The organism is Lentzea jiangxiensis (assembly GCF_900104175.1).
Taxonomy (GTDB): domain Bacteria; phylum Actinomycetota; class Actinomycetes; order Mycobacteriales; family Pseudonocardiaceae; genus Lentzea; species Lentzea jiangxiensis.
Map to the genome: position 1 here is coordinate 1 of NZ_FNIX01000026.1, position 57,671 is coordinate 57,671.

Sequence of the window (57,671 nt, forward strand, 5' to 3'; positions counted from 1 at the left end):
GCCGGAGCGGCACACAAGCTGGGAAGGGTGCTGGACTCCCGACACAGCCGCGCCCACGACCACAAAGGCAGTGACAGCATCCGCCACATGCCCGCCCCGGAAGACCCGGAGCTGGTCGGCGCGATCGAGGACGAGCCTCGGGCCTGACACGGCGACATGGCGCCGTAGACCTCATCGACCGAACCTCGGGCCGGGTGTAACCCCGGCCAGAGCCGCTCGCGCGGAACCGAAGTCCGCGCGAGCGGCTCGCCGTTGGGCCGGCTCTGCGCCGTGCGGGTCAGACGCTGCTGGGCACCGGCCTGGCGGTGATCAGGTGGTTGAGCACCGCGGCGAACACCGCGAGGCCGCCGAACACGTACGCGAGCGCGGCCGGCGCTCCCCCGCTCGCGAGCACCATGCCGCCCAGGCCGGCGCCCAGCGACGAGCCGAGGTAGATCGCGGAGGCGTTGAGCGACACGGCCACCGGGCCCTCGGCGGGTCTGGCGGCCATCACCCGGTGCTGCTGGGTCGCCGGGCAACTCCACGCGCTCGCACCCCACAGGAAGACGAGCAGGCCGGGCGGACCGACGGGCAGCAGGGCCAGGCTCACGCCCATCACGGTGAGCAGCACGCCCATCAACGTTCTCGTGTCCCGCCAGCGGTCGATCACCGCGCCGGTCAGGAGATTGCCCAGCAGGCCGCCGAAACCCCAGATCACCAGGTACACCACCACGTCGTCGCGACCCAGGACCGGGGCGATGTAGGTGTAGGTGCCGAGGCTGGTGAGCGTCGAGAACACGGTCACCAGCACGATCGACAGGACGTGCCGGTCGGCCAGCACGCCCAGGCGCGCCTTCAGCGACGGCGGTGCGGCGGGCGGGATGGCGGGCAACAACACCGCCACCCCGCCGATCGCCACCACCCCGAGTGCGGTGACGAGCCAGAAGGTGCCGCGCCAGCCGACGTGGTCCGCGAGCAGCAGACCGAGCGGGACGCCCGCGACCGTGCCGGAGCTCAGGCCGATGGTGATCAACGCCAGGGCCCGGCCGCGGCGTTCGGGCGGCACCAGTGCGGCCGCGGTGGCGGCGGACATCGGCGAGTAGAGACCCGCTCCGAAGCCCGCGATCACCCGTGACAGCAACAGGAACGACAACGTCTCCGCGACCGCGCTCAGCGCGTTGCCGAGGGTGAAGACGGCCAGCGCGGTCAGGAGCACCGCGCGCATCGGCTTGCCGGTCAGCAGTGTTGCGGCGATCGGCGACAGAAGCGCGTACGACAGCGTGAACACGGTGACGAGCTGACCCACCGCGGGCACCGGCTGGTGCAGGGAGGCGCTGAGCTGGGGCAGCACGCCGGCGACGACGTACGCGTCCAGTCCCAGCGCCACCATGCCGGGCAGGAGCGGAAGCACCCGCGGCATCAGACGCCTCGGACCGCGCCGCTGTCCGTCCAGCCGTCCACGCCCCAGTCGCGCAACGCCGACGCGGTGTGCTGCCCCGCGTAGGAGGGTGCGGGTGCCGGAACCACGCTCCCCGAGCGGGAGAAGCGCGGCGCCGGTGCGGGCTGCTGCTGACCGCCGACGTCCACGAACGCCCCACGAGCCCGCAGGTGCGGATGGTCAGCGACCTCCGCCGGTGCCAGAACCGGTGCCACACACGCGTCCGAGTCGGCGAACACCTTCTCCCACTCGGCGCTGTCCCGGGACAGGAACGCCTCCCCGATCTTCGCGGTCAGCAGCGGCCAGCCGGACTCGTCGTACTGGCCGGGCAGGTCGAGATCGCCCAGGTCGAGCTTTTCCAGCAGCTCGCGGTAGAAGTGCGGCTCCACCGCGCCGACCGACAGGAAGCGGCCGTCCGCGCACTCGTAGGTCGTGTAGAACGGCGCGTCGACGACCGTGACGCGGCCGGGGGTGTTGCGCCACTGGTCGACCATCACCGACAGCAGCGCGGTGCCCTCGACCATCGCCGCGTCGATCACCTGGCCCTGACCGGACCTGGCGCGCTCCAGCAACGCCGCCTGGATGCCGATCACCAGCTGCAGCGCGCCACCCGCGAAGCTCGACAGGTAGTACGGCGGCGGCGTGGCAGGCGCCTGGCCGGGCACCGACAACGCACCCGTGACCCCGAGGAACGTGATGTCGTGGCCGGCTCGCCGGGCCAGCGGGCCGTCCTGTCCCCATCCGGTGACCCGGCCGTAGACCAGCTCGGGGTTGCGCTGCAAGCAGACCTCCGGGCCGATGCCGAGCTTCTCCGCGCTGCCCGGCCGCCCGCCCTCGACCAGCACGTCGGCCCGCGCCACCAGGTCCAGGACGACCGCCGGGCCGTCCCCGTGCTTCAGGTCCACGGCCACGGATCGGCGGCCACGCGCCAGCGGGTCCGGCAACGGCTCCACCGGCGCGTCCGGCACCTGCGCCGCACGGTCGATGCGCAGCACGTCGGCGCCGAGGTCGGCGAGCACGGTCGCGGCGAACGCCGCGGCGACCGACCCGCCGATCTCCAGCACCCGCACGCCTTCCAACGGACCAGGCACGGTCCCTCCCAGAACTCGAGAACGTCAACGCCGCCCACCTTTCCCGCGCGGGCGCGCGATGTCCCTACGAGGTTCCGTAGTGACCTGCCACCGGAGCGGCTCCTAGTTTCGGCGCCAAACACGAACCCTGAGGAGCAACGAGAATGTCTGTGGTCTACACGGCGGACGTGACGTCGAGCGGCGACGGCCGGCAGGGCGCGGCGACGTCCGCCGACGGTGTGCTCGACCTGAAGCTGGCGAGCCCCAGGGAGGTGGGCGGCAGCGGCGCGGGCACGAACCCCGAGCAGCTCTTCGCCGCGGGCTGGGGCGCGTGCTTCCACTCGGCGCTGCGGCTGGTCACCCGCAACGCCAAGCTCGACCTCACCGACAGCACTGTGACGGTCTCGGTGGACCTGGTGAAGGGCGACGACGGCTACCACCTCGGCGCACGGATCGTCGCCGTCCTGCCCGGTCTCACCCAGGAGCAGGCGGACGACCTGGTCGGCCAGGCGCACCAGCGTTGCCCCTACTCGAAGGCCACCCGCGGCAACATCGACGTCGAGGTCACCGCGAAGGTCTGAGAACGCGCGCGAAAGGGGGATGCCGGTTGATCGCCGGCATCCCCCTTTCCCGTTCTGTCAGGCCGAAGCCGCGGACTTCGCCGCCAGCGGCAGCGCCGAGGCGATCCGGTCGAGCACCGTGTCGTCGTGCGCGGCCGACAGGAACCACGACTCCAGCGCCGACGGCGGCAGGTAGACGCCCTGGTTGAGCATCGCGTGGAAGAACGCGTTGTACCGGAACGTCTCGCTGGCCTTCGCCGACTCGAAGTCGGTGACGGGCTGCTCGGTGAAGAACACCGAGAACATGTTCCCGCTGTGCTGCACCTGGTGTGCCACGCCTTCGCGGGCCAGCGCGTCGGAGATCATGCCGCCGACGACCGTCGCCGTGGCGTCGAGGTGCGTGTACACCTCGGGCGTGCAGTGCCGCAGCGTGGCCAGGCCCGCCGCCGTGGCAACGGGGTTCCCGGACAGCGTGCCCGCCTGGTACACCGGGCCGGCCGGCGCGAGGTGCGCCATCACGTCCGCCCGCCCGCCGAACGCCGCCGCCGGGAAGCCGCCGCCCATGACCTTGCCGAACGTGAAGAGGTCCGCGGCCACGCCCTCGCGCCCGTACCACCCCGAGCGGGAGAGCCGGAACCCGGTCATGACCTCGTCCGAGATCAGCAGAGCGCCGTGGCTGGACGTCAGCTCGCGCAGCCCCGCGGTGAAACCGGGTGCGGGCGGGATGACGCCCATGTTGCCCGGCGACGCCTCGGTGATCACGCACGCGATCGTGCCGGGGTTCGCCTCGAAGGCCGTCCGCACCGCGTCGAGGTCGTTGTACGGCAACACGATGGTGTCGCCGGCCTGCGCACCCGTGACGCCCGGCGTGTCCGGCAGCGCGAACGTCGCCACACCGGAGCCCGCCGCGGCCAGCAGCGCGTCCACGTGACCGTGGTAGCAGCCCGCGAACTTGATGACCTTGGTGCGGCCGGTGAAGCCGCGCGCCAGCCGGATCGCGGACATCGTGGCCTCGGTTCCCGAGCTGACCAGGCGCACCGACTCGACCGGGTCCACGCGGGCCACGATCTCCTCCGCCAGCAGGACCTCGTTCAGCGTGGGCGTGCCGAACGACGTGCCCTGCCCGACGGCCTCGTACACGGCCTCCTGGACCGCGGGATGCGCGTGCCCGAGGATCATCGGACCCCAGGAGCAGATGAGGTCGACGTACTCACGGCCGTCGGCGTCGGTGATGTACGCGCCCTTGCCGCTCTTCATGAACCGTGGCGTGCCACCGACCGCGCGGAACGCCCGCACCGGTGAGTTCACGCCACCGGGCACGATCTTTTGCGCCCGGTGGAACAGCGCGTCCGACGCGGGAGCCGCCGCCGGCTCGCCGATGCGATCCGAATCCACAACAGACAGAGTCATCCGTCACGCCTCCTTTGCGATCACGTGCGCGGCGTCCAGCACCTTCGTGCCCGACTCCAGGACCCGCACGGGGTTCAGGTCGAGCTCGAAACCGCCCTCCCAGCCCGAGACCAGTGCCGCGACGGTCTCCAGGGTGCGGACGAGCGACGGCACGTCCGCGGCGGCGCGGCCACGCGCACCGTCGAGCAGTGCCTTGCCGCGCAGCTCGCGGACCATCGCCTCCGCGTCACCGGGCGCGAGCGGCAGCAGCCGTGAGGTCGCGTCGTCGAGCGCCTCGGTGAAGATGCCGCCGAGGCCGAGCGTCAGCACCGGACCGAGGTCGGACGTGTGCACACCGATGATCAGTTCGACGCCGTCACCGACCAGTTCCTCGACCAGCACGGCACCACCGAACGCGGACAGCTCGTCGAACGCGTCCGCGGCGTCGGCGGACGCCACCCCGACCTTCACCGCGCCGACATCGGTCTTGTGCACGAGGCCCGGCACGACCGCCTTGAACACGGCGGTCCCGCCGACCTCGTCCACCACCGCCTTGGCCTCGGAAGCCGTCGCCACGACCCTCCCGACCGGCACCGACAGACCGGCTCGCGCCAGCAACGCCTTGAGCTCCGGCTCGGTCAGCTCGGCGGGAGGAGTCGCGATCCCCAGGCCGGCCAGCGAGTCCGCGGCACGCGGCTTGCTCACCTGCCACAGGGCCGCTGCGGCACGAACAGCACGCGCCGGCGACGGGTAGTCCGGCAAGCCGGCCTCCCGCAGCGTCGCCCGGGCGTTCGGGGCGAGGAAGTCCGCGCCGGTGCGGGAGACCAGCACCGGCTTGCCGGACTTCTCCGCCACCTTCGCCAGCGCCCGCACGGCCTTGTCGACGTCGCCGTCGGTCATCACGCAGAAGCAACCGATGATCATGTCGACGGTGTCGTCGGCCGCGATGACGTCCAGCGACCTGTCGAACAGCGACGGGTCGCTCAGGACGGCGGCGGTGATGTCGACCGGGTTGTTCGCCGAGCCGAAGCTCGGGATGATCTCCGCCAGCGCCGCCCGCGTCCCGTCCTGCAGCGGGGTGAGCTCGAGACCCTGCGCCACCACGTCGTCCGCGGCGAGGATGCCCGAACCTCCCGAGGTCGTCACGATCGCGACCCGCGGACCCTTCGGCCTGCGCGGGGAGGTGAACGCGTCACCGGCGTCGAGCAGCTCGTCGATGTCCCCGGCGCGCACGATGCCGAACTGGCGCAGCGCCGCGTCGAGCACCCGGTCGTCGGTGGCCAGCGCGCCGGTGTGCGAGGCGGCGGCACGGCCACCTTCCTCGCTGCGGCCGGACTTCAGCAGCGCCACCGGCTTGCCGGAGTTCGCGAGCGACCGCAGAGCGCCGACGTCCGGCACGTTCTCCAGGTAGCCGAGCAACCCGGTGCAGGCCGGTTCCCCGGCGAGCTCGGCGAGGACCTCCAGCGCGGACACGTCGGCGTCGTTGCCGGTGGTGATCACCCAGCCCGGCCGCATGCCGCGCTCGATGCCCAGCGACGCCGCGCCGAAGCCCAGCGCGCCGCTCTGGCTGACGATGCCGAGACCGCCCGGCTCCAGCGACACCACGGCGTCAGCCGAGAACAGCGGGCTGAACGTGGCCATCACCTTGTTGCCGAAACCGACGGCGCCGATGCAGTTCGGGCCGACGAGGCGCAGTCCACCGGCCCGTGCCCGCGCCACGGTCTCGGCCTGCAGCGCCGCGCCCTCGTCACCGGTCTCGGCGAACCCGGACGAGGCGATGATCGCGACCTTGATCCCGGCGGCCACGCAGTCGTCGACAGCGGCGGGCACGCGGTCCGCGGACACGACGATGAAGGCGAGGTCGATCGGGCCCGGCGCCTCGAGGACCGACGGGTAGGCCTGATAGCCGAGGATGGTGCCGCCCTTGGGGTTGATCGGCAAGATCCGGCCGGCGTAGCCGTACCGCTGCAGGTACGCGACGGGCTTGCGGCCCAGCGCGCCCTCGCGTTCGGTCGCGCCGATGACCGCGACCGACTCGGCGTTCCACAACAGGGACAGCTCACTCATGCCACGACCTCATCCAGTGCTCGCACAGACACACAGACCAACTTCCCCAACCCGTCCAAGAGCTCCTCGCTCATGCCACGACCTCATCCCGTTCGCCGGGGACGTCGAACAACTTCCCCAGCACTTCCACGTACCTGGAGCCGTCCGGGGCGCCCGCCAGCTCACGTGCCCGCACGGTCGGCCCGTGCAGCACCTTTTCCACGATCCGGCGCACCGACAGCGTGATCTCCGAGCGGTGCTGCTCGTCGAACGTCGGCACCTTCCGGAACAACCTGCCCAGCTCGGCCTCCGCCGTCGTCGACGCGACCGTCCGCAGCTTCACCAGCGCGGGCGCCACCTTCGCGGCCCGCTGCGCGGCGAGGAACGCCTCGACCTCGCCGTCGATCAAGGACCGCACCGAGGCCACACTGGACAGTGCCGCCTCGTCAGGGCGGTTGCCCGCCAGCGTTTCCAGATCGACCAGCGACACACCCTCGACCTTGGCCACGTCGCCCGCGATGTTGCGCGGCAGGGCGAGGTCGAGCAGGAACAACGGCGAGCCGTCGCGGTGGCGCGCGGCTTCCTCCGCGTCCGCGGCGGTGATCAACGCCCCGGTGCCGCCGATGCACGTCACGACGAGGTCGACGTCCGCGAGCAGCCTCGGCAGCTCGTCGAGCCCGAAACCGCTGCCGCCGGTGGTCTCCGCGAGCCGGGCGGCCTTCTCCGGCGTCCGGTTGGCCACGTCGATGCGGCCCAGCCCACTGCCGCGCAGCGCCGCCACGACCACGCCTGCCATCGCGCCCGCGCCGACGACCAGTGCGGAGCGGCCGGACATCGCGCCTACAACGTGTTCCAGAGCGGAGAGACCGACCGTGGCGAGCGAGCGCCCTGCCCGGTTGATGTCGGTCTCGGTCCGCACCCGCTTGCCGAGACGGATCGCGGACTGCACCAGCTGGTTGATCAACGGCCCGGCGGCGCCGAGGCGGCGCGACCGGTCCAGCGCGTCCTTGACCTGGCCGAGGATCTGGTCCTCGCCGATGACGATCGACTCCAGGCCGCTCGACACCGAGTACAGGTGCCGCACCGCGTCCGTGCCCTCGTGCCGGTACAGGAACCGCGACGCGTCCTCTTCGGACAGCCCCAGCCGCTCGACGAGCCTGGCGTGCAACAGGGACGCGGCCTCGTCCGTCCGATTCTCGACGTAGAACTCCATCCGGTTGCACGTCGACAGCGCGTAGACGGCGCCGAACTCCTCGGCGGAGTTGATCTCACTGAGGACCGTGTCCAGCTCCTCGCCGGAGATGACGACGCGCTCCAGCACGTCCACCGGCGCCGACGAGTGGCTGATGCCCAGCAGGGTCAGCTTGACGTCTCCCACGGTCACCGCTCCAGACGTGTGGCGAACTCGGTCGCCCAGTAGCTGATGATGATCGACGCGCCGGCGCGCCGGATGGAGTTGAGGCTCTCCACCACGACCTGGTCGCGGTCGAGCCAGCCCTTCGCGGCGGCGGCCTCGATCATCGAGTACTCACCGGAGACCTGGTACGCCGCGACGGGAACGTCGACGTGGTCGGCGACGAGCCGGACGATGTCGAGGTAGGCCCCTGCGGGCTTGACCATCACGAAGTCCGCGCCCTCCGCCAGGTCGAGGTCGACCTCGCGCAGCGACTCGCGGATGTTGCCCGGCACCTGCTGGTACGCGCGGCGGTTGCCCTTCAGCGACGACTCCACGGCATCGCGGAACGGGCCGTAGAACGCCGAGGCGTACTTGGCCGAGTAACCCATGATCGGCACGTGCGGGAAGCCCGCCGCGTCGAGCTTCTCGCGGATCCTGCCGACCTGGCCGTCCATCATGGCGCTGGGCGCGATCACGTGCGCGCCGGCCTCCGCCTGCACGACGGCCATGTCGGCCAGGCGCTCGATGCTGGCGTCGTTGTCGACGTCGCCGTCCGGGCCGAGCACGCCGGTGTGGCCGTGGTCGGTGTACTCGTCGAGGTTCACGTCGCCGATGACGACGGTCGCGTCACCGACCTCCTCGACGACGTCGCGCAGCGCCACCTGGAGGATGCCGTCCGGGTCGGTCGCGCCGAGGCCCAGCGGGTCCTTCTCCACCGGGATCCCGAACAGCAGCAGACCGCCGACACCGGCGCTCACGGCCTCCGCGGCGGCCTTGCGCAGCGACTCGCGGGTGTGCTGGAACACGCCCGGCATGGAGCTGATCTCGCGCGGCTGGTCGATGCCCTCGCGCAGGAACAGCGGCTGGACCAGGTTGCTCGGGTGCAGCCGCGTCTCGGTGGCGAGTCTGCGCAACGCGGGCGTGCGGCGGAGCCTGCGGGGACGGGCGACGGGGAACTGTGCCAGGGAGGAGTGGGAGGACATCAGACGGCCTTTCCGAGGAAGACGTTCTCGACGTGCTCGGTGAGCGCGTCGTCGGGGCGGCGGAACCAGTAGCCCGCCGTGGAACGCGGAACAACACCGAGGCGCTTGAGGTGCACCGCGAGTTCCGCCTGCCGCACGAGCAGCCCGGCCGGGTCGATCACCGGGACGCCGTGCAGCTCCTTGGTGCCGAGGTGCCAGAAGATCTCCGCCGGGATGCCCTCTCCGGGGATCAGCACCTGGGCGCCGGCGTCGACGGCCCTCTTCGCGGCTGCGTCGAACACCTCGATGAACCGGTCGAAGTCGCCGTCGAGCGCCTGGCGGACGGCCTCGTGGCCGTCGTCGACCAGTTCGTAGGCCGCCAGCCTGCCGGTGAGGCCGTAGCGCTCGATGTTCTCGGTGATGATCTCGCGCAACGCCGGCATGAAACCGAGGACGCCGAAGCGGTAGCCCAGCATGGCGGAGTAGAAGAAGCTCGTCTCGCCGTAGCCGAGCGTCGGGATCGACGTCTGGGCCCGGCCGTCGTGCAGGCCGGGGTCCTGGCCCGCGGCGATCACCCAGGCGTCGAACCCCTGGCGTTCGGCCTCGACCGCGCCACGGGCGAAGTACGCGTTGAAGTGGATCTGCAGCGCGCCGAACTTGACGAGGTCGAACGGGGTTTCGGTGTCGTAGGTGCCTTCCGGCAGGGTCTTGATGACGATCTCGGTGCCGGGTGAGGTGACTTCGGCCAGGTGCTTGCGGTACCACTCGTCGAGCAGTGGCAGGCGGCCTTCGACGGTGTGCTTGTGGAACCAGATCTTCACGGGGCGACGGACCCTTCGAGTGTGGGCGCTGGGTACCTGGGAGCCGAGTCGAGCATCGACGCCTGCACCAGATACCGCGCCGCTTCGATTGGATTGCTCGCTGTGACAGCGAGTTCGCGCACCGCGGCGTCGACCGAACCCGGTTGTCCGTCCACTCCGGACACCCGTGCTTCGCTGGCCGGGATGACGTGGTCGGTGACCACGTTCCGGCGGCGCCGCGCGGCTTCGTCGAGCAGTGCGCTTCCGTGGTCGCCGTTGACCACGTGGGACAGTGCCGTGGCGATGTCGACCGCGTCGTGGATGCCGCAGTTCATGTTCATGCCACCGGCGGTGGAGGTGAGGTGGGCCGCGTCGCCCGCGAACAGGACGCGTCCCACCCGGTAGTCGTCGATCACGCGGCGCGAGGTGCGGTAGGTGTGCGCCCCACGCACCTCGATCCGGTCGGCCAGTGTCGGTAGAGCCTTGTGCAGCAGCTCTTCCACCGCCACCGCTGCCGGGTCGGCGGTGTGCGGCAGGCGCAGGATGACCCGCCAGTGGTCGGGCAGGCCCAGGACGCTGCAGGACTGCACCGGGTCGCGGAAGTACGTCATCGGCGAGAGGCCCGGCAGCAACCGGTCCAGCTCGGTGGTCGTGATGACGCGCAGCGCGTAGGTCGGGTACTCCTCGCCGGGGAAGTCCAGGCCCAACGCGGTGCGGACCGTGCTGTGCGCGCCGTCGGCCGCGATCACGTAGTCGGCGCGGACCGTGCCGTTGTCCGTGATCAGCTCGACGCCGTTCTCGTCCTGGTGCACCTCGGCGACTGCCGTGTTCCAGCGGATCTCGGCCGTGAGTCGCCCGAGCAGCAACGGGGTCAGCACCGTCTGCTCGGCGTGCAGGCGGAACGGGTGCGCAGTCCGGTCGGAGATGGCGTCGTAGCTCATCCGCGCCAGCAGCGCACCGGTCCGGCTGCGCCATTGCAGGTCGTGGACCTTGCGGCCCTGGGTGATGAACTCGTCGGCGACACCGAGCCCTGCCAGCAGGTCGAGCGTGGCCGGGTGGAACGTCGAGGCGCGCGAGGCCGTGCCGAGTGCGGGACCCTGTTCCAGCAGCGTCACCGGAACGCCGTTGCGCGCCAGCACGAGGGCCGCGGTGAGCCCGACCGGGCCCGCTCCGATCACCGCGATCACGGCGCCAGCCGCCAATCCACGACAGCGTCCGGCGCGAGCCTGGACACCGCCCACCAGGCGGTGGCCAGGTTCGACGTGATGATCGTGCGTTCGGTGCCCGCCTTGAGCTCCTCGAGCGCGGCGAGCGTGAACATGCCGGTGCCGGTCATCAGCAGCACCTCGTCCTTCGGGCGATCAGCCGCGCGGACCTGCTCGACCAGTTCGTCGGCGGTGACGTCGTAGGGCGAGAAACCCTTGCTGGACCGCACCTTCACGATGTCGCGGACCTTGATGCCCGCTGCCTCCCAGTACGCCTGGGAGAGATCGGTGAGCCACTGCGCGTACGGGGACACGAGCGTGACCTCGGTGGCGTCGATGCTCGCCAACGCCGCCAGCACGGTGCGCGTCACGGTGGTGACCTCGACACCGAACCGCGCGCTCAGGTCGTCGCAGAACTCCTGTTCGCGCGCCGGCCCCTGCAGGTAGTGCGAGCCGCTGCACTCGGCCACAACCGCCCGCGCGCCGAGACGCCCGAACGAGGCGATCGCCGGCGCCAGCGCCTCGTTGTACTTGGCGATTCGCTCGCGCTGCTCGAACTCGGCGAACAACGGGAAACGCGTGGCGTGGACGTGCACGTGACCGGACAGCAGAGCGGTGATCTCCGGTTCGACCGCCGCATTTCCTGACGGCACCACGACACCCAGTCGTGGAGCGGTTGGGTTGACCATTCCCCCATGTCCTCCTCGCGTCCCGATGCGGCTCTGTTGGCGTTACCGCCGACGTTATTGGCGGGACGGGAGGAGTTCACTACGGGAGTCCGTAGAATTGCTTGAGGGATAAAAGGCTTCGGGAAACCGAAGCGATTTGCGTCACGAAAAAGGGCCTCCCGGGTCGCATTCCGGGAGGCCCTTCGCCGAGCGGGAGGGGTGGGGGTCAGCCCTTCGCCGCCGCGGGTGCCGGGGAGGGAGAGGATGCCTGCGCCGCGGCCTTCGGCTTGCGGCGCACGAGCATCACCCCGGCGACGGACACGATCGCGCCGACGTACAACGGCCAGCCGGCGGGCTCGCTGAGCACCAGCGCGCCGAGCGCGACCGAGACGATCGGGAACAGGTAGGTGACGGTCGACGCCACGGTCGGGCCGTCCTTGGTGATCAGCTGGAAGTTCAGGACGTAGGCGATACCCGTGCAGATCGGGCCGAGCACGGCGATCGCGATCAGCGCGTCGGCCCGCAGGTGCACCGGCTGCAGACCGGCGAACGGCATCGCGACCAGCAACAACGCACTCGCGGCTGTCAACTGGGCCGCGGCCAGCGTGAGCGGCGGAATGCCCCGCCCCGCGAGGAACTTGCCCATGTAGGCGAAGCTCGCGCCGAGGCTGACCGTGCCGACGACGAACGCGACGATGCTGCTCGTGCTCCCCGCCGACCCCGCGTGCCACGGCGCCGCGATGATGATCGTGCCGACCATGCCGAACAGCACACCGCCGATCTTGGTGGCGGTCAGCTTGCGGTCCTGGCCGAGCACGTAGGCACCGACGATCGTCCACAGCGGCGTCGTCGAGTTGACCACGCCCGCGACGCTCGACGAGCCGTGCTGCTCACCCCACGCGAAGAGCACCCAGGGAATGGCGTTGCCCAGCAACGCGGCAACAGTGAGGTGGCCCCAGATCGCACCGCCCTTGGGCAGCCTTCCGCCCCGGCTGTAGACGAACGGCAGCAGCACGATCGCCCCGAGCACCAGCCGGGCGAACACCATCTGCACCGGGGAAAACGAGTATCCGGCGATTTTGATGAAGAGGAAGACCGAGCCCCAGATGAGGCCGAGCGCGATCAGCCTCACCAGGCTCATCCTGGACACGGCAGCAGACATCGACAATCCCTGTTCCTCATGTCGGGAAATCCAGACCGAAGTAGTTGTAGGACGAGCTTCACACGCGCGCGCGTGAAGTTCCATCGAGAATTTGCGCTCTCGACCGTGCAGCGGAACTGAACGATCAGCCCCGCTGGGCCACCTTCACCTCGGCCGCCTCGGCCAGGGCGCCCAGCACCGCGGCCAGGTGCGGCGCCTCTTCACTGCCCCTGCGCACGGCCGCGAACACGTGCCGGGTGGGCTGCTCCGCGTCGAGCACCCTGATCACCACGTCGTCGCGCGGTCCCGCGTTGATGAGCCTCGGCACCAGCGCCAGGCCCAGCCCGAGCGCGACGGCACCCAAGGTGGCTTCCCAGTCGCCGATGTGGTGCACGATCTCGGGTGTGAAGCCGGCCGCGATGCACGCGGCGAAGGAGATGTCGCGGCACGTCCCCGTGTTGGAGAAGATCCACGCCTCGTTCGAAAGGTCCGCGAGCCGCACGACCGGCGCGTGCGCGAGCAGGTGGTGAACCGGCAACGCCACGTCGAAGCGTTCGGCCAGCAGCGCGACCCGGTGGAAGCGGCGGTCGGTGGCCGCGGGGCTGTCCTTGGACTCGAGGCTCAGCACCACGTCCACGTCGCCGCGCACCAACTGGTCGAACGAGTGCGGCGGATCCGACTCGACCAGCCGCACCGCGACACCGGGATGGCTGTCGCGCAGCTCGCGCACGGCGGGCAGCACCAGGCCGGACAGCGTGGCTGCGAACCCGGCGACGCGCACCTCGGCCACCGAGCCCTCCGAGTAGGCGAGGAGATCGGCCTGCACGCGTTCCAGCTCGGCGAAGATGTCGTTGGCGCGCCGCAGCAGCACGCGTGCGGCGTCGGTGAGGCGGACCCGGCGGCCGACCGGCTCGATCAGGCGGACCCCCACTTCCTTCGACAGCGCCACGAGTTGCTGCGACACCGCGGACGGCGTGAGGTGCAGAGCCTGTGCGACGGCCGCGACGGTGCCGCGCTGGTCGAGTTCGCGCAGCATCCGCAGCTTGCGGACGTCCAGGTCCCCCATCACGCCCCCTCAGCGCACCGCGTGCACGTCCAGTTCACCGCAGCCCACCGGTTCCGAGATCCACGATCTCGGAAGCGACGAGTTCGAGCAACCCCAGGTAGTGCTCGGCCGGCTTGCGCACGGTCTCCCCCGGATAGGTCGTGTCCAGAACCACCTCGGTGGCCCCCAGGTCGGCGAGCGCGACCAGGTCCCCGCGCAGCTGGTCGACTGTGCCCTCCCCCAGGATCCGGTCGCGATCGCGCAACGGCCGCGAGGTGATCCTCAGCTTGATGCGCGGTGCCAGCGCCGGCACCGGCCGTTGCTGCTGCTCGGCGACACGTCGCAGCTGCGGCATCCCGATCTGCTCGAGATAGCCCGGCGGCACCGACGTCGGATGCCACGCGTCGCCGTGCACCACCGCTCGCCGCACCGCACCCGTGCTGTGCCCGCCGACCCAGATCGGGATGGACCGCATCGGCCGCGGACCCGTCGCGACCGGTCCAAAACGGACAAAAGAGCCATCGAATTTCGCTATGTCGTTGTTCCACAACGCTTTCATGGCACGCAGCGACTCGTCCGCGATCCGGCCGCGGGACCGGTAGTCCGCGCCGACCGCGGCGAACTCACCGGGCGCCCAGCCCGCGGCCACGCCCAGCACCAGCCGTCCGCCGCTGAACTGGTCGACCGCCGCGGCCATCCTCGCCATCAGCAGCGGGTGCCGGTACGGCAGCACGATCACGGTCGTGCCGAGCTCGATGCGGCTGGTCTGGCCCGCGAGCCACGACAGCGTGGCGAACGGGTCGTAGAAGGGCGCGGGGAACAGGCGCTCGACGTCCGGGGTCAGCGCGACGTGGTCGGAGACCATCGCGAGGTGGTAGCCGAGCTGTTCGGCGTGCTGGGCCCAGCGCAGGATCTCGCCGGGCGCCGCGCGGTCGCCGTAGTTGGGGATGTTGACGCCGAACCTCATCAGGTGCTCCCGGGGTCAGGCGGCCAGCGCGGAGGCGAGCTGCGCCCTGCGGTTGATGCCGAGCTTGCGGTAGATGCTGGTGATGTGCAGCTCGACCGCGCGGACCGAGACCCGGAACTGGTGCGCGATCTCCCGGTTGGTCTTGCCGCCCACGATCAACGCGGCGATCCGGTGCTCGTGCGCGGTGAGAGCGCGACCATCCGTCACCGCGGCACGGGTGATGCGCGGGCCGCTCTCGATCCGGGAGATCAGCGAACCGGAGATCTCGGAAGAAGCCATAGTCAATCCCAATTGCTGCGGCTCAGGATCGCGGCCGGACGACAACGTCAGTTCGCCGACGAGCACGTGCCACTCGCGGACCTTGACACTGCGCACGAGCTTTCCCCGCACATACGGGTCTCCGTCGACCAGACGGCGCAACGCGTCGTCGTCCGCCGCCTCGCACAGCATCAGCCCGCCCGACTCGTCCGCGTACAGACCGCCCCCCAGCAGCACGCCACGCGCGGCCAGATCCTCCCAGTATCTGCGATGAGCGGGCCGGACTTCGACCAACCGCTCGTCCGCTGTCTCGAACACCATCTCGACCACGAACCTGGCCATGTGGATCTCCCCCTGCTGAACCGTCGACCGCTGTAGTGAGTACGCCAGTACAAACTTGAACGCAAGACCTATTTTGAGTGTAGGGCGTCACGTTCCACCCTGCGAGACCGTCGTTACCGAGCCTCGGCCCGAACCGGCAATTGCGTAGTTTGGCTTCCAACGAGACTACGGCCGGACTAAAGTTGACTCCGGGTACAGGGTTGTACTTCGAGCCACTTTGAACCCACCGGGGGAACCGTGACACACCGCCATGCCTCCACCAGATCCGGCAGCACCTCCTCCAGAGAAGTCGCGGTGGCGGGCATGGCCTGCCGCTTCCCCGGCGCCCGATCCGTGGCCGCGTTCTGGGACCTGCTGACCCGCAACGTCGACGCGGTGAGCGAGATCCCGCGCGATCGATTCGACATCGACGACTGGTATTCGACAGAACCCGCTCCCGGCAGGACGATCTCGCGGCACGGCGGATTCCTCGCCGACGTCCGGGGCTTCGACGCCGAGTTCTTCGGCATCTCACCGCGCGAGGCCCGCGCGATGGACCCGCAGCAGCGGCTGCTGCTGGAGGTGGCGTGGGAAGCCCTGGAAGACGCGGGGATCCGGCCGTCCGGGCTCGCCGGGCGGCGCGTCGGCGTGTTCGTCGGCCAGGCGACCGCCGAGTACGGCAAGGCGAGCCGCAGCGCGGGCAACCACGACGTGCGGCACGCGGCGGGAGGGGAGCTCCGAGCCGTCACCTCGGGGCGGCTCTCCTACGCGCTGGATCTGCGCGGACCGTCCATTGTGGTCGACACCGCGTGCTCGTCGTCGCTCGTGGCCGTGCACAACGCCCGGCAGGCGCTGCTGGCGGGCGAGTGCGACATCGCGATCGCCGCAGGGGTCAACGTGATCCTGCTGCCCGACGACGCGATCGCCTACTCGCAGGCGTCGATGCTCGCTCCCGACGGTCGCTGCAAGTTCGGTTCCGCGCGGGCGGACGGGTTCGTGCGCAGCGAAGGCATCGGCGCGGTGGTGCTCGAACGCCTCAACGACGCGGTGGAGCACGGCGATCGCGTGCACGCCGTCCTGCTCGGCAGCGCGGTGAGCAACGACGGACGCGGCAGCGGCTTCCTGCTGCAGCCGGCCGTGCACGGCCAGGCCGAGATGCTCGAGGCCGCCTACCAGGACGCGGGACTGAAACCCTCCACTGTGGACTACATCGAGGCGCACGGCACCGGCACGAGCGTCGGCGATCGGGTCGAGCTCGCCGCCCTGCGCGAGATCGCGGGCGAGGGACGCGAAAAGCCGCTGCTGCTCGGCTCGGTGAAGAGCAACATCGGCCACACCGAAGCCGCCGCGGGGGTCGCGGGGCTCATCAAAGCCGTGCTGATCGCCGAACACCGCACGGTTCCAGCATCGCTGCACGCCCACGTGCCCGCCGAGGGCCTGACGGACGGACCGTTGCGACTCGTCACCCGCAACCAGCCGCTGACCTCCGAACAGCCGATCATCGGGGTCAGCTCGTTCGGCATCTCCGGCACCAACGTTCACGTCGTGCTCACCTCACCGCCAGATGCCGTTCCCACCGCGGACGACGGTCGGCCACGTGTGCTCACGCTGTCCGCCAAGTCGGTCGCCGCGCTGCGGGACGCCGCCGCCTCGTACCTCTCCCACCTGGACGGGACCGCCGCGGTGCACGACACCTGCTACACCGCCGCGGTGCGTCGCGACCACCACGAGCACCGACTCGCCGTCACCGGTGCGAGCATCGCGGAGTTCCAGTCGGGCCTGCGCGCGTTCCTCGCGGGCGAGACGCCACCGGGCCGGGCGACCGAACGGCCGCAGGTCGTGTTCCAGTTCCCCGGCCAGGGCTCGCAGTGGCGCGGCATGGGCCGTGAGCTCTACGAGGTGTCACCGGCGTTCCGTGCCGCGCTGGACGAGTGCGACGCCGCGGTTCGCGACGAGGCCGGCTGGTCCGTTGTGGACGTTCTGACCGGCGCGGCGCCGTGGCAGGAGACCATTCAGGTCATCCAGCCGGTGCTCTGGGCGGTGCAGGTCGCGCTGGCCACCCACTGGCAGTCATGGGGAGTGCACCCTGACGTCGTGGTCGGGCACAGCATGGGTGAGGTCGCCGCCGCACAGATCGCCGGCGCGTTGTCCACCAGGGACGCGGCCGCGGTGATCTGCCGGCGCAGCGCACTGATGCAGGAGACAGCGGGCAGCGGCGCGATGCTGTGGGCCGAGCTGTCCGCCGGGCACGCCGAAGGGCTCCTGCGGCGGTATCGCGGTGAAGTGTGCGTGGCCGCCGACAACTCCCCCGGCACGTGCGTCCTGGCCGGTCCGGTGGAGCTGATGAAGACCGTCGCGGAGGACCTCGCTTCGCTCGGCATCGCGTACCGCCCGGTCAAGGACGTCGACGTGGCGTCGCACTCGCCGTTGATGGACAAGGTCGCGGCGGCGCTGCGCGAACAGCTCGACGAGCTGCGGCCGCACACACCGCGGATCGACTTCCGCTCCACCGTGGATGACGGTCGGCGTGAGCTGGACGCCCGCTACTGGGCGGACAACGTGCGGCGCACCGTGCGGCTCAACGACACCGTACGCCGCATTCTCACCGACTCCCGTCACACCGTGGTGCTGGAGATCAGCCCGCACCCCGTGCTGCTGGCCGCGGTCGCTGAGATCGGCGAGGCCGTCACCGTGCCGTCGTTGCTGCGCGGGGAACCCGAACTGCGCACGATCACCAGAGCCCTCGGGCACCTGCACGCCGCGGGTGTGCCGGTCGACTGGGCGAGCTGGTTCGGTGGCGGCCGGTGCGTGCCCCTGCCGTCCTACCCGTGGCAGCACCAGGAGTACTGGTTCGAGTCGTTCACCGAGCACACCGAACTCGTCCGCGAGGTCGACGTTGCCGCGCTCGGCATCGCGGAAGCACTCAAGGGACTGCGTTTTCGCGGTCTCACACCACTTCCGTGCGCGGCGCTGTTCGAAGCCGTGCTGTCGGTCGCCCGCGGCACGGGCACGTCGGCGGAGCACGCGCTCAAGAGCGTCCGGTTCCACGAGCTGTGCACCATCGATCCGGAGTCGTTGCCCACCTTGACGGTCGCGCTGCGCCCGGAACGAGGCGGGTTGCGGGCGTTCACCGTGCACACCGGCGAAGGCCTTCTGCTGGCGAGCGGTGAGCTCGAACGCGGCGGGTCGATCAGCACGGTCGAGCTGGACTGGGCGTTCGAACGCTGCCGGGAGTACGTGCGCGACAGCGACTTCCAGGAGCTGGCCGCCCGGCACGGCTACGAGTTCGAGGGCCCGTTCCGCTCGTTGCGTCAGGCGTGGCGCGGCCAGGACATGGCGGTCGCCCGGTTCGGCGCCGCGGGATCGGCACCGGTGGTGCTGGAAACCGGGATGCAAACCGTGATGCTCGCGCTGGGCTCCGCGGCGGTCCCGCTGGGTGTGGACCGCGTGCGGATCACCGGCAGGGCCACCGGCGAGTTCTGGGCGGTGGCACGGCGGCGGCGCGGCAGACCCGTCGTCGACGTCCGCCTGTACGACGACCGGCACGACTGCTTCGCCGAGCTGACCGGCATCACCGTGCGGACCGAGGCCTCGGCGCCGTTCGGCCGCCTCACCGAGCTGGTCAACGGCGTCACGAACCTGCTCAGGTCAGCCAGGACGCCCGCACCGCTGCCCGTGCGGGTTCCCACTCAGCACAAGGAGCCCGTGGTCGTCGAACAACCCGGCGAACCCGTCCGCGAAGTGGTGCTGGGCCACGTGGCCGCGGTGCTCGGCACGACGCCCGACCGCCTCGACACCCGGAGGGCGTTGCGCGACCTGGGACTCGACTCCCTGATGGCCGCGCAACTCGCCGCCCGGCTGAAGAAGTCGCTCGGACGAACGGTTCCGGCGACGCAGCTGCTGGGGCCGGAGGACGTGGCGGCGCTCGCCGACAGCCTCACCTGACCAGCACGCCGTTCATCACCAGCCGGAGGGTCGTGACGAGTTCGTTGGCGAGCGTCGTCGGCTGCTTGCCACGGCCCACGTACCGGTAGAGCGTCCCCAGGTAGACGTCCCGCAGGATGTTGCCGACCAGTGTCGGGTCGACGTGGTCGGCGATCTCGCCGGCCTGCTTGCCGGAGGCGACGATGTCCGCGAACAACGACGTCGCGTACGGCGCCTCGAAGATGGGGTGGCCGCACCGCACCCAGGCCGTGAGCATGACCTGCGTGGTGCGCCACTCCATCTTGTTGATCTTCGCGAGCGCCCGCATGCAGTTCTCCAGGCACGTCGACACGTCGGAGTCGCCACCCGCGATCGCGCCGAGCTCCGCCCGCAGCGTGTCTCGTCGCCGCGCACCCCACGCCGCGATGACCTCCTCCTTCTTCTCGAAGTAGTTGAAGAAGGTGCCTCGTGCGACATCGGCCCGCTCGGTGATCTCCTCGATCGACGTCTCCTCGTAGCCCTGTCCGGTGAACAGGTCGATCGACGCCGTGTACAGCCGTTCGTACGTGGCCCGCTTGTGCCGCTCGCGCCTCCCGACGGCCTGAGCCGGCTCCGCGGGCTCGGCCACGCGCCGCGTCCCCGCCATGTGTGAACTCCCGTCTAAGTGTGTACCGGAGTACAGGCTAGCGGTGTGCCGCGTCCGAAAATACCGTCCGAAGGTGCAGAATCCGATATTTGACCGATCCGCCCGTCCCGTGTCGTGTCGCGCAGTGTGACCGCGCGGGTGATCAGCCTTCGACGTCCGGCAACGCCGGCACGCGGTGATGAGACCACGAGACCGGCCGGACCAGCAGCCCTGCCGCAGGGATTCGGAGAGGCGCCGCAACATCGTTACGCGCTCTACTACAGCGAGTAACACCGTGATCGCGGATTGCACGACCCAGGACCGGGAAGACGACTGTCCTCGTGGGAGCGCATCTGTCAAGAATTGGGCACGTCCTGCGACCACTTCTCGCCGGGCGCCGCCGCAGGCCCGGCCACCCACCGGGGCTCGTCGGCGACGATCACAGTGGACCGTCTGGTACAGGCAGCGATATTTCTCGGTGACACTGAATACCCACGCCCGAATCCCCTTCGCCGACGTACCGCCTGCGTGGTGCCAGAACGGGAGCCGGCAGGCCTGACTTGCGGATCATGCTGCCGCAGGTGCGATTCCAGTTGACCAGTCCATCCAGTACTCGCCGACGACGTGCGAACCTGCCGCGCGGCCCTGCGCTTGGGTGATCGGATCGCGCTCGGTGGTTGCAATCGGGCGTGTAGCGGCGCAGCACTGGCTTGAGGTGACGCTCGTTGATGATGATCAGCCGGTCCGTGAGCTCCCTCCTGATCGTGCCGGCGAACCGTTCGGCACCGGGGGCGGCGGTTCGTTCGGGCGCAAGCTCTTCGACGCGGCGCCGGTCCGCGACGGCCTGACCGGACCGCGCGTCACCTATGAACGTCTCTGCGTCCAGTGTGGACTCGATGACGTACTTCCGACGCACCGCGTCGCTGTCGTCGGCATCGGCGGGCTCGGCCACCTCGCCCTCCAGTTCTCGAACAAGTGGGGGTGGGCGGTCACCGCCATCTCGACCACCAAGGACAAGCAGGCCGACGCCGAACGCTTCGGCGCCACCAGCTTCATCGCCTCTCGGGAGCCAGGAGCCCTGCGGGCGGCGGCCGCCTCGTTCGACTTCGTGCTGTCCACCGTGCCGGACCGGCCCATCTCGGTGTCGGCCCTGGGATTGGTGTCGGAGGCGAAGGAGATCGTGGGAGGCATCGTCGGGACGGTGGCGGAGACCCGGCAGATGCTCGGCTTCGCGGCTCGCCATGCCATCCGGCCCGAAGTGGAGATGTTCGCGCTGACCGACTTCGAGCAGGCACTCGACCGGGTTCGCAAGGGCAACGTGCGTTATCGCGCCGTCGTCGACTTCACCTGAGAACAGACGACGCCAACCGTCGATCCCGGCTCGATGCCGATCAACGCGGCGCGCACTTCGATTCGGCCCACCCCGCCGTCCTGGCTACTCGCGTTCGACGATGATCGCGCCGGCGGTCACCCCGGCGCCCGTGCCGATCAGGAGCGCGCACTCACCGGCTCCCAGCAGGTCACCCGCCAGGATGTCCGCCAGGTTCGCCGGCAGGTCCCCGGCGCCGAGGTGCCCGGTCTCCGCCCCGAACGCGCGGTAGCGATCGCGCAGCGCCCGCGGCAGGGCACGCCGCACGACCTGGTCCGTCACCTGCGCACCCAGCCGGTTCGACGAGACGAGTGCGATGCGCTCGCGGGCCGTGTCCTCGTCGCCCAGACCGGCGTCGGCCAGTGCGATGCCGACGGCCTCCTGGATCACCTCGCGGGATCCCTTCAGGTTCGACGCGAACCCGAGCGCGTCCTCCCGGGGGCCGGAGACCGGCTCGGGCAGCGGACGGAACGGGTGGAAGGCCGGGAAGGTCTCCTCGAGCAGCGGCCGGCCTGCCGAGCCGAGGGAACGGATGACCAGCGGGCCTTCGTCGCGGCCCAGGAGAACGGCGGTCGCGCCATCCCCGAAGACGGTGGCAGGAGCCGTTTGCCAGCGGTCGTACGGGAGCGCGCTGAAGTTGCCCGCGGTGGTGCACAACGCGTGCCGGACGCTGTCGTCCGCCTGCATCAAGGTGGCGGCCCAGCCGATTCCCGCGGCTCCGCCGTTCGACATCTGAGCCAGCCCGATGGCGACCGCCCGGGAGGCGCCGAGCACCCTGGCGAGCCGGTGCGCGGGCGACCAGGGATCTTCCTCTCCCGGGGTCATGCCCGCGTAGGTGACGAGGTCGATCTCCACGGGATCCACCCCGTGTTCGCCGAGGCACTGCCGGGCTGCCTGCGACCCCATCCACCAGGCGGGCACCGCTGCGCCGACCGGCACCGCGGAGCACGCCGCCCCGGCGGCCTGTTCCGCGGTGATCGCTCCCGCCGCGACGGCACTCGCCGCCGGGTAACGCGCGTCGGGCAACCACGTCGTCGCGGCTGTGATCCGGATGGTGCGCTCGACCTTCATACCGGCCGCTCATCGGGTCGAAGGCGGATCGGCACGGAGGACAGGGTGCGGTCACCCAGGTTCGTCGTCCAGCGCAACTCCTCGAGCGGGACGGCGGGGGACAGCCGCGGAAACCGCGCGAACAACGCGGGGAGCGCCATGTTCGCCGTGGTCAGTGCCAACGGGGCACCCGCGCAGAAGTGCGGGCCGTGCCCGAAGCCGATGTGACCGGTGTTGCCGGGGCGAGGCACGACGAGCCGTTCCGCGTCCGAGAACGCCAGAGGATCCCGGTTGGCGGCGGCGACGACCACGAGAACGGTGGCGTCGCGCGGGATCGTGACCCCACCCACCTCCACGTCCTCGGCGGCGAACCGCCAGGTCGCGCACGGCGTCGGCGGGTACCGGCGCAAGACTTCCGCGAGCACTGCCGAGCACGACGCCGGACCGGCCGTGATCGCTTCGAGCAGGTCTTCCCGGGTGGACGCCAGAGCGGCGGTGTGAGCCAGCAGTGTCGTGGAGGTCGTGGTTCCGGCGAACACGGTCAAGGCGACCATCGACATCACCTCGGCCAGGTTGAGCTTGCCGCGGGGCCGGTAGTCGCGCAAAGCCAGCTTCAGCAGCGTGTCGGTGCCGGGGAACCGGTCGTGGTCGTCGATCGCCGCCAGGATGAGCTGTTGCTGTGCGTCCGCGGCTTCCCGAGCCTCCGCGCTCCGCGGATCCGCTCCTCCGATGACCGTTCGGACGGCGGTGAGCAACCGCTCGAGAAGGGTCTTCTCGATTCCGATGACCTCGCTCATCACCGAGGTCAGAACCGGCGCGGCGAACGTGGTCACCAGGTCGGGCTCCGCCGAGGCGGCCAGGGTCTCGAGGGAGGTCTCGACGATCTCGGCGATCCGCTCGCGGCGTCGATCGACGGCTTTCGGGGCCAGGCACTTCGTGAGCAGTTCCCGCAGACGGCGGTGGTCGGCTCCATCGGTGTTCAGCACGTGCCGGCCCAGCACCGCGTAACCGTCCTCGGGGTGCCGGCCCCCGTCGAACAGGAGTGCGGGATCCGACAGCGTCGCCGGGTCCTTCCTCAGCCGGCTGTCCAGCAGGACCGCTTTCGCCTCGGCGTAGCGAGCCACGACCCAGACTCGGAGCCCGGTCGACAGCACCACCTGCTGAACCGCATCTCCTCGAGACAGCGCAGCCAGCATCGAGTCGTTGTCGGCCTGGTTCGGACTCAGCGCGAAGACGCGGGACACCGGTTCACACCTCGCAGCCGGCGAAGAGCCGCTCGCGCACTTCACCACGACGCCACTTCCCGCTGCTGGTGCGCGGCAGCCACCCCCGCGCGACGAGCCGGACGTCGACGTCGGCCAGACCGACCTCATCGGCGATCCGGGCACGGATACCGGCGACCAAGGCCGCCTGGTCGTCGGTCTGCGTCTCCGCCACGACGACCATGCGCTCACGGGACACGTCCGCCACGACGACCACGTGACGCTGGTAGACACCGTCGACGTCGCGGATCGCCATCTCCACGTCGTGGGCGTGGAAGTTCCGGCCGGCCACCACGACCATGTCACTTCGCCGGCCGGAGACGTAGAGCTCACCGCCGAGCACGAATCCGGTGTCCTGCGTGCGGAACCAGCCGTCCCGGATCGCGGCGTCGGTGGCGGCGTGGTCATCGAGGTAGCCGCGCAGCATGTTCGGCCCCCGTGCTTCGATCTCGCCGAAGTGCCCTTCGTCCACCACCCGGCCTCCGCCGTCAGTGATCCGGAACTCGACGCCGGGGAAGGCGGGTCCCTGCGACACGACGGGCACCGCACCGGGCTGTGGGCCGTCGTGGATCACCACCCGGCCGCCGTCCTGCAGTGACCCCCGGTCGACGTGGACGGTCTTCGCGACCCCACCGGCGGGCTGCAGCGAGATTCCCACGCAGAACTCCGCCGCACCGTAGCCCGGCGTCATGACGGTCGGCCGGGCGCCGAGCGGGCCGAGCAGTTCGTCGAACCGGCGCAGCGTCGTGGAGGCGACGGGTTCACCGGCGTTGATCGCGGCCTTCCAACCGGTGAGGTCGATGCCGTCGAGCCGCCCGGCCGCGGCCGCGTCGAGGATGCGGTCGTAGGCGAAGTTCGGGCCGGTGAAGAACGCGATGCCCTGGTCGGCGAAGTACCGGATGGTTTCCGCGGTACGCCGGACGAACGTCACGGGGCTGAACATGTGCAGGTCGCTGGCGGTCACCAGGTGGGTCAGCAGCGTGACGAGCCCGAAGTCGTGGAACAGCGGCACCCACACCATCGCGGCGTCCCCGTCCTCCACACCGCCCCGCTCGGCGGTGCCCAGCACGCTGGCCACCAGAGCACCGTGTTCGATCATCGCCCCCTTGGGCGAGGAGGTGCTCCCGGAGCTGAACTGCACCACGGCCAGGTCCTGCGGCTTCGGCATCCTGGCCTGCGGGAGTTCGGGCAGCGGTTCGCAGTCGGCGATGCGAACCACCGCGACGTCCGGGTACCGCTCCTGGATGGCGGCACCGAACTCGTCGAACGGCGGCCCGACCAGAACGCACCGGAGCTCCGCGCTGCGGACCAGTCCGTCCAGCCGCTCCAGAGCGGGCTCCAGCCCCGCTGCGAACGACGGCACGGGAATCGGCACCGCCGCGACGTTCGCGGCGAACACCCCGAAGAGCGCGGAGACGAACTCCGGCGACGTCGCGGCGAGGATCCCCACACGGCGGTCGGGCCGGTCATCCATACCCGCGCGGCGCAGTTCCGCAGCGACCCCGTACGCCCGTGCCGGGATCTCCCGGTGGGCCAGCGAGGTGTTCAGCTCCGGAAAGACCAGCTCCCCGACCGTCCGCTGCGCGAGGACCGGCAGCAGGTCCGCCATGGTGCGGAGCTCTCGGGTTTCCGCGAGCCAGCGAAGTCCCGGCTTCCCGGCCTGTGAACCGGACTGGGTGGCCGCATCGACTTCCAGCCCCATTGGACTTTCCTCCACCTCGCCCTGATGTGCCGTCACGACGGCGCGAACGCCGGCCCACCGTAGGAAGGACGCACGATGTCGACCATTTCCCGTTCCACGGTCTGGAACGATCATGGACTCCTGGCCCGGATCACACGGCGGTCGTGAACCGGTCAGCGCGCCCCGGAGGAGCGGATCCCGGCTTCGACCAGGCTCGCCAGGTCGGCCACGGTCCGCACCCGCACCAGGGCGTCGGGGTCCAGTTCGAGGGCGAACTCGTCCTCGATGGCGGTGACCGCGGTGAGCAGCCGCAGTGAGCTGGCGTTCTCGAGATGGGTGAGCTGTGCGTCGAGGGCGATCGCGGCGACGGGCACGTCGAGTGCGGTCGACAGGTGGTTGACCACCACACGCGCAAGGTCGTCGGATGACGTCATTCGGATATCCTCTCGGCTGCGATCGGCCACGCCTGGGAAGGCGGCATCTCCCGAACGACGCTATCAGCCAGGCCCAGCTGTGCGGATTCCGTCCTTCTTGTGCCGCAAGCTCCTGAACAATGAGGAAGAAGTCGTGGGGAAGCCTGGCAAAGTTCACTTGGGCATCCTTGATTCATTTTGCGACGATTCCCGGGCGCCCGCTCCCCCGACGACTCCCCTGACATGGCGAATGGTGGTTCGCTCCTGTTCCAGGCGGCCTGAAGGCTCACCACCGAGCCGGCGCGGCGGCGAGGTTCCGCGTAGACCACCCCTTGACATGCGAATCACGCGGGTCACCGCAAGGGCATGGCCAGCAGTTGATCAACACTGGATCGTGCCGCACCAGCAATCGATCGGTGGGTGCGGCGCTCGTTCCAGCGCCACTCTTGCTCACACAGCGCCTGCCGCAGATGGACCTCTTCTTGAATCGTGTCGACTGACCCTCTATTCCAGGTTCAAGCTGTCCAGCAGCACTAGAACACATGAACTGCGCACGCTTGCTGCATATGGCGACTCAAATCCCCTCGGACACCGAAATTTCGCGAATTACGGCGCCTATGAGGCAGGTGCTCAAGTCGACTTCAGCACCTGTTTGCGTTTCCGTGCCACCTGCGGGTGGCGTTTGATGACTATCTCATCTGCGAACCGATCCGATGCCGCGAGCCGAGCGGCGGTCTCGAACTGGACCATCTCGCCCAGCTCCGACTTCGGCCTGTCATTGACGTACTTCCGCCCAGACTGCTCGTCGTGCGCATCCAGCCCCGCGCCTGGATCCGGAAGGTGTCAACCGGCGACCGGGCACCCGACGCCAGGGGCATGTCCTCGTAGCGACGGCTGTCCCCCCGCGCGCCAACCGGTCCAGGCCCCACTACACGATCCACCGGGGATCGCGATCACAGGGCAATGCGGCCGGGGCAGCGATCCGACGAGGTGGACGGGCGTCGACACGGACACTGTTCACTTGCCCCTCACACGGCTGCCCAGCGCGTCAATGTGTCGCGAATGGACTGTCCACTTGAGACTCAGAACATCTTTGCGCACGCGTCCGACCAGCCAGTCGCAAAAGGCACCCGAGGATTCGTTCGCGAAGCTCGCGGAGCAGTCGGAGCTCAGCGACGCGATTCGGCAGCTCCCGCCGCCGCAGCGCGAGGTCGCCGGCGCCACCTCGCTCGCCTGCGCGACTGCGCGCTCCCGCTTCCCGGCGACGCCGACCTGCCGTCCGCAGTTCGACCGGGCGAACAGATCATGACTGGACAGGCGTTGCGGGAGGCGTCGTTCTCCGGAAAGCCTCTGTGGACGGAAAGGCGCTGACGCCACCACGACGACATGATCGATTGCACGTCGCGGGGCACCGAAATCTGCATATCGGCGTTATGTCCGGTTCGCGGGAAAGATTCACCGTTCCGGCGATGTATCGGTTACCCATGTCATTTGTCCTCCATCGGTCCGGGAACCCGCCGACCGCGACCGAGGCCCGTCGTGGATCCCCGTGGTGGCCCGGACGCTCCGGACGTCGCCAGGACGGGGTCCGGCGTGCGGCACCCCGGTGGGCCGCCGTGGAGGCGCGGCTACGGTTGCGACACGGCTGCGATCAACATGATGATGCGCCGTCCGGGCTGTGCTATGGAACTTTCCGGCATCGCGTGCCCGAGGTGCGGCAGTCGGCGATTCGGCCGAACCGGTTGATCCGTTCGGCACCTGTTGAGACGCGGCCGCTCGAATTCGTATTCGTAATTCCAATAGCCCCGTGAAGCCGCAGTAAGACGTTTGACCGCTGTTCGCGGGAGGTGGCGCCAGAGGCTCTCGACAAGTCGGGAAGCCGTGCTATAAAACGTCCACCTGGGGGTGCGGGCAGTGGAAAGACCATCGGTGGCCATGTTGGAGGGAACTGGACGGTTGGTGCCGACGGACCATGGTGATGCGCTCGTTGAACTGGTCGGCCTGCTCGCCGGGTGCTCAGCGGGGCCGGGTAGGCTCGCGCTGGTCAGTGGTGGTTTGGCCTGCGGAAAGACCGAACTGCTCCAGCGGTTCCAGCGGCACGCCGCCGCCTCGGGGGCGTTGTTGCTGACCGCGACCGGCTCACCGGCCGAGCAACCCCTGCAGGCAGGCGTCATCGACCAGTTGTTCCACGGCGCCGGACTGCCACCGGAAATAGCGGACCGCGTTTCCCACCTCATCACACCGATCGCCGCGACCGTGAACGACTCCGGAGCGGACGTGCGGGGAATCCATCATTCTTACGTGCGGCCCGTGCACGAATTGTGTCAGATTCTTCTCGAATTGTCGCGCGAACGCCCGGTCGTGTTGTGCGTGGATGACGTGCAATTCGCCGACAGTTCCTCGCTTCAGTTCATCCTCTACCTGCGGCGGCGGATGAGGGCCGGGCGGGTGGTCGTCGTGCTCGCCGAGTGGCAGCAGCCGCAGCCGACCCTGCCGCTGTTCCACGCCGAGCTGACCCGGCGGCCACACCACCGCATCCGGCTCGCACCGCTGTCGGTGTGCGGCATCGCCGAACTGCTGCGCGACCGGGTGCCCGATCCCGAGGCGCTCGCGCCTGCCTGGCACGCCGTCAGCGGCGGCAACCCCATGCTGGTCCGAGCCCTGGCCGAAGACCGGGACGCCGGGCACGAAACCGGTCCCGACCAGGTCGGTCCCGCGTTCAAGCGCGCGGTGCTGGAATGCCTGCACCGCTGGGAAGCGGGGTTGCTCGAGGTCGCGCGCGCCATCGCCGTGCTCGGCGAGGAGCGCACCCCGGTCCTGCTCGGCCGGCTGGCCGGCACCACGCCCGAGGCCGTCGAGCAGGCGGTCGACGTGCTCACCGCCGCCGGCCTGCTCCTCGACGGTCGTTTCCGCCACCCGGGAGTGGGGGCGGCGATTCTCGACAGCACGCCGGGCACCGAACGGGTGCGGCTGCGCGCCCGCGCCGCCGAACTGCTCTACCAGCGCGGCGCGGCGGCGGCCGTGGTGGCCGACCACCTCGTGGCCGCCGACCGGATCGCCTCGGGCTGGCCGGTCGCCGTGCTGCGCATCGCCGCCGAACAGGCGCTGATGGGTGACGACGTGGCGGCGGCCGTGCGCTACCTGGAACCCGCGCTGCCCGTGGTCGAGCCGGACGAGCGGCTGGGCATCACCAGCGTTCTGGTCCGAGCGCTGTGGCGGGTCAACCCGGCCGCCGCCGTCGTGCACATGGACCCCTTGCACGAGGCGATGTGGGCGGGCGAGCTGCGTGGCCGGGACGCCATGACCGTCGTGCACCACGCGCTGTGGATCGGGGACGAGGCAACGGCCGTGCGCGCGCTCGCCGTGCTCGACCAGAACCCCGGCATGCTCGACGCGCAGAGCGCGGCCGAGTTGCGGATCGTCTGCCAGTGGTTCCACGGCCTCGATCAGGCGACCGCCGTCGCCGCCGACGTGGTGGCTGACGCGGACCCGTGGGTGGCCGCGGCTCAGGCCATCGGCACCTTCTGGACCGCCGAGTTCCACCCCGACGCCATCGCCAGCGCCGAGCACATCCTGCGGAGCTGCCGGCTCGGCGACATGTCGTTGGAGGTCGTGCTCACCGCCCTGCTGATCCTGGTGCACAGCGGTCACCCCGACCGGGCCGAGCGGTGGTGCGACCGGCTCACCGCCGAGGCCGTCCGCGGTGGCGCGGTGACCTGGCAGGCGATCCTGGAGGTCGTCCGAGCCGACATCGACCTGCGGCGCGGAGAGGTGGTGGTGGCCGCCGCACGCGCCGAAACCGCACTCGCCCTGCTGCCGCACCAGGGCTGGGGCCTGTCCATCGGCTACCCGCTGGCCGTCTTGATGGAGGCCAACACCGCGCTGGGCCGGCACCGCGTGATCGCCGACGTGATGCGACTGCGCGTGCCCGACGCCATGTTCGCCACCGCCGCCGGCCTGCGCTACCTGCACGCCCGCGGCAACGGCAACCTCGCCGTCGGGCGGGTGCTCGCGGCCATCAGCGACTTCCAGAACTGCGGCACCCGGATGCGGGAGTGGCACGTCGACCTGCCGGTGCTCGCGCCGTGGCGCTGCGGTCTCGCCCAGGCCAACCTCACCCTCGGCCGCACGGAGGCGGCTCGCGAGCTGATCAGCGAGCAGATGCTGCTGCCGGCCGGGGACCGCCGCACCCGCGGCGCGGCGCTGCGGGTGCTCGCCGCCGCGGGCGAGCCGGCCGAGCGACCCGCGCTGCTGCGCGAGGCCGTGCGGCACCTGCGGCGGGCGGGTGACCGGGTCGAGCTGGCCCGCGCCCTGTCCGACCTCGGTGAAGCGCTCGACACCGCGGGCGAGCACGCCGAGGCCCGCGAGCTGTCCCGGATCGCGGTGGCCGAGACCAAGGCGTCCTTCTCCGGCGCCCTGCCCATCCCGGTCGACTGGGGGGACGGCGACGCCGGTGACGGGCGATCGGTCCTGAGCGACTCCGAGCTGCGCGTCGCCGAGCTCGCCGCGAAGGGCCACACGAACCGCGAGATCAGCGGCATCCTCTACATCACCGTCAGCACCGTCGAGCAACACCTCACCAGGGTCTACCGCAAGCTCGGCATGCGCAGCCGGGCGGACCTGCCGCACCGCCTGTCCCCACGGACCGGCGCCGCCCCTCGTGCCTTCGAAGCCCGAGGCTGACCTGTGCACCACCCCGAGCAGACCGAGCAGAAAGAACCGCCGATGCCCAACCAGTCCCCCTGCCGCGTCTGTGCCGGGACGGTCACCGAGTTCCTCGACCTCGGTTCCCAGCCGCTGTCCGACGCGTTCCGGCTGCCCGAGGACACCTCCGTCGAGTTCACCTACCGCCTCGCCGTGGGCGCGTGCGCGGACTGCGCGATGGTGCAGCTGATGGAAGAAGTGCCCAGGGAGAAGATGTTCCACCAGGACTACCCCTACCTGTCCCAGGGGTCCGCGGTGATGCGCGAGCACTTCCGCGCCCTGGCCGAGCGGTTCCTGAGCACCGAGCTGGCGGGCGAGGACCCGCTCGTGGTCGAACTGGGCTGCAACGACGGCACCATGTTGCGCACCGTCGCGGAGGCGGGCGTGCGGCACCTGGGCGTGGAACCGTCCGGTGCCGTCGCCGACCTGGCCGCCCAGGCGGGCGTGCGGGTCCGCAAGGACTTCTTCGAGGAGTCCACCGCGCTGTCCATCCGCGACCAGGACGGTCCGGCCGACCTCGTGTACGCCGCGAACACGTTCTGCCACATCCCTTACGCGGACTCGATCCTGCGCGGCGTCGTGGCGCTGCTCAAGCCCGGTGGGGCGTTCGTGTTCGAGGACCCCTACCTCGGGGACATCGTCGAGCAGACCTCGTTCGACCAGATCTACGACGAGCACTTCTTCCTGTTCAGCGCCACCTCCGTGGACGCCATGGCCCGCCGGCACGGCCTGGAGCTGGTCGACGTCGAACGCCTGCCGGTGCACGGCGGCGAGGTCCGGTACACCCTGGCCCTGCCCGGTGCGCGCACGCCCTCCGCGGCCGTCGCCGCCCTGCTCGCCGAGGAGCAGGCGCGCGGCCTGCACGACCGCGCCGTCCTCGACGGGTTCGGAGACCGGGTCCGCGCGATCCGCACCGACCTCGTGGCGCTGCTGGAGGACCTGAAGGCGAAGGGAGAGCGGGTGGTCGGCTACGGCGCGACCGCCAAGAGCGCCACCGTCACGAACCTCTGCGGCATCGGACCGGACCTGGTCGAGTTCATCAGCGACACCACGCCCGCCAAGCAGCACAGGCTGGCGCCCGGCTCGGGCATCCCGGTGCGCCCGCCGGCCGCCTTCGCCGACCCCTACCCCGGCTACGCGCTGCTGTTCGCCTGGAACCACGCCGCGGAGATCATGGCCAAGGAGGAGGCGTTCCGGGAGGCGGGCGGCAAGTGGATCCTGTACGTGCCCGACGTCCACGTGGTGTGAGCGTGCAGGGGGAACTGGCCGGCACGCTCGTCGCGGTGCTCGGCGGGTCGGGGTTCGTGGGTTCCGCGGTGTCCGCACGGATGGCGGCGCGGGGCGCGCGGGTGCGGGTGGTGGCACGCGACCCCGGCGTGCCGCCGTTCCCGGCCGAGGTCGTCGCGACCGACCTCACCGAGCCCGGCGCGGTGGCAGCCGCGGTCGCGGGCGCGGACGTGGTGCTGCCGCTGGTGCTGTTCACCGGCGGCGGCACCTGGCGGGTCGCCGACGGCGACGCGGCCGACGCCGCCAGGGTCAACGTCGGCATCGTCGCCGAGGTGGTGGACGCGGCTCGGGGGACCGTCGTGTTCCCCGGCTCCACCTCGCAGGTGGGGCCGGGTGCGCCGGAGCGGATCGAGGGCACCGAGACCGACCACCCCGAGTCGGAGTACGACCGGCAGAAGTGCGCCGCCGAACGGCTCGTGCTCGATGCGGGCGGCTGCTCCCTGAGGCTGCCCACCGTGTTCGGCCCCTCCACCGGCTCCCCGGACCGGGGCGTGGTGACCGCGATGGCGCGGCGCGCGCTCTCCGGCGAGCCGCTGACCGTGTGGGGAGCCGGGGACGTGGAGCGCGACCTGGTGTTCGTCGAGGACGTCGCCGAGGCGTTCGCAGCGGCCGTGGCACACCCCGACCGGCTGGCCGGACGGGCGTGGCTCGTCGGCTCGGGTGCCGGGGTGGAGGTGCGCGCGCTGTTCGAGCTCGTCGCGGCCACCGTCGCGGAGCTGACCGGTCGCCCGGCCGTGCCGGTGCGGTCCGTGCCGCCACCGCCGTACGCCACCGCGTCGGACTTCCGCGGCCTCGTGGCCGACCCGGCCGGCTTCACCCTGGCCACCGGGTGGCGGGCCCGGGTTCCACTGGCCGACGCGGTGGCGAGAACCGTCACCCACCTTCTTCAGTCCTCAGTGGACGGTGCGTTGCCGAGCACCCCTAAGCACGGGTAGGGGTTCCCCTAAGCTGGTTGACCGCGCGGTCCGGGCCTCTGCACGCTGATCACCGTCCTGAGACGGAGGTCGTCGATGAAAGCCCGCGCACTCTCTGTCGGCGGAGCCTGGGAGTTCGAACCCGAGGTGTTCCCGGACGACCGCGGCCTGTTCGTCTCCCCGTTCCAGCACGAGGCGTTCGCCGAGGCGGTCGGCGCGCCGCTGTTCGCCGTGGCCCAAGCCAGCGCCAGCGTGTCACGCCGCGGGGTCGCCCGCGGCGTGCACTACGCCCGCACGGCACCGGGTTGCGCGAAGTACGTGACCTGCTCACGGGGGCGTGTGCTGGACATCGTGGTGGACCTGCGGGTCGGCTCGCCGACGTTCGGCACGTGGGACTCCGTCGAGCTGGCGGGCGACGACTTCCGCGCCGTCTACCTCCCGCCCGGACTCGGCCACGCGTTCATCGCCCTGGACGACCACTCCACCGTGCACTACCTGCTTTCCCGCGCCTACGAACCCGCGGACGAGCTGGCGGTGTCCCTGGTGGACCCGGACCTGGCGCTGCCCGTGCCCGCCGACGCCGTGCTGTCCGAACGCGACCGCATCGCGCCGGGCCTGGTCCTCGCACGGGACAACGGACTGCTTCCGGTACACGCCGCCTGAGCCGAGGAGAGCACACCAGGTGACCGCGCCCACCCGCCGTCCGACCCAGACGCGCCTGGCCGAGTCGATGCTCGCCCCGCGCGACGCCGACGCCGTGCACGCCTGGCTCACCCGCACCGCCGAACACAGCTGGATGACCGTCGAGCGCGTGCCGCTGGACGGCCTCGCGGGCTGGCTCACCGAACCGGGCACCGGCAACCTGCGCCACCACACCGGCCGGTTCTTCAGCGTCGAGGCGCTCGCCGTCGACCTGCCGGGCACCCCCGTGCCGCACTGGTCGCAGCCGATCATCAACCAGCCGGAGATCGGCATCCTCGGGATCCTCGTGCGGGAGTTCGACGGCGTGCTGCACTTCCTGATGCAGGCCAAGCACGAACCGGGCAACGCCAACGGCTTGCAGCTGTCGCCGACCGTGCAGGCCACCCGCAGCAACTACACCCGCGTGCACCAGGGCAAGCCCATCCCCTACCTGGAGCACTTCCGCGACACCTCCGGCCACCACGTCCTGGTGGACATCCGGCAGTCCGAGCAGGGCGCGTGGTTCTACCGCAAGCGCAACCGCAACATGGTCGTCGAGGTCGACGGCGAGGTCGAGGTGCGCGAGGGGTTCCGCTGGTTCACCCTCGGTGAGATCGCCGGCCTGATGACCGTGCCGGACCTGGTGAACATGGACGCCCGCACGGTGCTGGCCTGCCTGCCCGGCGGCGGCGCGGCCCTGGCCCGGGCGGCGGCCGACCCGTTCGGCGAAGCCCTGGTCCGGTCCGGCGACCCGGCCACTCCCGGCGTGCACACCACCGGGGAGGTGCTGAGCTGGATCACCGAGGTCCGCACGCGCACCGACCTCCGAGCCTCCCTCGGCCCGTTGGCCGGGCTGCCGGACTGGACTCGCGAGAACGGCGTCATCGCGCACCGCGGCGGCGGGTTCTTCACCGTCGTGGGCGTGGACGTGCGGGCCGGCGGGCGTGAGGTCGGAACCTGGTCCCAGCCGATGATCGAACCGGTCGGCACGGGGGTGATCGCGTTCCTGGTCAAGGAGATCGGCGGCGTGCTGCACGTGCTCACCCACGCGCGCACCGAGGCCGGCTACGCCGACGTGACCGAGCTGGCGCCCACCGTGCAATGCGTCCCCGAGACGCACGACCACCTGCCGGTGCGGCCCCGGTTCCTCGACGAGGTGCTCGGCTCGACCAGGATCCGCTTCGACGCCGTGCTGTCCGAGGAAGGCGGCCGGTTCCTCGGCGCCCGCAACCGGTACCTGGTCGTGGAGACCGACGCCGAAGTCGCACGGGACGACCCCGAGTACCGGTGGCTGACCCTGCACCAGTACGAAGAGCTGCTGCGGCACAGCTTCTACGTCAACATCCAGGCCCGCAGCCTGCTGCTGTGCCTGCGCAGCCTCCTCGCGCGCGGGTGAGGACTGGCCCGGTGGGGACGGGTACGCCGCCCGCCACCGGCCCGGTCAGAGCGTCGCCAGCACGTGCTTGAGCGCGTCCACCACGTGCTCCTGCGTCTCCTGGGGCAGCGACGGGTACATCGGCAGCGAGAAGATCTCGCGGGCCACCCGCTCGGTCACCGGCAGGCTGCCCTCGGCGTAGCCCAGGTGCGCGAAACCGGTCATGGTGTGCACCGGCCACGGGTAGCTGATGTTCAGCTGGATGTCGTGCGCCTTCAGGCGTTCCAGGATGTCGTCGCGCCGCGGGTGGCGCACCACGTGGACGTAGTACGAGTGCGTGTTGCCCGGTGCGGTCGTGGGCAGCACCAAATCGGTGTCCGCCAACGCCTCCGCGTACCGCGCGGCCACCGCCTGCCTCGCGGCGATGTAGTCGTCCAGGCGGACGAGCTTGCGGCGCAGGATCTCCGCCTGCACCTCGTCGAGCCGGCAGTTGTGGCCGGGCGTCTCCACGACGTAGTAGGTCTTCTCCATGCCGTAGTACCGGTGCCGGCGCAGGTTCGCGTCCACCTCCGGGTTGTCCGTGATCGTCGCGCCGCCGTCACCGTAGGCGCCGAGAACCTTGGTGGGGTAGAACGAGAACGCGGCGGCGTCGCCCATCGACCCGGCCACCCGGCCGTGGTGGCGCGCGCCGTGCGCCTGGGCGCAGTCCTCCAGCACCAGCAGGCCGTGTCGCCGTGCGAGCTCCTGCAACGGTTCCATGTCCACGCATTGGCCGTACAGGTGTACCGGCAGCAGGGCTTTGGTGCGCGGCGTGATCGCCGAAGCCACCTGGGCGACGTCCATCAGGTAGGTGTCCGGGTCCACGTCGACGAACACCGGTGTGGCGCCGACGGCGTCGATCGCCAGCACGGTCGGCGCTGCCGTGTTGGCCACCGTGACCACCTCGTCGCCGCGGCCGACGCCGAGCGCCTGCAGTGCCAGGCGGATGGCGTTCGTGCCGTTGTCCACGCCGACGCAGTGGGCGACGCCGTGGTGGGCCGCGAACTCCGCCTCGAAGGACGCCACGCTCGGCCCGAGGACGAGTCTGCCGGAGGAGAAAACGGTTTCGACCGCGTCGAGTATGTCCTTGCGCTCCAATTCGTATTCGCGCGAGTAGTCCCAGACGAGCGTGGCCATCGGCAGCCCTTTCGCTGTGGTCGGCATCCCGGCCAGCCTAGGTCGGGCCCCCGACTAGGGGGTAACCCCTAATCTGCAGGTCAGGGTGGTCGCCGGAGTCCGCGCGAAGGCGAACGGCCACTCGTGCGACCGCGTCGGGGAACAGCGGTGATAGGGGTGTCCAGGCTGCTTCGGGGCGCTTTACGGTGACCACGCTCCCGGCAGGGTCGCCGGATTCCAGCACAACAATCGGGGCGAGGACGACACGATGTCGCGGCATTTCCTGTTCATGTGCCACCCGGATCACGGACACGTCATCCCGAACCTCGCGGTCGTCACCGAACTGGCCGCGCGCGGGCACCGGATCACCTACCTGACCGCGCCGAGCATGGCGGAGATCGCCGCCGAGGCCGGCGCCACCGTCGTGACCTACCCGTCCCGGTACCGCGACGCCGACTTCGCCCGCGTGGCGAACGATCCCGGCTACCTGATGGGCGTGCTGCTAGACGAGAGCGAGGCCATGCTCGTCACCGCGACGGCCGAGCTCGACGGCGACCGGCCGGACTGCCTGGTCTACGACACCTCGGTGCTCTACGCGGCCCGCGTGCTGGCCCGGCACTGGGACCTCCCCGCCACGCAGGTGATCCCGGTGTTCGCCTCCAACGAGCACTTCTCCTTCCTCAACGCCATGTACAACCCCGAGTCCGGCGCCGCCGAACGGCCGGCCGCGCAACAGCCGAAGGAGATGCCGGAGTGGGTCGGCGCCACGATGGGGCGCATCGGCGCGCTGTGCGCCCGTTATGAGGTGACCGCCGCGCCGCACGAGGTGTGGTTCGAGGTGCCGCCGCTGAGCCTGGTCACCGTGCCGCGGGAGTTCCAGTACGCGGGCGAGACCTTCGACGAGCGGTTCGCGTTCGTCGGGCCGTGCGTCGGCGACCGCAGCTTCCTCGGGTCGTGGACGCCGCCCGCCGGCGACCTGCCCGTGGTGCTGGTGTCGCTCGGCGCGGTGTTCAACGAGGACGAGGGTTTCTTCCGCACGTGCGTCGAAGCGTTCCGCGATCGGCCGTGGCACGCGGTGATGACCACCGGCGGCGGTGTGGACCGCGCCTCGCTCGGCGACCTGCCGCCCAACGTCGAGGTGCACGACTTCGTGCCGCACGTGGCGGTGCTGGAGCACGCGGCGCTGTGCGTCACCCACGCCGGCATGGGCACCGTGATGGAGGCACTGCGGTCGGGCACGCCGATGGTGTGCGTGCCGGGTTCCGCGCTCGACCGGCCCACCGGGTGGCGGGTCCGCGAGCTCGGTCTCGGCACCGTGCTGGACCCCGTCGACCTCACGCCCGCGACGCTGGCGGACGCGGTCACGTCGGTGCTCGGCGACCAGGAGGTCGCGGCCCGGTCGGACCTCATGCGCGAGGCCGTCGCGGAAGCGGGCGGGGCGGCGCGCGCCGCCGACGAGGTCGAGAAGTACCTGGCGCGGTCGCGTTGACCCCCGCCCCGGCCGAGTTCGGCGTGCTGGGCCCGATCCGGTTCCTCCGCGGTGGCGTGGAGCAACGGGTGGGTGGTCCCCGCGAGCGCGCGGTGCTGGCGCGGCTGGTGTTCGACGCCAACCGCGTGGTCAGCGTGGATCGGCTCATCGAGGCGGTGTGGCACGACGACCCACCGGCCAGCGCACGCGGTCAGATCGCGATCTGCATGTCCCGGCTGCGGCGGGCGCTCGGCGAGGCGGGCCGGGTCATCGACACCGCGAGCCCCGGCTACGTGGCGCGGCTGGACGAGGACGCCGTGGACTGGTTGCGGTTCAACGGACTCGTCGGCCGCGCTCGGCCCCGCGCGGCGAGTGGTGACGTGACGGGCGCCGCGGCGCTGTTGCGCGAGGCGCTGGGGTTGTGGCGCGGTGCGCCGTTCGAGGACCTGCCCGGTCTGCGCGCGGAAGCGGTGTCGCTGCAGTCCGCGCGGTTGGACGCGGTGGAGGCGTGCGCCGAGCTGGAGCTGCGGCTCGGGCTGCACCACCGGGTCGGCAAGGAACTGCCCGCGGTGGTGGCGGAACACCCGCTGCGCGAGCGGGCGCGGGCACAGCTGATGCTGGCCCAGTACCGGTCGGGCCGGCGGGCCGACGCGCTGCGCACCTACCAGGACGGCCGGCGGGTGCTGGTCGAGCAGATCGGCCTGGAGCCCGGCCCGGAGCTGCGGGAGCTGCACGAGCAGGTGCTGCGGGACGCGCCGGTGCTGCTCGCGCCGGTCCGGGTGGAGGTGCAGGCCGTGGCGCCGTCCCAGCTGCCGCGCCAGGTCCTGCCGTTCGCCGGTCGGTCGGCCGAGCTGGCCGAGCTGGACGCCGCCCTCGCGGCAGGCCCCGACGTGCCCGGCGTGGCCGTCCTGTCGGGTCCCGGCGAGGTGGGCAAGACGGCGTTGGCGCTGCGCTGGGCGCACCACTGCCAGGACCGGTTCCCGGACGGGCAGCTGCACGCGGACCTGGTGGACGACTTCGGCCGCCCCGTACCGCGGACCGTGCTGCTGGACCGGTTCCTGCGGGCGCTCGGCGTGACCGCGGCCTCCATCCCGGACGATCCGGGCGAGAAGGTCGCGCTGTACCGCAGCACCGTGTCGCACAAGCGCGTGCTGGTGGTGCTGGACGGTGCGGTGGACCACGCCCAGGTCCGGCCGCTGCTGCCCAGCGGCGCGCACACGAGGGCCATCGTCACCAGCAGACACCCGATGGACGAGCTGGTCGCCCGTCAGGGCGCGCACCGGGTGTTCCTGGAACCGCTGACGGCGGAGGAGTCGTGGCAGCTGCTGACCATGCTGCTCGGGCACGACTGGGTGGCCGAGGAACGCGGTGAGGCGAACAGGATCGTCGGCTCGGCGGACGGCTTCCCGCTGCCGCTGCGCCGCGCGGCGGCGGGCGTCCGGGCGGCACCGCACCGCCAGGACCGCCGGCGGCTGACCGGCGTGCCCGCTTGACCGGTGCTGTCCGCCAACCGCGCGGCGGGCAGCACCACCCCGGCCGGTGAGCCGGTCAACCACGTGCGAGGACGGCGTCGACCGCCGCCGACAGCGCGTCCGTCGACGCGGCGGCCGTGCTGCGCCAGGCCACGTGACCGTCCGGTCGCACCAGCACCGCGCCTGCCGCACCCACGCCGTAGACCGAGGCCCAGTCCGGCGACACCACCGCGGTCGAGCCGTCGGCCGACACCTCGACCGCCGTGATCGCCACGCCGGTCCGGGAGCCGACCTCCTTCGCCGCCTGCGCCCAGCCGCTGCCCGCCGGGGTGAGCAGGACGAGCCCCGCACCGAAGAGGTCCAATGTGGACAGGCTCTCCGCGCCCCGCGTCAGTGGCAGGTGCGGCGCGCGGTGACCCGGTCGCGCGGTCGCGACGTACGTCCGGTAGGGGTCCTCGACCACCGGTGCGTCGGTGCCGTCCGGCACGACGGCGGCGGAGTCGTAGTGGAAGCCCAGGACCAGGCCCTCGCAGCTGCGCCGGCCCGCCTGCCGCGCGATGGCCTCCTTCATGGACAGCTTGCCCTCCATCATCTGGAACGTGATGAAGGCGTTCGCCAGGCTCTCGCCGACGGTGCGCTCGCCGATCGGGTGGCGCTCGGCGTCGTAGGTGTCGAGCAGGGCCTCGCCGGCCGTGCCCGACACGACCGCCGCCAGCTTCCACACCAGGTTGTGCGCGTCCTGGATGCCGCAGTTCATCCCGAACCCGCCCTGCGGCGTCGACACGTGCGCCGAGTCGCCCGCCAGGAACACCCGGCCCGAGCGGAAGCGCGTCGCGGTCACCGCCTGTTGCAGCCACGGCATCACGCCGACCAGCTCGACGTCCAGGTCCGGCACGCCGACGGCCTCGCGCACGACCCGCACGCAGAACTCGGGCGTGAAGTCGGCCTCGCTGCCGCCCTCCGCAGGGTCGTAGCCGGTCTGGATGATCCAGCGCCGCTGGTTGTCCACCGCCTCGACCGCGCACGGGATCGCGCTGCGGATGAAGTACAGCGCGCACATCCTGTCGGCCAGCAGCGGCACCAGGTCGGCGTCGAACATGATGCTGATCATGTGCCCGAGCGGCGGCGGGCCGTCGACGCCGATGCCCAGCCGGTCGCGCACGGTGCTGCGCCCGCCGTCGGCCGCGATGGCGTAGCGGGCGCGCACGGTGGCGCGGCCTGAGGCGGACTCGATCACACCGTCCACACCGGACTTGTCCTGCTCCAGGGACGTGAGGGTGGTGGCGAACCTGACGTCCGAGCCGGACGAGCTCTCGGCCAGGCCTCGCAGAACCACTTCGAACTTGTCCTGCGCGCAGATGTAGGTGTACGTGGGGCTGTGCGGCGCGTCCTGGGCGACCGGGGCGACCTCGCGGTGGAAGTCGGCCGCGGTCAGCGAGGAGCCGACTCCGACGGCCAGGCTGTCCTCACGCGGCAGGCCGGCGCGCTCGACCTCCTCCCCCAGTCCCCACGACCGCACCAATTCCATCGTGCGGGTGGACACCAGGCGCGCCTTGGGGAAGATCGACGTCCCGGGATGCCGCTCCACCAGCAGCGACGTCAAGCCGTGCCGGGAGCACTCGATCGACGCGGCGAGGCCGACCGGGCCACCACCGACGATCAGGACGTCGACCTCGAAGTCAGCCATGCGCAGGAGCCTGCGACACCGCCGCGGGGACGTCAAGGAGGCGGATATCGAAGTGATATAGCACTGAAATCGCAGGTCAGTAGCGTTGCGCCGAACGACGGCGTGCGCAGCGGGCAAGCCTTGGACAACGTGGGGAGGCGCCATGTTCGCCGAAGGATCGGTCGCCGTGGTCACCGGCGGGTCGCGCGGGATCGGGCGGGCCGTCGTGGTCGACCTGGCGGCCCACGGCGTGCACGTCGTGGTCAACTACTCGCGCTCGGAGGAACAGGCCAAGGAGTTGGTCGCGCAGGTCGAGCAGAGCGGCGGCAGCGCGAGCGCGGTGCGGGCCGACGTGACCGACGAGGACGCGGTGCGGGAGCTGTTCCGCTCCGTGCGCTCCGAGCACGGCAGGCTCGACGTGCTGGTCACCAGCGCGGGCGTGACGCGGGACCGGCACCTGGTCGCGATGAGCAGCGACCTGTTCCGCGAGACGATGGACATCAACGTGCACGGCACGTTCCTGGCCTGCCGCGAGGCGATGCGCATCATGCAGCACCAGCGGCGAGGCGCGATCGTGACCCTGAGCTCCGCGAGCGGCCTGGACGGCGGCTTCCCCGGCCAGACGAACTACGTCGCGTCCAAGGGCGCGATCATCGCGTTCACCAAGGCGCTGTCCTACGAGGCGGCTCCGCACGGCGTGCGCGTCAACGTGGTGGCGCCGGGATTCGTCGAGACCGACATGACCAAGGTCATCCCCGCGAAGCTGCGCGACGGCTACGCCTCGCGCATCCGCCTCGGCCGCATGGGCCGCCCGGAGGAGATCGCGAACCTGGTCACGTTCCTGGCTTCCGACAAGGCGTCCTACATCACCAGCGAGACGTTCGTCGCCAACGGCGGCGGGCTCGGCTGATCCCCCGAGCCGGAACACCCGAGCCGGAAGAACCAGCGGACGGAAGGACAAGCGTGACCCTCGACGAACTGCGCGCCACGGCGGCCGCCCGGCACGACACGTGCGCCCAGATCAAGAAGATGATCGTCTCGCGGCTCGACCTGCCGATCGAGCCCGCGTGGATCACCGACGACCAGCCCCTGTTCGGCCGCGGCCTCGAGCTCGACAGCCTCGACGTGCTGGAGCTGTACGTGGCGATCGAGGCCGAGTTCGGCGTCGCTCTCTACGACAGCGACATGTCGGTGTTCGGTTCGGTGTCGCGCCTGGCCGACCACGTGAACCCGGCCCTGGCCGAGCGGGCGCCGACCGGTTCGGCATGACGGCGACCCGGGAGCCCGTGCGGGCGGGGACGTCGCTGACCAACGACCAGCTCCGGGAGATCCTGCCGCACCGGTGGCCCTTCCTGCTGATCGACCGGGTCGAGAAGGTCTCCCCCGGCGTCGGCGCGGTCGGGATCAAGAACGTCGCCGCCACGGAGATGTGGTTCCAGGGGCACTTCCCGAGCGCGGCCGTGCTTCCGGGCGTGATCGTCGTCGAGGCGATGGCCCAGCTGGCCGGCGTGGTGGTCGCCCTCGCCGGCGCGGGGCCCATCGGCTACCTGGCGGGCGTGCGGGCGATGCGGTTCCGCCGCCCCGTCGTGCCAGGGGACCAGCTCCTCCTCACCGCCGACCGCACGGCGGGAGGCCGGGGCTTCACCGAGTTCAAGGTGAGCGCCAGGGTCGACGGCCAGGTCGCCGCCGAGGGCACCATCACCATCGCCGACCCGGCAGCCACCAGCCCTACCGGAAAGGTCTGACACCAATGGAATCCCTGACGTCGCCGGTGAAGGCCGCGCACCCCGAGGGTGCCGCGTACGGCACCGTCCTGGACGCCGAGGTCGCACTTCGGTTCAGCACGCTCGACGCCGAGTACGAGGCGATCCGGGAGCGGGCCGCCCTGCTGGACCTGTCCGGCGAGCGGATCATCGAGCTCTCCGGCCGAGACGCCGTCGAGTTCGCGCAGAAGGTGCTGGCGCGCGACGTGGAGTACCTGACCGCCGAGCGCTGCATGACGAGCCTGGTGCTCGCCGAGGACGGCACCGTCGTGGACCAGGTCGTGGTGTGGGGCCGGGAGGACAGCCTGCTGCTGGAGTCCTCCACCGGCGCGGGCACCCGGCTGCTGGAGCACCTGCGCGCACATGCCGAGCCCGGCGTGGAGATCACCGACCGCACCGCCGAGTACGCGCTCTTCGGCCTGGAGGGCCCGTACGCGTGGGGCGTGGTCGGCCGGCTGATCGACGGCGAGCTGGCTTCACTGCCGTTCGAATCCATTGTGGACACCCAGTGGGACGGCGTGGACGTCCTTTTCGGACGCACCGGCGTGACGGGTGAGTACGGGTACAAGGTGCTGGTGCCGCGCGAGTCGGCCGAGCGGCTGTGGACCAAGGCCCTGGAGCACGCCGTGCCCGCCGGTCAGGAGGCCGTCGAGCTGGCGATGCTGGAGGTGCGGCAGCCGGTCGTGCGCCACGAGGCGGGCGAGGGCGTCGACGTGCTGGAGATGGGCGCGGGCTGGCTCGTGGACATCACCAAGGACGAGTTCGTCGGACGTGACGCCGTGGTGGCCGCCTTCGAGGGCACGGCGGAGCGCCGCACCGTCGGCTTCTCCGGCGGCACCGAGGTGCCCGCGCCGGGAACGCCGGTCACCGTGGGCGGGGAGAAGATCGGCGAGGTCGTCCACGCCGTGCACAGCGTCGGGCTGAAGTCCTCCCTCGGCCTGCTGCGGCTGCCGCCGGACCTGGCCGCCGCCGGGCTCACCCTCACCGTCGGCGACACCGAGGTCGTCACGCTGACCAGCCCGTACGTCACGCCCAAGAGCTGGAGCACCCCGATCATCTGATCTGGTCCCCCGGGCCGTCGCCCGGGGGTCGCGAGGAGGAGCAAGCATGGCGCTGCGGCCAGTGGTCATCACCGGAGTCGGGGTGATCTGCGCGGTGGGCCGGGACCCGGAGGAGTTCTGGGCGCGGCTCACCGCGGGCGCGGGCGGCATCACCGCCGTGGAGGACGAACGGTTCGCCGCGTTCGAGGCCAGGTTCGCGGGCCAGGTGCCCGACGAGTGGATCGACGCGCAGTTGCCGGCCGAGGACACCGGGCTGGACCGCACGGCCCGGCTCGCGCTCGTCGCCGCCCGGCAGGCGGTCACCCAGGCAGGGCTGGGCGCCGCCACGCCCGCGACCCTGCCCGGCGAGCGGTTCGGGCTGGTCCTCGGCAAGTGCCAGGCCACCCCGACCGCGGCGGGCGGCTACCAGCCCATGCACGCCACCGGTGACGTCGTCGCCGGCAAGCTGGGCATGACCGGCCCGCGCATCCTGGTCTCGACCGCGTGCGCGGCGGGCGGCAACGCGGTCGGCCTGGCCAAGGACAAGATCCTCACCGGGGAAGCGGACGTGGTGCTCGCCGGTGGCGTCGACCCGCTGCTGTTCGGCACCTACGCGGGGTTCGCGGGCCTGCAGGCCCTCAGCGCCCGCCCGTGCGGCCCCTACAGCCGCTCGGACGGCCTGAACCTGGGCGAGGGCGCCGCGTTCCTGGTCGTGGAGGCGCTGGACCACGCGCTGGCCAGGGGCGCGGAGCCGTTGGCGGAGGTCGCGGGCTACGGCCTGTCCGCCGACGCCTACCACGCCACCGCACCGGATCCGACCGGCCGCGGCGGCACCACGGCCATGCGCCGGGCGCTGTCCGACGCCGGTCTGGACCCCGACGCCGTGGACTACGTCAACGGGCACGGCACCGGCACGCCCGCCAACGACGCCATGGAGAAGAAGGTCATGCGCGCCGTGTTCGGCGAGCGGGCGCCGCAGGTGCCGACCAGCAGCATCAAGAGCTTCATCGGACACACGCTGGGCGCGGCGGGCGCGGTCGAGGCGGTGGCCAGCGTGCTGGCACTGCGCACCGCGACCGCGCCGCCCACCATCGGGTTCACCGACGAGGCCATCGCGGAGTCCACCTTGGACTTCGTGCCGAACACCGCGCGCCCTCTGCACATGGACGTCGTGGTGTCCAACAACTACGCGTTCGGCGGCAACAACGCCTCGCTCGTGCTGCGCCGCCCCGGTGGTCCGCGCGAGTACGACGAGCTGCCCGCCACCGAGGTCGTCCTCACCGGCCTCGGACCTGTCACCGGCCTGGGCACCGGCATCGCCGAGGTCGCCGAGGCGGTCGCCAACGGCCGCACCGCGGTCGGCGCGGCGCCGTCCCTGGAAGGCCGCACGTTCGCGCCGCGCTCGCTGTGGCGGCACATGAACAACCTGTCCCGCATGGCGATCGCCGCCTCCCGGCTGGCCTGGGAGGACGCCGGGCTGAAGCTGCCCCGCGCCGCCCTGGACAACGTGGGCGTCATCTTCGCCACCGCGGCGGGCTCGGTGGAGAGCACCGACGGGTTCGACGAGAGCGTGCTGGCCAACCCGAACAAGCCCGCCGTGCTCAGCTTCTCCAACGTGGTGCTCAACGCCACCGGCGGCGCCGTGTGCCAGACCCTGGGCCTGCGCGGCCCGACCACGACGATCTGCAACGGCAACGCGTCGGCTTCCATCGCGCTGGACTGCGCGGTGGAAGCCGTTCGGGCTGGCAAGGCGGACGTGGTGGTCGTGGTCGCCGCCGACGAGGCACCGAGGCCCGGCGACGGCACGCGGGTGGACCCCTACGACCGGAACTCGGGCGAGGCGCCCGCGTCCGCGTCGGTGGCCCTGGTCGTCGAGTCCGCCGCGCACGCCGCGGCCAGAGGCGCGACCCCGTACGCGCGGGTGCTGGGCAGCGCCCACGCGAGCGCGGGTGCGGGCGACGAGCGGTCCCTGGTGGAGCGCGCCATCGCCGCGCTGCCCACCGAAGGCGTGGACCTCGTGGTCGGTGCGGCCACCGGCGGCGCGGCCGACGAGGCGGAGGCGGGCGCGGTGCTCGACGCCGTCCCGTCCGCCCGGCTCACCGCCACCGCGGGCCTGACCGGTGACGCGGGCGCGGCCACCGGCGCGCTGAACCTGGCGCTGGCCGCGCTCGCCTTGCGCGACGGTGTCGCACCGGCCATCGCAGGGCTGACCAGCCCTCGCGCCGGCACGGTCGAGTCCTACGTCACCAAGCCCGAGCTGCCGGCCACGCCGGCCAAGGCCCTCGTGCTCAGCGCCGCGCCCGGCTCGGTGCGCGGAGGAACCCTGCTGGGTGCGGTATGACCGGTCTGCCCTTCGACGTGCTGGAGACCGACCGGCTGCTCACCACCACCAGGTCGGTGCGCCGCCGGCTCGACCTCGACCGGCCCGTGCCTCGCGCGGTGCTCGAGGAGGCGCTGGAGATCGCCGTCCAGGCACCGACCGCGAACGACCAGCAGAACTGGCGCTGGGTCGTGATCACCGAGCAGGCGGTGAAGGACCAGCTGGCGGAGCTGTTCGACATCTCCTGGCAGTTCCACCAGAAGGAGGTGTGGACGCGGTCCGGGCGCCGGCGCAACACCCCGCAGGCGAGGAAGAACAACGCCTCCGCCGCCGCGCTGGCCGAGACCATCGCCGGGGTGCCCGCGCTGGTGATCCCGTGCGTGCTCGGCCGGCCGCCGGACATCGGCGCGATCGACGCCGAGTGGCTCGGCGCGACCGGCACCCGCAACCTCGGCACCTGGCAGGAGGGCGTGCGGATCGGGGCCATGCGGGCCAGCAACTTCTACGGCTCGATTTTCCCCGCGGTCTGGTCGTTCCAGCTGGCCCTGCGCAGCCGCGGTCTCGGAAGCACGATCACGTGCATGCACCTGCCGTTCGAGCGGCAGGTGGGCGAACTGCTCGGCATCCCCGCCGGTGTCACCCAGGTCTGCCTGGTACCGGTCGCCTACACGATCGGCACCGATTTCCGCCCGGCCAAGCGGGTTCCGGCCAAGGAGCGCACGTCCTGGGAGAGGTGGCAGGCATGACCGTCGAGCACAACGGGATCGACGTGGTCGTGGTGGGCGGCGGTATCGCGGGCGCGTCCGCCGCGGCCAACCTCGTGCTGAACGGCCTGTCCGTGGTGCTGTTGGAGAAGCAGGAGACCTACCAGGACATCGTGCGCGGCGAGTGGATCGCGCCGTGGGGCCTGCGCGAGGCGCAGACGCTGGGCGTCGAAGAGGCGTTCGGACTCGGCGGCGCGTGGGAGATCCGCGAGTGGACGCAGTGGGACGAGACGGTCGCCCCGGCCGAGGCGGAGACCGTCGACATGACGCGGTTCGTGCCCGGTGTCGGTGGCCCCATGTCGTTCCCGCACCACGAGGTCTGCGCGCTGATGGCCGAACAGGCCGAGGACGACGGCGCGGAAGTGGTCATGGGCGCGCAGCGGGTCCGGGTCACCGCCGGCACCATCCCGGAGGTCCGCTGGACCCACGCCGGACAGGAACACCTCGCCAAGCCGCGCATCGTCATCGGCGCCACCGGCCGCGGCTGCACGGTCGGCCGCCAGGTCGGCGTGTCCATGGCGACCTCGGTGCACCACTGGGGCGGCGGGCTGCGGGTCACCGGCCTGGACGACTGGCCGATGGACGTGCAGGCGATGGGCACCGAGGACGAGAAGATGTTCATGGTGTTCCCGCAGGGCGACGGCAACGCCCGGCTCTACATCAACTTCCCCACCGCCAACCGGAAGCTCTACCAGGGCCCGGAGGGCGAGAGGCGGTTCATCGCGGACTTCGAACTGGCGTCCCTGCCCGACCGCGGCAAGGCCGTGTACGGCGCCGCGAAGCCGATCGGGCCGCTCAAGCTGTGGCCGTCGGTGGCGATGTTCCCCGAGCAGCCGATCGTCCTGGACGGCGTGGTGCTCGTCGGGGACGAGGCGGGCAACGCCGACACCGTGCTCGGTACCGGCCTGTCGTGCAGCCTGCGCGACACCCGTGCCGTGTGCGAGGTGCTGACCGGAGGCGACGACTGGTCCCCCGCCGCCTTCGAGGGGTACCTGGCCGAGCGGAAGTTCCGGATGGACCGGCTGCACTTCGGCGCGGGCATCATCGCCAAGCTGCACTGCGAGTTCGGTCCCGTCGCGGCCGAGCGCCGCCGCCGGGCGCGCGAGCTCATGGCCGACAACTTCGCCGCGTCGGTGACCGGCCTGCTCAACATGGTCCCGCCCGAGGACGTGCCGGAGTTCGGGTTCAGCGAGTTCTTCGCCGAGAGGCTGTTCAGGGAGAGGGCATGAGCGTCAAGGACACCCTGCTGACCGGGTCGGCACACGTCAACGGCATCGACATCGCCTACGTGGACAAGGGAGAGGGCGACCCGGTCGTGCTGCTGCACGGCTTCCCCGACTCGCACTACCTGTGGCGGCACCAGATCGACCCACTGGTCGAGGCGGGCTTCCGCGTCATCGCGCCCGACCTGCGCGGCTTCGGCGAGTCGAGCAAGCCGCAGGAGGCCGAGGCGTACGACATGCGCACGATCGTCAACGACGTCGTGGCGCTGACGCAGCACCTCGGCATCCCCAAGGCGCACATCGTCGGACACGACTGGGGCGCCGCCATCGCGTGGATGTACGCGTTCCTGATGCCGCGCCGCGTCGACCACCTCGCCGTGCTGTCGGTCGGCCACCCCGGCGTGTTCGGCACGCCGTCGATCGAACAGCGCAAGGCCAGCTGGTACATGCTCTTCTACCAGTTCCCCGGCGTGAGCGAGCAGCTGCTGCGGCGCAACGGGTGGCGGCTGTTCAAGGAGATCATGGGCGGCGAGGGCGACCACCAGCGCTACCCGCGCGAGCTGGCCAAGCCGGGCGCGCTCACCGCGGCGCTGAACTGGTACCGCGCCAACCGCTCCCCCGAGGCCGAGCTGCGCGTGGAGGGCAACTTCCCGCCCGTGCTCGCGCCCACCCTCGGCATCTGGTCCACCGGGGACAAGGCGCTGCTCGAAGAGGGCATGACGGGTTCGGTGAAGTTCGTCAAGGGCTCGTGGCGCTACGAGCGCGTCGAGGACGCGAGCCACTGGATCCCGCTGGACCAGCCGGAGATCGTCACGAAGCTGCTGCTGGGTTTCCTGGGCACCGAGAAGGCCGCGGCGGTGCCCACCCGGCGGCGCCGGCTCTGACCGGCGCCCGGCTCGTCGGCAAGGGCAGCGCAGAGGACTGGAGGTGCGCAGGTGATCGGCTTCGTGTTCCCCGGCCAGGGAACGGTCCGGATCGGCATGGGCGGCTGGCTGCGCCGCGACCCGGTGGGCGCGGCGGTGGTCGCGCGCGCCGACAAGCTGCTGCCCGAGCCGGTGTCGGAGCTGTGCGCCCGCGGGCCGCTGGACAAGCTCGTCGACACCCTGCACGCGCAGCCCGCCGTGACCGCGTGCAACCTCGCCGCGCTCGCGGTCCTGCGGGAACGCGGCGTGGCGCCGGACGTCGTCGCCGGGCACAGCGTCGGTGAGATCAGCGCGTTGTGCGCGGCGGGCGTGCTGGACGTCGACACCGCACTGCACCTGGTCGCCGTCCGCGCCCGGCTCATGGCCGAGCTGCCCGGCACCGGTGGCATGACGGCCGTGCTGGGGCTGACGCCGCAGCGGGTGGAGGAACTGGCCGCCGAGGCCGCCGGGCCGGCTGAGCCGCTGGTCGTCGGCCTGGAGAACGCGCCGGACCACACCGTGGTCTCCGGCGCGACCGCCGCCGTCGAGCGGCTCGTCGCGCTGGCCGGAGCGGCCGGCGCCCGCAAGGTGGTGGCGCTCAAGGTGAGCAACGCGTTCCACTCGCCGCTGATGGCGGGCGCGCTGGACGGCTGGGCCGAGGCGGTGCGCGCGACACCGATGCGCTCGCCGCGCGTCCCGGTGGTCCCGAACGCGACCGCCGAACCCACCACGGACCTCCCGACCATCGTGGACGCGCTGATCGCGCAGCTCACGGAGCGGGTGCGGTGGACGGAAACCATGCGCGTGCTCGCCGATGCGGAGACCCTGGTCGAGGTCGGCGACAGCAAGGTGCTCGCCGGCCTGCTCCGCGGCGTCGGCTCGAGCTGCGTCAGCATGGCCGACCCGGCCGCCGTGCGCAGGCTGCGCCGCCCGGAGCCCGCGGCATGACCAGGTGGGGCAGCGCCGCGGTCGCCTTCGGCGGGCTGACCGCACCGTGGCAGCTGGTCGAGCCGATGCCGCTGGAGGTCGTGTTCACCCGCCCGGAACGGCTGCGGTCCGGCGCCGGCCGCACCCTGCAGCACTGGGCGGGCCGGCTCGCGGCCAAGTACGCCGTGCTGCGCCTGCTGGACGAGCCCGTGACCGCGGAGCACCTGGGGGCGGTGGAGGTGCTCCCCCTGCCCGCTCCCCTCTGCAGCCGCACGGCGGCCTGCCTGCACGGCCACCCGCCGGGCGTGCGCCTGATCGGCCCGCTGGACGGGCGGGAGGCGGCGGGCACCCGCGTCCGCGTCTCCGTCAGCCACACCGCCGACCTCGCGTTCGCGGTGGCGCTGACCGCGGCCCGGCTGCCCGAGGACCACGACCTGGAAGCGGTGACCGCATGGACCTGATCGAGACCGCCGCGCGGTGGGCCGCGGCCTGGCACGCGCGCGACGCCACCGCCGTCGCGGACGCGGTGGCGGACTTCGCCGACCCGGACACCCCGGAACCGGTGGGGGGCGCGGACCTCGTCGCGCACGTCGAGGCCGTGCTGACCCGGTTCCCGGACTTGACGCTCGACTTCGCACCGGCCGCCGACGCGGGCGGCACCGCCGTGCTCGCCTGGACCCTGACCGGCACGCACCGCGCCCCCTACCTCGGGATACCGGGCACGGGCGGTGCGGCGCGGGTGGACGGCGTGGACGTGCTGACCGTCGAGGACGGCGCGGTGCGCGTGCGCCGCCACTTCGACCGGGTCGCCCTGGCCTCGTCGCTCGGCCACACGGCACGCTTCCTCCTCAGCCGCGACGAGGTGCAGGAGTACGGCATCAGCGCACGCACCACGATGGACAGGACCGACTACCCGCGGGTGCTGACGTTCACCTACCTGGACGTCCGCGACGAGGTCGAGGGCGCGGAGGTCGACCTGCTCAGCACCGAGGTGGTCAAGTCGTTGCGCGCCTCCAAGGGTTTCCTCGGCGTGAGCACGTTCGAGATCGGCACCCGCAAGTACACGATCAGCGCCTTCGACCGCCCGGAGTCGATCCGCGCCGTGCACGCCCGGCCGCACCAGCGGTCCCTGCGGAAGTTCTTCCGCGGCGGCCTGTGCACCGGGGCGTACACCAGCGTGTGGGTGCTGGAGCGCGAAACCCTGCACCTGCGCTGCCCCGACTGCGAGGAGATGGTCGACGCGGGCGTGGGCAAGACCTGCGCGTGCGGCACCACCCCGACCCCCGACCCCCTGTTCTGATGACGCCAGGAGCTGCCCGATGACGGTCTTCACCGCCGACCACCGGCCCGCGGCGGGCGGCCGGCCGCTGGTGGTCTTCATGTCCGCCCTGTTCGCGGGCGGCTGGATCTGGGACCACCCGTTCGCCGCCCTCGCCGACGCCGGGTGGCCGGTGCTGCGCACCGAGGAGCCCATCTGCGGGGTGGACGCGAAGATCGCGGGTTCCATCGAACGCCTCGGGGACGCCCTGATGGAGTCCGTGGACGCGGTCGGCGCGGACCAGGTGGTGGTCTGCGCGAACTCCCTGGGAGGCCTGGTCGCCATCGACCTCGCGGGCCGTTTCCCGAACCGGGTGAGGGCCATCGCGGTCAGCGGCGCTCCCGGCCTGAGCGCCGACCCCGACGTGGGCCTGAACATGGACCGGCGCGGCGACGTGCGGTTGCAGGGCGAGCAGTTCCGCGACCGCATGCTGGCCGCCCTCTTCCACGGCGAACCGCTGTTCACCGACGAGCAGGTCGAGTCGACCGCGCAGCTGCTGCGCCAGGGCTCCGCGATGGTCGCGATGGCCCGCAGCATCCGCGCCACCAGGACCTACCGGGTCGACCCGGCGATGGACAAGGTCACGTGCCCGTCGCTGTACATCTGGGGCCGCCACGACCGCATGACGCCGATCGAGCCGTGGCTCGGACTGGTGCCACAGCACGCGAACACCGAGTTCGTCACCGTGGAGGACTGCGGGCACATCCCGATGATCGAACGCGGCGAGGTCTACACCGCCGAACTGCTGCGGTTCCTCGACGAGGTCACCGGGTGACCGCGCCGCCGATGCTGTTCGGAGTGGACGTGGTCGACGTCGCCAGGGTCACCCGCGCCATGTCCTACAGCGGGCCCGCCTACACCCGGCACGTCGCCTCCCCCGCCGAGCGGGACCTGCACGCCGACCCCGGCCTCGCCACCGCGGCGGCGGTGGCGGTGAAGGAGTGCCTCGTGAAAGCGGTCGGTGGCCGGCCGCGCGGGTTCTCCTGGCACGACTTCGAGGCGTGCGGCGAAGTGCCGCTGCCCGGTGCGGAGTGGGCGGACCCGCTGCTGGCCGCCGCGGTGCCCGAGGTCGAGGCGGCCACCAGGGTCTCGATGACCGAGCGTTGCGTCTACTCCGTGCTGGGTGCCAGCGGTTCGGCCGCCCTGGCCCGGCTGACCGAGCGAACCGCGGCCCCCGGCGAAGGCGCCACCGTCGTGGGCATGGCCCGCTGGGGTTTTCGCGGTGACCTGATCGTCGCCCTTGCCATACTGATCACCATGCCGAGAGGAGCGCTGCGATGTCCGTGACCGAGGTCAGGACCGAAGTTCGCATTCGACCGGGGGATTCCGTTCAGGAAGCGCTCGACACCTGCGCACCGGGCACGGTGCTGCGCCTGGCCGAAGGGACCTACGAGGGCAGCCTGGTGGTCGGCCGCCCGGACGTCGCGCTCGTCGGCGCGGGCGCGGGCCGCACGGTGATCGTGCCCGGCGCCGTCGCGCCCAGCGCTGTGCCGGCGTTGCACGACGCCCCCGCCGACGTGGTCAGCGGCATCACCGTGCACGACGTGTCCGGTGTGACCGTCGAAGGCCTGACCGTGCGCGGCTTCTCCGGGGCGGGCGTCTACGCGCACACCGCCACCGAGCTGAGGCTCGTCGACGTCGAGTCGATCGGCAACGCGGTGTGGGGCCTGTACGTGCGCGAGTCGGCCGTGGTGGAGGTGCTGCGCTGCCGCGCGGAAGGCAGCCAGTACGGCGGCATCGCGCTGGCGTTCTGCCCGGTCGCCGACGCACTGGTCGCCGACAGCGAGAGCACCGCCAACGCCTTCGGCGTGTTCGTCGACAACTCCAGCCGCGCGCGGGTGCTGCGCAACCGCTGCCACGGCAACGCGGCGGGCGTGCTGCTGCTGCACCAGACCTACGAGGGTGAGCTGCCCGGCGGCGTCGCCGACGTGCTCGTCGCGGACAACGACATCACCGGCAACACCCTGGCCTCCGGTGGCGACGAGCCCGGCGTGCTGGGTTTCGCCGGGCCGCCGATGTCCGGCGTCGGCATCGCCGCCATCGGCGTCCAGCGCGTTTCGGTCGTCGGCAACCGGTTGCACGGCAACGAACCCACGGGTCCGTCGGTCATGGGCGCCGCGCTGGTGCTGGCCTCGTCGGCGGACTGGGGTGGCTCCGACTCGGTCGATAACTCCTTCGAGTGGAACACCATCACCGGCAACAGCCCGTTCGACGTGCAGATCGGCACCGACCCCGGCAACCAGCGCTTCCGCAACAACGTGGTGGGCGCCTCCCAGCCAGAGCTGATCGACGGGTGCGGATCTTGATCGAGAGGACGACATGACGCCTGCGCTGGTGTGCGAGCGCCTGGTCAAGCGCTACGGCGACAAGACTGTGGTGGACCGGGTCGGCTTCCACATCGACGAGGGGGAGGCGTACGGGTTGCTCGGCCCCAACGGGGCCGGCAAGACCACGACCATCTCCATGCTCGTCGGGCTGCTGCGCCCGGACGAGGGTTCGGTGCGGGTCGGTGGCATCGACGTCGACGAGGACCCGGTCGCGGCCAAGCGGCTCATCGGGTACGTGCCGCAGGAGATCGCGTTGTACCCGGAGCTGACCGCCCGGGAGAACCTGCGCTACTTCGGCAGGCTCTACGGCCTGCCGCGGCGTGAGCTGACCTCGCGCATCGGCGAGGTGCTCGACCTGGTCGGCCTGACCGGTCGTGGCGACGACAAGGTGGACACCTACTCCGGCGGCATGAAGCGGCGCACCAACATCGCCGTGGCCCTGCTGCACCGGCCGCGCCTGCTCATCCTCGACGAGCCGACGGTCGGGGTCGATCCGCAGAGCCGCGTCGCCATCCTGGACCGGGTCGAGGCGCTGGTCGGCGAGGGCATGAGCCTGCTCTACACCTCCCACTACATGGAGGAGGTGGAGCGGGTGTGCACGCGGGTCGGGATCATCGACCAGGGCCGCGTGGTCGCCGACGGGACCAAACGCGAACTGGTCGCCGAACTGGGCGGCACGGACCGCGTGGAGCTGACGCTCGACGGCGACGTCACCGCGGCGTCCGAGAAGCTGCGCGCTGTGGAAGGTGTGTCCGAGGCGGTGGTCACCGGGTCGTCGTCGATCCGGTTGCTCGTCGCCGGCGGACGGCACCTGCTGCCCGCACTGCTGGCCGCCGTGGGCGACGCGGGCGCGGTGACCGGTGTCGAGGTCGTCGAGCCCGACCTCGAAGCGGCGTTCTTGCACCTCACCGGCAGCACCCTGCGGGACTGACGCGGACCGAGCTAGGGATTGGCGAAAAACCTTGGGGAAGAGCACTTTGCGTGCCCTGCTGGTCGTGGCCGGCCATGAGTTGCGGTCGCGGCTGCGGGACGGCACCGCGCCGCTGATAGCGCTCGTCGCGCCGATCCTGCTCGCGACCCTGTTCGGGTTGGCGCTGGGCGGTGACGACGACCCGCCGCTCAAGGCGACCATCGGCGTGGTCGACCTCGACGGTGGCGAGTTCCCGGCCAGCGTGCAGCGCGAAGCGCTGAACACCGACGAGTTGAAGGGCGTGCTGACCTTCCGCCAGTACCCGGACGAGGCCGCGGCGCGCAGCGCGGTCGACGGCGGCGAGACGGGGGCGGCCCTGGTGTTCCCCGCCGGGTTCAGCGAGGGCGTCGGCGCGGGCCGCGGCGGGAAGGTGTCCGTCCTGGAGTCGCCCCAGTCGCCCCTGGCGGGTGTGGTGGCGCGCAGCATGGTCGACCGGATCTCGGCCCTGGTCGAGGCCAGGACGCTGGCCGTGCGCGCCTCGCTGGAGGCGGGCGTGCCCGCGGACCGGGTGCAGCTGTTCGTCGAGGAGAACGGCGCGGCCGGGCCGGCGCTGTCACTGGTCGGCGACCCGGTCGCGGGCGGCCGGGTGGACCTGGCGGTGCACTACGGCGCCGGCATGGCGGTGATGTTCGCGTTCTTCGTCGTCGGCACCACGGCCCGCAGCCTGCTCGTCGAGCGGCAGAACAGCACGCTCGACCGGATGCGCGCCGCGCCGGTGCCGCTGTGGACGGCGCTGGTGGGCAAGAGCGCGGTCGGGTTCGGGCTGGCGCTGTTCAGCATGTGCGCGACCTGGCTGTCGTCCGTGCTCGTCTTCGGCGCGAGCTGGGGCGACCCGCTCGGCGTGTTCCCGCTGCTGCTGGCGCACGTGTTCGCGGCGACCGCGATCGTGATGCTCGTGGCCAGCCGCGCGAAGACCGATGCGCAGGCCGACGGTTACACGCTCGGTGTGGCGTTCGTGTTCGCGTTCCTGGGCGGCAGCATCGTTCCCGTCTACAACCTGCCCGAGTGGCTGCGTGGCATCTCGCTGATCACGCCCAACGGCTGGGTGTCGGCGGGCCTGTCGGAGCTGGCGGGCACCGGCGCCGGGCCGTCCGCCGTGCTCGTGCCGATCGCCGTGGTCACCGGCATCGGCGTCGTCGCGGGCACGGTGGCGTTGCTCGGCTTCCGCAAGGGCAGGTTCGCATGAGGCCCCGTCCCGTCACCGCGCTGGTGCTGGCCAACCTGAAGCGCCAGCTGCGCGACAAGGTCGGCATGTTCTTCATCGTCGTCATGCCGTTCGTGACGATCGTGTTCGTCGGCATGGCCCTGGGTGGCGACGCGGCGGACGCGAAGCTGCCGGTGGCCGTGGTCGCCGACACCTCCGACCCGGTGTCGGCGGCCGTGGTCGCCGAACTGGAGTCCGACGAGGCGCTGGAGGTGCGGCGCGCGGGGTCCGCGGACGAGGTCCGCGACGGCGTCCGCCAGGGCGAGCTGGCCGCGGGGTTGGTCGTGACACCGGGCGACACCACCCTCGAACTGGTCATGACCCAGACCAGCGGCAGTGGCATGGCCGCGCGCAGCGAGATCGACGTGGCGGTCGGCAGGGTGGCCGCGGTGCTGGAGGCGACCCGCGCGGCGCGGGCGGCGGGCGCGTCACCGGACCGGGCCGACGAGTACGTGCGCAAGGCGAGGGAGGAGTCGGTGGCGGTCACCGTCACCTCGACGGGGGGCGAGGAGCCCGCCAAGCCGACCGGCTTCGCCTACACCGCGCCCGCGAACCTGCTGCTGTTCACGTTCGTCAACTCGATGGCCGTCGCCGCCGCGCTGGTCGAGAGCCGCCGCATCGGCATGGTCCGCCGCTCCCTGGCCGCACCGGTGCGGCGGAGCCAGGTGCTGCTGGGTGAGGCGTTGAGCCGGTTCGCGGTAGCGCTCGCGCAGTCCCTGCTGATCATCGGGGTGAGCCGGCTCCTGTTCGACGTGCGGTGGGGCGACCCGCTGGGCGTGGGGGTGGTCGTCGCGCTGTTCTGCCTGATCGCCACGGGTGCCGCGATGCTGGTCGGCGCCTTGGTGCGCTCGCCGCAGCAGGCTCCCGCCATCGGTCCCCCGGTCGGCATCGTGCTGGGCATGCTGGGTGGCTGCCTGTGGCCGCGCGAGGTGGCCGGCGAGACGCTGGGCACGATCGGCTACCTGTTCCCGCACTCGTGGGCGATGGACGCGCTGCTCACGCTGTCCCGTCCGTCGGCAGGGCTGGGATCGGTTCTGGTCGAGGCCGGGGTGCTGGCGGGCATGGCGGTGGTGACGCTCGGCGTCGCGCTGGTGGTGTTCCAGCGGCGGGCGCTGGCGACTGTCTAGGCGGACGGACCACACCACGCGCGTTGAGCCCACGCGCCAACGACGCCACCGTCCTGCACGGTCATGCCTGTGCGTGCCGAGAACTACGTCCATGCAGGTCAAGCCGCATGGCGATACTCGCGGATGACTCCGCCGGGACGATCTTGCCGATCCGAGGTGAGGCGTTCGATCTGATCCGGTTCGAGAGGCTGTGACCGGACCCGCAAGGGCGCCGCGCCAGCGAGTGATCGGTGGGTGCGGTGCTCGTCGTGGTGTCGCTCGCACTCACCGCGCACCATGGACCGATCGGATTCCAGGCCAGCCTGCGATCCAACAGTTCGCTGCGAAAAGTCTTGGCCCAGTTGACGAACTTGGCGACGAAAGATCGAATGGCTGGAGTTGTTGGCAGGCACAGCGCTCAGCGGACCTTCGCGGCGATCTTCTGAACCTCCTCGAACCGGGACTTGTCCGTCAGCGCGTGGTAGTCGTCAGCCGGGTCGCGGTCCAGCAACGCGGAGGCGTGGCTGGCGCATTCGGTTCGCAGGCGCGTCAGTTCGTCGCGAAGGGCTTCGCGGCGTGCGCCGAACGTTGCGCGCATGGCGGTGCGGACCGAGACCGCGTGCTGGTAGAGCAGTTGGGTGAGCTGGTAGCGGGCGTGGGAGTTGTCCTTGTCGTCGCGCAGCAGCTGGCGGAGGTCTTTGGCCAGTGAGTCCGGGTCCACCTCGCCGGGACGGCGCCGGTGTTTGGCGATTGTCACCTCGACCACGAGCTGGCGGCGAGCGTCACCGGCGTCGAGGGACGACATCTCGCCGAAGTCTTCGCCGATCTCCATGTTCGTGGGCAGAGGACCGTCCCACTGCATCCAGCGGCGGTACACCGTGGTCATCAGCCGGTGCACGTCCTCCAGGTGTTTGCCCCTGGCTGCGAGCCTTCGCAGCCGGGTGCGGGCGTCCGCGAAGTCGTCGCACTGGATGGAGAGGCGCACGTACGGCAGCGAGTCGCGGGGGACGCAGGCGGCGCGGGCTTCGGCGAGCAGAGGTCGTGCCCGGAGTTGCTCGTCCACCGCGTTCAGGAGCTCGCCGAGCATGGCGGCCGGGCCTGCGGCACCGCGCAGGCGGGTGATCCAGTGCTCCATGGCGGGCAACGCCGCCAGCACCGCGTGCCGGACCTCGTGGTCCGGGGCGTCGTTGTTCAGGAGGCCGAGTGCGTGTTCCACCGACGGCAGGTAGACCGTGTGCGGGTCGTCCAGCAGGTCGAGGTAGCGCTCGGGTGCGTCGTTGCGGTGCCAGGAGCGGCAGAGGCGCTGGTAGCGGCGGGGGAAGTCGGCCGAGGAGTCGAGCCTGTTCTCGGCGGCGCGGAAGATGCGTTCGACGGCGAACCGGGCGGCGAGCTCGGACAGGTCGTTGAGCTGCCTGAGGTACGTGGACGGCGCGCCGAGTCGCAGGACTGCCTTGCGCACGGTTTCGTCGGCCGGGTCCAGCCGCAGCTCGTCGAGCAGGCGCAGGCTGGTGAGGAT

48 protein-coding genes (1 of these 48 running past the window's edge) are annotated in these 57,671 nt (G+C 71.3%); 27 read left to right on the forward strand and 21 right to left on the reverse strand.

Annotation, left to right across the window (positions count from 1 at the left end; genetic code table 11):
- Window positions 1-277: 277 nt before the first annotated feature.
- The gene (locus tag BLQ91_RS36230; protein ID WP_218130545.1) at window positions 278-1,390 is read right to left on the reverse strand and encodes an MFS transporter; all 1,113 of its coding nucleotides are present in this window, start codon (window positions 1,388-1,390) and stop codon (window positions 278-280) included.
- Between the two features lie 8 nt (window positions 1,391-1,398).
- Complete coding sequence (locus BLQ91_RS36235; RefSeq protein ID WP_090104539.1) at window positions 1,399-2,508, reverse strand: CaiB/BaiF CoA transferase family protein; 1,110 nt, start codon at window positions 2,506-2,508, stop codon at window positions 1,399-1,401.
- A gap of 143 nt (window positions 2,509-2,651) precedes the next feature.
- Between BLQ91_RS36235 and BLQ91_RS36240 the strand changes: the two genes are divergently transcribed.
- Window positions 2,652-3,068, forward strand: coding sequence for an organic hydroperoxide resistance protein (locus BLQ91_RS36240; RefSeq protein WP_090104541.1), 417 nt, complete (start codon window positions 2,652-2,654; stop codon window positions 3,066-3,068).
- A gap of 57 nt (window positions 3,069-3,125) precedes the next feature.
- Here BLQ91_RS36240 and hemL read toward each other — a convergent pair whose 3' ends face one another.
- From hemL to BLQ91_RS40785, 11 genes are all read right to left on the reverse strand, one after another.
- The gene (gene hemL / locus BLQ91_RS36245; RefSeq protein ID WP_090104543.1) at window positions 3,126-4,457 is read right to left on the reverse strand and encodes a glutamate-1-semialdehyde 2,1-aminomutase; all 1,332 of its coding nucleotides are present in this window, start codon (window positions 4,455-4,457) and stop codon (window positions 3,126-3,128) included.
- A 3-nt stretch (window positions 4,458-4,460) separates the two neighbouring features.
- Window positions 4,461-6,503 (reverse strand): acetate--CoA ligase family protein, encoded by a 2,043-nt coding sequence (locus BLQ91_RS36250; RefSeq protein WP_090104545.1) that lies wholly within the window; start codon window positions 6,501-6,503, stop codon window positions 4,461-4,463.
- Window positions 6,504-6,573: 70 nt separating this feature from the next.
- Window positions 6,574-7,860: a glutamyl-tRNA reductase gene (gene hemA / locus BLQ91_RS36255; RefSeq protein WP_176960146.1), complete on the reverse strand. Its 1,287-nt coding sequence runs from the start codon at window positions 7,858-7,860 to the stop codon at window positions 6,574-6,576.
- Between the two features lie 2 nt (window positions 7,861-7,862).
- The gene (hemB, locus tag BLQ91_RS36260; protein WP_090104549.1) at window positions 7,863-8,861 is read right to left on the reverse strand and encodes a porphobilinogen synthase; all 999 of its coding nucleotides are present in this window, start codon (window positions 8,859-8,861) and stop codon (window positions 7,863-7,865) included.
- A complete protein-coding gene (locus BLQ91_RS36265; RefSeq protein WP_090104552.1) occupies window positions 8,861-9,661 on the reverse strand; it encodes an aspartate/glutamate racemase family protein in 801 nt (266 codons plus the stop codon). The genes hemB and BLQ91_RS36265 overlap by 1 nt, the downstream gene beginning before the upstream one ends.
- Window positions 9,658-10,827 carry an FAD-dependent oxidoreductase gene (locus BLQ91_RS36270; RefSeq protein WP_176960147.1) on the reverse strand — a complete coding sequence of 390 codons (1,170 nt, stop codon included), beginning with the start codon at window positions 10,825-10,827 and terminating at the stop codon, window positions 9,658-9,660. Before BLQ91_RS36270 ends, BLQ91_RS36265 begins: the two co-directional genes overlap by 4 nt.
- The gene (locus BLQ91_RS36275) at window positions 10,824-11,534 is read right to left on the reverse strand and encodes a maleate cis-trans isomerase family protein (RefSeq protein WP_143023001.1); all 711 of its coding nucleotides are present in this window, start codon (window positions 11,532-11,534) and stop codon (window positions 10,824-10,826) included. The genes BLQ91_RS36270 and BLQ91_RS36275 overlap by 4 nt, the downstream gene beginning before the upstream one ends.
- Window positions 11,535-11,739: 205 nt before the next feature.
- Complete coding sequence (locus BLQ91_RS36280) at window positions 11,740-12,654, reverse strand: DMT family transporter (protein WP_218130546.1); 915 nt, start codon at window positions 12,652-12,654, stop codon at window positions 11,740-11,742.
- A gap of 145 nt (window positions 12,655-12,799) precedes the next feature.
- A complete protein-coding gene (locus BLQ91_RS36285; protein ID WP_090104561.1) occupies window positions 12,800-13,720 on the reverse strand; it encodes a LysR family transcriptional regulator in 921 nt (306 codons plus the stop codon).
- A gap of 34 nt (window positions 13,721-13,754) precedes the next feature.
- Window positions 13,755-14,666 carry a TIGR03619 family F420-dependent LLM class oxidoreductase gene (locus BLQ91_RS36290; protein ID WP_090104563.1) on the reverse strand — a complete coding sequence of 304 codons (912 nt, stop codon included), beginning with the start codon at window positions 14,664-14,666 and terminating at the stop codon, window positions 13,755-13,757.
- Between the two features lie 15 nt (window positions 14,667-14,681).
- Window positions 14,682-15,266, reverse strand: coding sequence for a LuxR C-terminal-related transcriptional regulator (locus BLQ91_RS40785; protein WP_245734192.1), 585 nt, complete (start codon window positions 15,264-15,266; stop codon window positions 14,682-14,684).
- Window positions 15,267-15,569: 303 nt separating this feature from the next.
- Between BLQ91_RS40785 and BLQ91_RS36305 the strand changes: the two genes are divergently transcribed.
- On the forward strand, window positions 15,570-19,190 hold the full coding sequence (locus BLQ91_RS36305; RefSeq protein ID WP_143023002.1) for a type I polyketide synthase: 3,621 nt from the start codon (window positions 15,570-15,572) through the stop codon (window positions 19,188-19,190).
- Here the strand turns inward: BLQ91_RS36305 and BLQ91_RS36310 are convergent.
- Complete coding sequence (locus BLQ91_RS36310) at window positions 19,183-19,815, reverse strand: TetR/AcrR family transcriptional regulator (protein ID WP_176960148.1); 633 nt, start codon at window positions 19,813-19,815, stop codon at window positions 19,183-19,185. The genes BLQ91_RS36305 and BLQ91_RS36310 overlap by 8 nt on opposite strands.
- Window positions 19,816-20,509: 694 nt before the next feature.
- Here BLQ91_RS36310 and BLQ91_RS36315 point away from each other — a divergent pair.
- Window positions 20,510-21,145, forward strand: coding sequence for an MDR/zinc-dependent alcohol dehydrogenase-like family protein (locus BLQ91_RS36315; RefSeq protein WP_090104568.1), 636 nt, complete (start codon window positions 20,510-20,512; stop codon window positions 21,143-21,145).
- An 84-nt stretch (window positions 21,146-21,229) separates the two neighbouring features.
- Here BLQ91_RS36315 and BLQ91_RS36320 read toward each other — a convergent pair whose 3' ends face one another.
- From BLQ91_RS36320 to BLQ91_RS36335, 4 genes are all read right to left on the reverse strand, one after another.
- A complete protein-coding gene (locus tag BLQ91_RS36320) occupies window positions 21,230-22,234 on the reverse strand; it encodes a 3-oxoacyl-[acyl-carrier-protein] synthase III C-terminal domain-containing protein (protein WP_090104570.1) in 1,005 nt (334 codons plus the stop codon).
- On the reverse strand, window positions 22,231-23,457 hold the full coding sequence (locus BLQ91_RS36325) for a cytochrome P450 (RefSeq protein ID WP_176960149.1): 1,227 nt from the start codon (window positions 23,455-23,457) through the stop codon (window positions 22,231-22,233). Before BLQ91_RS36325 ends, BLQ91_RS36320 begins: the two co-directional genes overlap by 4 nt.
- Before the next feature lie 4 nt (window positions 23,458-23,461).
- Complete coding sequence (locus BLQ91_RS36330) at window positions 23,462-25,177, reverse strand: AMP-binding protein (protein WP_176960150.1); 1,716 nt, start codon at window positions 25,175-25,177, stop codon at window positions 23,462-23,464.
- Window positions 25,178-25,329: 152 nt separating this feature from the next.
- Entirely contained in the window at window positions 25,330-25,590 is a 261-nt protein-coding gene (locus BLQ91_RS36335) for an acyl carrier protein (RefSeq protein ID WP_090104576.1), read from the reverse strand.
- 1,914 nt (window positions 25,591-27,504) lie between these two features.
- Here BLQ91_RS36335 and BLQ91_RS36345 point away from each other — a divergent pair.
- From BLQ91_RS36345 to BLQ91_RS36365, 5 genes are all read left to right on the forward strand, one after another.
- On the forward strand, window positions 27,505-30,252 hold the full coding sequence (locus BLQ91_RS36345) for a LuxR C-terminal-related transcriptional regulator (RefSeq protein WP_090104663.1): 2,748 nt from the start codon (window positions 27,505-27,507) through the stop codon (window positions 30,250-30,252).
- A 42-nt stretch (window positions 30,253-30,294) separates the two neighbouring features.
- Complete coding sequence (locus BLQ91_RS36350; protein ID WP_090104665.1) at window positions 30,295-31,521, forward strand: class I SAM-dependent methyltransferase; 1,227 nt, start codon at window positions 30,295-30,297, stop codon at window positions 31,519-31,521.
- Between the two features lie 2 nt (window positions 31,522-31,523).
- Window positions 31,524-32,495 carry an NAD-dependent epimerase/dehydratase family protein gene (locus BLQ91_RS36355; protein ID WP_245734194.1) on the forward strand — a complete coding sequence of 324 codons (972 nt, stop codon included), beginning with the start codon at window positions 31,524-31,526 and terminating at the stop codon, window positions 32,493-32,495.
- Between the two features lie 75 nt (window positions 32,496-32,570).
- The gene (locus BLQ91_RS36360) at window positions 32,571-33,137 is read left to right on the forward strand and encodes a dTDP-4-dehydrorhamnose 3,5-epimerase family protein (protein ID WP_090104582.1); all 567 of its coding nucleotides are present in this window, start codon (window positions 32,571-32,573) and stop codon (window positions 33,135-33,137) included.
- A gap of 19 nt (window positions 33,138-33,156) precedes the next feature.
- A complete protein-coding gene (locus BLQ91_RS36365) occupies window positions 33,157-34,551 on the forward strand; it encodes an NDP-hexose 2,3-dehydratase family protein (protein WP_245734196.1) in 1,395 nt (464 codons plus the stop codon).
- Between the two features lie 45 nt (window positions 34,552-34,596).
- Here BLQ91_RS36365 and BLQ91_RS36370 read toward each other — a convergent pair whose 3' ends face one another.
- Window positions 34,597-35,706: a DegT/DnrJ/EryC1/StrS family aminotransferase gene (locus tag BLQ91_RS36370; protein WP_090104585.1), complete on the reverse strand. Its 1,110-nt coding sequence runs from the start codon at window positions 35,704-35,706 to the stop codon at window positions 34,597-34,599.
- A 247-nt stretch (window positions 35,707-35,953) separates the two neighbouring features.
- Between BLQ91_RS36370 and BLQ91_RS36375 the strand changes: the two genes are divergently transcribed.
- Window positions 35,954-37,174 carry a macrolide family glycosyltransferase gene (locus BLQ91_RS36375; protein WP_090104587.1) on the forward strand — a complete coding sequence of 407 codons (1,221 nt, stop codon included), beginning with the start codon at window positions 35,954-35,956 and terminating at the stop codon, window positions 37,172-37,174.
- Window positions 37,171-38,646, forward strand: coding sequence for an AfsR/SARP family transcriptional regulator (locus tag BLQ91_RS36380; protein ID WP_090104589.1), 1,476 nt, complete (start codon window positions 37,171-37,173; stop codon window positions 38,644-38,646). Before BLQ91_RS36375 ends, BLQ91_RS36380 begins: the two co-directional genes overlap by 4 nt.
- 55 nt (window positions 38,647-38,701) lie before the next feature.
- On the opposite strand, the gene BLQ91_RS36385 is transcribed toward BLQ91_RS36380, so the two are convergent.
- Window positions 38,702-40,312 carry an FAD-dependent monooxygenase gene (locus tag BLQ91_RS36385; protein WP_090104591.1) on the reverse strand — a complete coding sequence of 537 codons (1,611 nt, stop codon included), beginning with the start codon at window positions 40,310-40,312 and terminating at the stop codon, window positions 38,702-38,704.
- A 142-nt stretch (window positions 40,313-40,454) separates the two neighbouring features.
- Between BLQ91_RS36385 and BLQ91_RS36390 the strand changes: the two genes are divergently transcribed.
- The 17 genes from BLQ91_RS36390 (at window position 40,455) to BLQ91_RS36470 (ending at window position 56,176) form a co-directional block, all read left to right on the forward strand.
- Window positions 40,455-41,201, forward strand: coding sequence for a 3-oxoacyl-ACP reductase family protein (locus BLQ91_RS36390; RefSeq protein WP_090104593.1), 747 nt, complete (start codon window positions 40,455-40,457; stop codon window positions 41,199-41,201).
- A gap of 53 nt (window positions 41,202-41,254) precedes the next feature.
- Window positions 41,255-41,560, forward strand: coding sequence for an acyl carrier protein (locus BLQ91_RS36395; RefSeq protein WP_090104595.1), 306 nt, complete (start codon window positions 41,255-41,257; stop codon window positions 41,558-41,560).
- Window positions 41,557-42,036 carry a 3-hydroxyacyl-ACP dehydratase FabZ gene (gene fabZ, locus BLQ91_RS36400; RefSeq protein WP_090104597.1) on the forward strand — a complete coding sequence of 160 codons (480 nt, stop codon included), beginning with the start codon at window positions 41,557-41,559 and terminating at the stop codon, window positions 42,034-42,036. The genes BLQ91_RS36395 and fabZ overlap by 4 nt, the downstream gene beginning before the upstream one ends.
- A gap of 5 nt (window positions 42,037-42,041) precedes the next feature.
- Window positions 42,042-43,115 (forward strand): aminomethyl transferase family protein, encoded by a 1,074-nt coding sequence (locus BLQ91_RS36405; protein WP_090104599.1) that lies wholly within the window; start codon window positions 42,042-42,044, stop codon window positions 43,113-43,115.
- Window positions 43,116-43,161: 46 nt separating this feature from the next.
- Window positions 43,162-45,435 carry a beta-ketoacyl-[acyl-carrier-protein] synthase family protein gene (locus BLQ91_RS36410; RefSeq protein ID WP_090104601.1) on the forward strand — a complete coding sequence of 758 codons (2,274 nt, stop codon included), beginning with the start codon at window positions 43,162-43,164 and terminating at the stop codon, window positions 45,433-45,435.
- Complete coding sequence (locus tag BLQ91_RS36415) at window positions 45,432-46,160, forward strand: nitroreductase family protein (protein WP_090104604.1); 729 nt, start codon at window positions 45,432-45,434, stop codon at window positions 46,158-46,160. Before BLQ91_RS36410 ends, BLQ91_RS36415 begins: the two co-directional genes overlap by 4 nt.
- Entirely contained in the window at window positions 46,157-47,407 is a 1,251-nt protein-coding gene (locus BLQ91_RS36420; RefSeq protein ID WP_090104606.1) for an FAD-dependent oxidoreductase, read from the forward strand. Before BLQ91_RS36415 ends, BLQ91_RS36420 begins: the two co-directional genes overlap by 4 nt.
- Window positions 47,404-48,285, forward strand: a complete 882-nt coding sequence (locus BLQ91_RS36425) for an alpha/beta fold hydrolase (protein WP_090104608.1) — start codon at window positions 47,404-47,406, stop codon at window positions 48,283-48,285. The genes BLQ91_RS36420 and BLQ91_RS36425 overlap by 4 nt, the downstream gene beginning before the upstream one ends.
- Window positions 48,286-48,336: 51 nt before the next feature.
- On the forward strand, window positions 48,337-49,251 hold the full coding sequence (locus BLQ91_RS36430; RefSeq protein ID WP_090104611.1) for an ACP S-malonyltransferase: 915 nt from the start codon (window positions 48,337-48,339) through the stop codon (window positions 49,249-49,251).
- The gene (locus tag BLQ91_RS36435; protein ID WP_090104613.1) at window positions 49,248-49,691 is read left to right on the forward strand and encodes a holo-ACP synthase; all 444 of its coding nucleotides are present in this window, start codon (window positions 49,248-49,250) and stop codon (window positions 49,689-49,691) included. Before BLQ91_RS36430 ends, BLQ91_RS36435 begins: the two co-directional genes overlap by 4 nt.
- Entirely contained in the window at window positions 49,682-50,530 is an 849-nt protein-coding gene (locus BLQ91_RS36440) for an ester cyclase (RefSeq protein WP_090104615.1), read from the forward strand. Before BLQ91_RS36435 ends, BLQ91_RS36440 begins: the two co-directional genes overlap by 10 nt.
- A 19-nt stretch (window positions 50,531-50,549) precedes the next feature.
- The gene (locus tag BLQ91_RS36445; RefSeq protein WP_090104617.1) at window positions 50,550-51,323 is read left to right on the forward strand and encodes an alpha/beta fold hydrolase; all 774 of its coding nucleotides are present in this window, start codon (window positions 50,550-50,552) and stop codon (window positions 51,321-51,323) included.
- A complete protein-coding gene (locus BLQ91_RS36450) occupies window positions 51,320-51,835 on the forward strand; it encodes a holo-ACP synthase (protein WP_245734198.1) in 516 nt (171 codons plus the stop codon). The genes BLQ91_RS36445 and BLQ91_RS36450 overlap by 4 nt, the downstream gene beginning before the upstream one ends.
- The gene (locus BLQ91_RS36455) at window positions 51,826-52,854 is read left to right on the forward strand and encodes a right-handed parallel beta-helix repeat-containing protein (protein WP_090104619.1); all 1,029 of its coding nucleotides are present in this window, start codon (window positions 51,826-51,828) and stop codon (window positions 52,852-52,854) included. Before BLQ91_RS36450 ends, BLQ91_RS36455 begins: the two co-directional genes overlap by 10 nt.
- A 13-nt stretch (window positions 52,855-52,867) precedes the next feature.
- Entirely contained in the window at window positions 52,868-53,806 is a 939-nt protein-coding gene (locus BLQ91_RS36460; protein ID WP_090104621.1) for an ABC transporter ATP-binding protein, read from the forward strand.
- 64 nt (window positions 53,807-53,870) lie between these two features.
- The gene (locus tag BLQ91_RS36465) at window positions 53,871-55,031 is read left to right on the forward strand and encodes an ABC transporter permease (protein WP_090104671.1); all 1,161 of its coding nucleotides are present in this window, start codon (window positions 53,871-53,873) and stop codon (window positions 55,029-55,031) included.
- Window positions 55,028-56,176 carry an ABC transporter permease gene (locus tag BLQ91_RS36470; protein ID WP_090104623.1) on the forward strand — a complete coding sequence of 383 codons (1,149 nt, stop codon included), beginning with the start codon at window positions 55,028-55,030 and terminating at the stop codon, window positions 56,174-56,176. The genes BLQ91_RS36465 and BLQ91_RS36470 overlap by 4 nt, the downstream gene beginning before the upstream one ends.
- Window positions 56,177-56,573: 397 nt before the next feature.
- Here BLQ91_RS36470 and BLQ91_RS36475 read toward each other — a convergent pair whose 3' ends face one another.
- On the reverse strand, window positions 56,574-57,671 hold the 3' end of the coding sequence (locus tag BLQ91_RS36475; RefSeq protein ID WP_090104625.1) for a hypothetical protein. It continues 2,385 nt past the right edge of the window; 1,098 of the gene's 3,483 nt are visible here — the last part of the coding sequence; its start codon lies off the right edge, out of view — the gene reads right to left on this strand; it ends in the stop codon at window positions 56,574-56,576.

Coding starts and splice junctions, on each gene's coding strand:
- BLQ91_RS36440 (WP_090104615.1), top strand. CDS start 49,682: ATGGACCTGATCGAGACCGCCGCGCGGTGGGCCGCGGCCTGGCACGCG.
- BLQ91_RS36445 (WP_090104617.1), top strand. CDS start 50,550: ATGACGGTCTTCACCGCCGACCACCGGCCCGCGGCGGGCGGCCGGCCG.
- BLQ91_RS36350 (WP_090104665.1), top strand. CDS start 30,295: ATGCCCAACCAGTCCCCCTGCCGCGTCTGTGCCGGGACGGTCACCGAG.
- BLQ91_RS36435 (WP_090104613.1), top strand. CDS start 49,248: ATGACCAGGTGGGGCAGCGCCGCGGTCGCCTTCGGCGGGCTGACCGCA.
- BLQ91_RS36405 (WP_090104599.1), top strand. CDS start 42,042: ATGGAATCCCTGACGTCGCCGGTGAAGGCCGCGCACCCCGAGGGTGCC.
- BLQ91_RS36470 (WP_090104623.1), top strand. CDS start 55,028: ATGAGGCCCCGTCCCGTCACCGCGCTGGTGCTGGCCAACCTGAAGCGC.
- BLQ91_RS36285 (WP_090104561.1), bottom strand. CDS start 13,720: ATGGGGGACCTGGACGTCCGCAAGCTGCGGATGCTGCGCGAACTCGAC.
- BLQ91_RS36415 (WP_090104604.1), top strand. CDS start 45,432: ATGACCGGTCTGCCCTTCGACGTGCTGGAGACCGACCGGCTGCTCACC.
- BLQ91_RS36345 (WP_090104663.1), top strand. CDS start 27,505: ATGTTGGAGGGAACTGGACGGTTGGTGCCGACGGACCATGGTGATGCG.
- BLQ91_RS36455 (WP_090104619.1), top strand. CDS start 51,826: ATGTCCGTGACCGAGGTCAGGACCGAAGTTCGCATTCGACCGGGGGAT.
- BLQ91_RS36275 (WP_143023001.1), bottom strand. CDS start 11,534: ATGGTCAACCCAACCGCTCCACGACTGGGTGTCGTGGTGCCGTCAGGA.
- BLQ91_RS36335 (WP_090104576.1), bottom strand. CDS start 25,590: ATGACGTCATCCGACGACCTTGCGCGTGTGGTGGTCAACCACCTGTCG.
- BLQ91_RS36370 (WP_090104585.1), bottom strand. CDS start 35,706: ATGGCCACGCTCGTCTGGGACTACTCGCGCGAATACGAATTGGAGCGC.
- BLQ91_RS40785 (WP_245734192.1), bottom strand. CDS start 15,266: ATGGCCAGGTTCGTGGTCGAGATGGTGTTCGAGACAGCGGACGAGCGG.
- BLQ91_RS36310 (WP_176960148.1), bottom strand. CDS start 19,815: ATGGCGGGGACGCGGCGCGTGGCCGAGCCCGCGGAGCCGGCTCAGGCC.
- BLQ91_RS36385 (WP_090104591.1), bottom strand. CDS start 40,312: ATGGCTGACTTCGAGGTCGACGTCCTGATCGTCGGTGGTGGCCCGGTC.
- BLQ91_RS36240 (WP_090104541.1), top strand. CDS start 2,652: ATGTCTGTGGTCTACACGGCGGACGTGACGTCGAGCGGCGACGGCCGG.
- BLQ91_RS36420 (WP_090104606.1), top strand. CDS start 46,157: ATGACCGTCGAGCACAACGGGATCGACGTGGTCGTGGTGGGCGGCGGT.
- BLQ91_RS36320 (WP_090104570.1), bottom strand. CDS start 22,234: ATGAAGGTCGAGCGCACCATCCGGATCACAGCCGCGACGACGTGGTTG.
- hemB (WP_090104549.1), bottom strand. CDS start 8,861: ATGTCCTCCCACTCCTCCCTGGCACAGTTCCCCGTCGCCCGTCCCCGC.
- BLQ91_RS36425 (WP_090104608.1), top strand. CDS start 47,404: ATGAGCGTCAAGGACACCCTGCTGACCGGGTCGGCACACGTCAACGGC.
- hemL (WP_090104543.1), bottom strand. CDS start 4,457: ATGACTCTGTCTGTTGTGGATTCGGATCGCATCGGCGAGCCGGCGGCG.
- BLQ91_RS36280 (WP_218130546.1), bottom strand. CDS start 12,654: ATGAGCCTGGTGAGGCTGATCGCGCTCGGCCTCATCTGGGGCTCGGTC.
- fabZ (WP_090104597.1), top strand. CDS start 41,557: ATGACGGCGACCCGGGAGCCCGTGCGGGCGGGGACGTCGCTGACCAAC.
- BLQ91_RS36305 (WP_143023002.1), top strand. CDS start 15,570: ATGGCCTGCCGCTTCCCCGGCGCCCGATCCGTGGCCGCGTTCTGGGAC.
- BLQ91_RS36410 (WP_090104601.1), top strand. CDS start 43,162: ATGGCGCTGCGGCCAGTGGTCATCACCGGAGTCGGGGTGATCTGCGCG.
- BLQ91_RS36330 (WP_176960150.1), bottom strand. CDS start 25,177: ATGGGGCTGGAAGTCGATGCGGCCACCCAGTCCGGTTCACAGGCCGGG.
- BLQ91_RS36460 (WP_090104621.1), top strand. CDS start 52,868: ATGACGCCTGCGCTGGTGTGCGAGCGCCTGGTCAAGCGCTACGGCGAC.
- BLQ91_RS36290 (WP_090104563.1), bottom strand. CDS start 14,666: ATGAGGTTCGGCGTCAACATCCCCAACTACGGCGACCGCGCGGCGCCC.
- BLQ91_RS36390 (WP_090104593.1), top strand. CDS start 40,455: ATGTTCGCCGAAGGATCGGTCGCCGTGGTCACCGGCGGGTCGCGCGGG.
- BLQ91_RS36375 (WP_090104587.1), top strand. CDS start 35,954: ATGTCGCGGCATTTCCTGTTCATGTGCCACCCGGATCACGGACACGTC.
- BLQ91_RS36250 (WP_090104545.1), bottom strand. CDS start 6,503: ATGAGTGAGCTGTCCCTGTTGTGGAACGCCGAGTCGGTCGCGGTCATC.
- BLQ91_RS36360 (WP_090104582.1), top strand. CDS start 32,571: ATGAAAGCCCGCGCACTCTCTGTCGGCGGAGCCTGGGAGTTCGAACCC.